58 protein-coding genes and 1 pseudogene are annotated in these 51806 nt (G+C 61.4%); 29 read left to right on the top strand and 30 right to left on the bottom strand.

Translation table 11 applies throughout. The features are described 5' to 3' along the window. Positions 1-231: 231 nt before the first annotated feature. The 6 genes from BUB78_RS16615 to BUB78_RS16590 form a co-directional block, all read right to left on the bottom strand. A complete protein-coding gene (locus BUB78_RS16615) occupies positions 232-1623 on the bottom strand; it encodes an FAD/NAD(P)-dependent oxidoreductase (protein ID WP_073199995.1) in 1392 nt (463 codons plus the stop codon). Continuing rightward, on the bottom strand, positions 1623-1919 hold the full coding sequence (locus BUB78_RS16610) for a 2Fe-2S iron-sulfur cluster-binding protein (RefSeq protein WP_073199974.1): 297 nt from the start codon (positions 1917-1919) through the stop codon (positions 1623-1625). The genes BUB78_RS16615 and BUB78_RS16610 overlap by 1 nt, the downstream gene beginning before the upstream one ends. Continuing rightward, positions 1894-2994, bottom strand: coding sequence for an NAD(P)/FAD-dependent oxidoreductase (locus tag BUB78_RS16605; protein ID WP_073199972.1), 1101 nt, complete (start codon positions 2992-2994; stop codon positions 1894-1896). Before BUB78_RS16605 ends, BUB78_RS16610 begins: the two co-directional genes overlap by 26 nt. A 92-nt stretch (positions 2995-3086) precedes the next feature. Further along, positions 3087-4076: a TRAP transporter substrate-binding protein DctP gene (gene dctP / locus BUB78_RS16600; protein WP_073199970.1), complete on the bottom strand. Its 990-nt coding sequence runs from the start codon at positions 4074-4076 to the stop codon at positions 3087-3089. Positions 4077-4119: 43 nt separating this feature from the next. Further along, on the bottom strand, positions 4120-5424 hold the full coding sequence (locus tag BUB78_RS16595) for a TRAP transporter large permease (RefSeq protein WP_073199968.1): 1305 nt from the start codon (positions 5422-5424) through the stop codon (positions 4120-4122). Beyond that, positions 5421-5891, bottom strand: a complete 471-nt coding sequence (locus BUB78_RS16590; protein ID WP_073199966.1) for a TRAP transporter small permease — start codon at positions 5889-5891, stop codon at positions 5421-5423. Before BUB78_RS16590 ends, BUB78_RS16595 begins: the two co-directional genes overlap by 4 nt. A gap of 109 nt (positions 5892-6000) precedes the next feature. Here BUB78_RS16590 and BUB78_RS16585 point away from each other — a divergent pair, with 109 nt between their 5' ends. Further along, on the top strand, positions 6001-6954 hold the full coding sequence (locus BUB78_RS16585) for a LysR family transcriptional regulator (RefSeq protein WP_073199964.1): 954 nt from the start codon (positions 6001-6003) through the stop codon (positions 6952-6954). On the opposite strand, the gene BUB78_RS16580 is transcribed toward BUB78_RS16585, so the two are convergent. Beyond that, complete coding sequence (locus BUB78_RS16580; RefSeq protein ID WP_073199993.1) at positions 6926-7789, bottom strand: SIS domain-containing protein; 864 nt, start codon at positions 7787-7789, stop codon at positions 6926-6928. The two genes, BUB78_RS16585 and BUB78_RS16580, sit on opposite strands and share 29 nt — an antisense overlap. A 175-nt stretch (positions 7790-7964) precedes the next feature. On the opposite strand from BUB78_RS16580, the gene BUB78_RS16575 reads away from it, so the two are divergent. The 7 genes from BUB78_RS16575 (at position 7965) to BUB78_RS16545 (ending at position 15797) form a co-directional block, all read left to right on the top strand. Next, on the top strand, positions 7965-8756 hold the full coding sequence (locus BUB78_RS16575) for an N-formylglutamate amidohydrolase (RefSeq protein ID WP_073199962.1): 792 nt from the start codon (positions 7965-7967) through the stop codon (positions 8754-8756). Continuing rightward, positions 8749-9354 carry a TRAP transporter small permease subunit gene (locus BUB78_RS16570; protein ID WP_073199960.1) on the top strand — a complete coding sequence of 202 codons (606 nt, stop codon included), beginning with the start codon at positions 8749-8751 and terminating at the stop codon, positions 9352-9354. The genes BUB78_RS16575 and BUB78_RS16570 overlap by 8 nt, the downstream gene beginning before the upstream one ends. Then, complete coding sequence (locus BUB78_RS16565; RefSeq protein ID WP_073199958.1) at positions 9344-10666, top strand: TRAP transporter large permease; 1323 nt, start codon at positions 9344-9346, stop codon at positions 10664-10666. Before BUB78_RS16570 ends, BUB78_RS16565 begins: the two co-directional genes overlap by 11 nt. A 52-nt stretch (positions 10667-10718) precedes the next feature. Next, positions 10719-11759: a TRAP transporter substrate-binding protein gene (locus tag BUB78_RS16560; RefSeq protein ID WP_073199956.1), complete on the top strand. Its 1041-nt coding sequence runs from the start codon at positions 10719-10721 to the stop codon at positions 11757-11759. A 75-nt stretch (positions 11760-11834) separates the two neighbouring features. Beyond that, entirely contained in the window at positions 11835-13196 is a 1362-nt protein-coding gene (locus BUB78_RS16555) for a glutamine synthetase family protein (protein WP_073199954.1), read from the top strand. A gap of 79 nt (positions 13197-13275) precedes the next feature. Beyond that, positions 13276-14655, top strand: a complete 1380-nt coding sequence (locus BUB78_RS16550; protein ID WP_425442205.1) for an aldehyde dehydrogenase family protein — start codon at positions 13276-13278, stop codon at positions 14653-14655. Continuing rightward, positions 14652-15797: an iron-containing alcohol dehydrogenase gene (locus tag BUB78_RS16545; protein ID WP_073199951.1), complete on the top strand. Its 1146-nt coding sequence runs from the start codon at positions 14652-14654 to the stop codon at positions 15795-15797. The genes BUB78_RS16550 and BUB78_RS16545 overlap by 4 nt, the downstream gene beginning before the upstream one ends. A gap of 93 nt (positions 15798-15890) precedes the next feature. On the opposite strand, the gene BUB78_RS16540 is transcribed toward BUB78_RS16545, so the two are convergent. Continuing rightward, complete coding sequence (locus tag BUB78_RS16540; RefSeq protein WP_245813544.1) at positions 15891-17081, bottom strand: NAD(P)/FAD-dependent oxidoreductase; 1191 nt, start codon at positions 17079-17081, stop codon at positions 15891-15893. Here BUB78_RS16540 and BUB78_RS16535 point away from each other — a divergent pair. Together BUB78_RS16535 and BUB78_RS16530 are read left to right on the top strand one after the other, a co-directional pair. Continuing rightward, positions 17025-17312, top strand: a complete 288-nt coding sequence (locus BUB78_RS16535) for a Rossmann-fold NAD(P)-binding domain-containing protein (protein WP_245813543.1) — start codon at positions 17025-17027, stop codon at positions 17310-17312. The two genes, BUB78_RS16540 and BUB78_RS16535, sit on opposite strands and share 57 nt — an antisense overlap. An 87-nt stretch (positions 17313-17399) precedes the next feature. Then, the gene (locus BUB78_RS16530; RefSeq protein ID WP_073199949.1) at positions 17400-18329 is read left to right on the top strand and encodes an orotidine 5-phosphate decarboxylase; all 930 of its coding nucleotides are present in this window, start codon (positions 17400-17402) and stop codon (positions 18327-18329) included. 139 nt (positions 18330-18468) lie between these two features. On the opposite strand, the pseudogene BUB78_RS21260 reads toward BUB78_RS16530, so the two are convergent. Continuing rightward, positions 18469-18591 (bottom strand): annotated as a pseudogene (locus BUB78_RS21260) (IS30 family transposase); the annotation flags it as partial. 86 nt (positions 18592-18677) lie between these two features. Next, positions 18678-19529: an SDH family Clp fold serine proteinase gene (locus BUB78_RS16520; protein WP_245813542.1), complete on the bottom strand. Its 852-nt coding sequence runs from the start codon at positions 19527-19529 to the stop codon at positions 18678-18680. 149 nt (positions 19530-19678) lie between these two features. Between BUB78_RS16520 and BUB78_RS16515 the strand changes: the two genes are divergently transcribed. After that, the gene (locus BUB78_RS16515; protein ID WP_073199947.1) at positions 19679-20029 is read left to right on the top strand and encodes a hypothetical protein; all 351 of its coding nucleotides are present in this window, start codon (positions 19679-19681) and stop codon (positions 20027-20029) included. An 11-nt stretch (positions 20030-20040) separates the two neighbouring features. Here the strand turns inward: BUB78_RS16515 and BUB78_RS16510 are convergent, their stop codons facing one another. Then, a complete protein-coding gene (locus BUB78_RS16510; RefSeq protein ID WP_139279379.1) occupies positions 20041-20826 on the bottom strand; it encodes an ABC transporter permease in 786 nt (261 codons plus the stop codon). Positions 20827-21085: 259 nt separating this feature from the next. Here BUB78_RS16510 and BUB78_RS16505 point away from each other — a divergent pair, with 259 nt between their 5' ends. The 7 genes from BUB78_RS16505 (at position 21086) to BUB78_RS16475 (ending at position 25912) form a co-directional block, all read left to right on the top strand. Beyond that, entirely contained in the window at positions 21086-21685 is a 600-nt protein-coding gene (locus BUB78_RS16505; protein WP_073199943.1) for a GcrA family cell cycle regulator, read from the top strand. 244 nt (positions 21686-21929) lie between these two features. After that, the gene (locus tag BUB78_RS16500) at positions 21930-23003 is read left to right on the top strand and encodes a flagellar motor switch protein FliG (protein WP_073199941.1); all 1074 of its coding nucleotides are present in this window, start codon (positions 21930-21932) and stop codon (positions 23001-23003) included. 130 nt (positions 23004-23133) lie between these two features. Continuing rightward, the gene (locus BUB78_RS16495; RefSeq protein ID WP_139279378.1) at positions 23134-23586 is read left to right on the top strand and encodes a cupredoxin domain-containing protein; all 453 of its coding nucleotides are present in this window, start codon (positions 23134-23136) and stop codon (positions 23584-23586) included. A gap of 97 nt (positions 23587-23683) precedes the next feature. Next, entirely contained in the window at positions 23684-24022 is a 339-nt protein-coding gene (locus BUB78_RS21465) for an SH3-like domain-containing protein (protein ID WP_073199939.1), read from the top strand. Continuing rightward, a complete protein-coding gene (locus tag BUB78_RS21460; RefSeq protein ID WP_342742343.1) occupies positions 24015-24278 on the top strand; it encodes an SH3-like domain-containing protein in 264 nt (87 codons plus the stop codon). Before BUB78_RS21465 ends, BUB78_RS21460 begins: the two co-directional genes overlap by 8 nt. Positions 24279-24281: 3 nt before the next feature. Next, entirely contained in the window at positions 24282-24932 is a 651-nt protein-coding gene (nthA, locus tag BUB78_RS16480; RefSeq protein ID WP_073199934.1) for a nitrile hydratase subunit alpha, read from the top strand. Between the two features lie 53 nt (positions 24933-24985). Further along, positions 24986-25912 (top strand): lysophospholipid acyltransferase family protein, encoded by a 927-nt coding sequence (locus tag BUB78_RS16475; protein WP_073199931.1) that lies wholly within the window; start codon positions 24986-24988, stop codon positions 25910-25912. Between the two features lie 115 nt (positions 25913-26027). Here BUB78_RS16475 and hemF read toward each other — a convergent pair whose 3' ends face one another. The 9 genes from hemF to BUB78_RS16430 form a co-directional block, all read right to left on the bottom strand. Next, positions 26028-26918 (bottom strand): oxygen-dependent coproporphyrinogen oxidase, encoded by an 891-nt coding sequence (gene hemF, locus BUB78_RS16470; protein ID WP_073199929.1) that lies wholly within the window; start codon positions 26916-26918, stop codon positions 26028-26030. 81 nt (positions 26919-26999) lie between these two features. Beyond that, on the bottom strand, positions 27000-27800 hold the full coding sequence (locus tag BUB78_RS16465; RefSeq protein WP_073199927.1) for an SDR family NAD(P)-dependent oxidoreductase: 801 nt from the start codon (positions 27798-27800) through the stop codon (positions 27000-27002). Between the two features lie 47 nt (positions 27801-27847). After that, positions 27848-28840, bottom strand: a complete 993-nt coding sequence (locus tag BUB78_RS16460; protein ID WP_073199925.1) for a class I SAM-dependent methyltransferase — start codon at positions 28838-28840, stop codon at positions 27848-27850. After that, the gene (gene clpS, locus BUB78_RS16455) at positions 28841-29179 is read right to left on the bottom strand and encodes an ATP-dependent Clp protease adapter ClpS (protein WP_073199923.1); all 339 of its coding nucleotides are present in this window, start codon (positions 29177-29179) and stop codon (positions 28841-28843) included. It lies immediately after the preceding gene. 103 nt (positions 29180-29282) lie between these two features. Next, on the bottom strand, positions 29283-29954 hold the full coding sequence (locus BUB78_RS16450) for an SOS response-associated peptidase (RefSeq protein WP_073199921.1): 672 nt from the start codon (positions 29952-29954) through the stop codon (positions 29283-29285). Between the two features lie 3 nt (positions 29955-29957). Then, positions 29958-31157 carry a class I SAM-dependent methyltransferase gene (locus BUB78_RS16445; protein ID WP_073199919.1) on the bottom strand — a complete coding sequence of 400 codons (1200 nt, stop codon included), beginning with the start codon at positions 31155-31157 and terminating at the stop codon, positions 29958-29960. Positions 31158-31256: 99 nt separating this feature from the next. After that, on the bottom strand, positions 31257-33203 hold the full coding sequence (locus BUB78_RS16440) for an AsmA family protein (RefSeq protein ID WP_073199917.1): 1947 nt from the start codon (positions 33201-33203) through the stop codon (positions 31257-31259). A gap of 86 nt (positions 33204-33289) precedes the next feature. Continuing rightward, complete coding sequence (locus BUB78_RS16435; protein WP_220084021.1) at positions 33290-34564, bottom strand: hypothetical protein; 1275 nt, start codon at positions 34562-34564, stop codon at positions 33290-33292. A 38-nt stretch (positions 34565-34602) separates the two neighbouring features. Then, the gene (locus BUB78_RS16430; RefSeq protein ID WP_073199912.1) at positions 34603-34893 is read right to left on the bottom strand and encodes a hypothetical protein; all 291 of its coding nucleotides are present in this window, start codon (positions 34891-34893) and stop codon (positions 34603-34605) included. Positions 34894-35002: 109 nt separating this feature from the next. On the opposite strand from BUB78_RS16430, the gene rimO reads away from it, so the two are divergent. The 4 genes from rimO to trhA all read left to right on the top strand — a co-directional run bounded on the left by rimO (position 35003) and on the right by trhA (position 38407). Then, entirely contained in the window at positions 35003-36382 is a 1380-nt protein-coding gene (gene rimO, locus BUB78_RS16425; RefSeq protein ID WP_073199983.1) for a 30S ribosomal protein S12 methylthiotransferase RimO, read from the top strand. Next, positions 36358-37044 (top strand): hypothetical protein, encoded by a 687-nt coding sequence (locus BUB78_RS16420; protein ID WP_073199910.1) that lies wholly within the window; start codon positions 36358-36360, stop codon positions 37042-37044. The genes rimO and BUB78_RS16420 overlap by 25 nt, the downstream gene beginning before the upstream one ends. Before the next feature lie 268 nt (positions 37045-37312). Beyond that, the gene (locus BUB78_RS16415) at positions 37313-37699 is read left to right on the top strand and encodes a thiol-disulfide oxidoreductase DCC family protein (RefSeq protein WP_073199908.1); all 387 of its coding nucleotides are present in this window, start codon (positions 37313-37315) and stop codon (positions 37697-37699) included. Between the two features lie 66 nt (positions 37700-37765). After that, positions 37766-38407 (top strand): PAQR family membrane homeostasis protein TrhA, encoded by a 642-nt coding sequence (gene trhA / locus BUB78_RS16410; RefSeq protein WP_342742342.1) that lies wholly within the window; start codon positions 37766-37768, stop codon positions 38405-38407. Positions 38408-38468: 61 nt separating this feature from the next. Here trhA and BUB78_RS16405 read toward each other — a convergent pair whose 3' ends face one another. The 3 genes from BUB78_RS16405 to BUB78_RS16395 all read right to left on the bottom strand — a co-directional run bounded on the left by BUB78_RS16405 (position 38469) and on the right by BUB78_RS16395 (position 39866). Beyond that, a complete protein-coding gene (locus BUB78_RS16405) occupies positions 38469-38735 on the bottom strand; it encodes a DUF6455 family protein (RefSeq protein ID WP_073199981.1) in 267 nt (88 codons plus the stop codon). Positions 38736-38797: 62 nt separating this feature from the next. Continuing rightward, positions 38798-39154, bottom strand: a complete 357-nt coding sequence (locus BUB78_RS16400) for a YigZ family protein (protein WP_073199904.1) — start codon at positions 39152-39154, stop codon at positions 38798-38800. Between the two features lies 1 nt (position 39155). Beyond that, complete coding sequence (locus tag BUB78_RS16395; protein WP_073199902.1) at positions 39156-39866, bottom strand: M48 family metallopeptidase; 711 nt, start codon at positions 39864-39866, stop codon at positions 39156-39158. A gap of 124 nt (positions 39867-39990) precedes the next feature. Between BUB78_RS16395 and BUB78_RS16390 the strand changes: the two genes are divergently transcribed. Next, positions 39991-40230 (top strand): hypothetical protein, encoded by a 240-nt coding sequence (locus BUB78_RS16390; protein WP_073199900.1) that lies wholly within the window; start codon positions 39991-39993, stop codon positions 40228-40230. Between the two features lie 22 nt (positions 40231-40252). Here the strand turns inward: BUB78_RS16390 and meaB are convergent, their stop codons facing one another. Further along, positions 40253-41227 (bottom strand): methylmalonyl Co-A mutase-associated GTPase MeaB, encoded by a 975-nt coding sequence (meaB, locus tag BUB78_RS16385; protein WP_073199979.1) that lies wholly within the window; start codon positions 41225-41227, stop codon positions 40253-40255. Between the two features lie 99 nt (positions 41228-41326). Here meaB and hrpB point away from each other — a divergent pair, with 99 nt between their 5' ends. The 3 genes from hrpB (at position 41327) to BUB78_RS16370 (ending at position 45926) form a co-directional block, all read left to right on the top strand. Then, positions 41327-43801 carry an ATP-dependent helicase HrpB gene (hrpB, locus tag BUB78_RS16380; RefSeq protein WP_245813541.1) on the top strand — a complete coding sequence of 825 codons (2475 nt, stop codon included), beginning with the start codon at positions 41327-41329 and terminating at the stop codon, positions 43799-43801. A 96-nt stretch (positions 43802-43897) separates the two neighbouring features. Continuing rightward, complete coding sequence (locus tag BUB78_RS16375; RefSeq protein ID WP_073199898.1) at positions 43898-44356, top strand: NUDIX hydrolase; 459 nt, start codon at positions 43898-43900, stop codon at positions 44354-44356. Positions 44357-44447: 91 nt separating this feature from the next. Further along, positions 44448-45926, top strand: coding sequence for an inorganic phosphate transporter (locus BUB78_RS16370; protein WP_073199976.1), 1479 nt, complete (start codon positions 44448-44450; stop codon positions 45924-45926). 279 nt (positions 45927-46205) lie between these two features. Here BUB78_RS16370 and BUB78_RS16365 read toward each other — a convergent pair whose 3' ends face one another. Genes BUB78_RS16365 through BUB78_RS20445 form a run of 5 tightly spaced genes read right to left on the bottom strand, consistent with a single transcriptional unit; the run spans position 46206 to position 49086 of the window. Beyond that, a complete protein-coding gene (locus BUB78_RS16365; RefSeq protein WP_073199896.1) occupies positions 46206-47237 on the bottom strand; it encodes a MaoC family dehydratase in 1032 nt (343 codons plus the stop codon). 2 nt (positions 47238-47239) lie between these two features. Then, the gene (locus tag BUB78_RS16360) at positions 47240-47443 is read right to left on the bottom strand and encodes a DUF1737 domain-containing protein (protein WP_073199894.1); all 204 of its coding nucleotides are present in this window, start codon (positions 47441-47443) and stop codon (positions 47240-47242) included. A 5-nt stretch (positions 47444-47448) separates the two neighbouring features. Beyond that, positions 47449-47994, bottom strand: coding sequence for an NnrU family protein (locus tag BUB78_RS16355; protein WP_073199892.1), 546 nt, complete (start codon positions 47992-47994; stop codon positions 47449-47451). Between the two features lie 6 nt (positions 47995-48000). After that, entirely contained in the window at positions 48001-48861 is an 861-nt protein-coding gene (locus BUB78_RS16350; protein WP_073199890.1) for an HpcH/HpaI aldolase/citrate lyase family protein, read from the bottom strand. Positions 48862-48882: 21 nt separating this feature from the next. Continuing rightward, entirely contained in the window at positions 48883-49086 is a 204-nt protein-coding gene (locus BUB78_RS20445; protein ID WP_139279376.1) for a hypothetical protein, read from the bottom strand. On the opposite strand from BUB78_RS20445, the gene BUB78_RS16345 reads away from it, so the two are divergent. Further along, positions 49079-49387 (top strand): hypothetical protein, encoded by a 309-nt coding sequence (locus BUB78_RS16345; protein ID WP_073199888.1) that lies wholly within the window; start codon positions 49079-49081, stop codon positions 49385-49387. The genes BUB78_RS20445 and BUB78_RS16345 overlap by 8 nt on opposite strands. Here the strand turns inward: BUB78_RS16345 and BUB78_RS16340 are convergent. Beyond that, a complete protein-coding gene (locus BUB78_RS16340) occupies positions 49384-50130 on the bottom strand; it encodes a sulfite exporter TauE/SafE family protein (RefSeq protein WP_084732916.1) in 747 nt (248 codons plus the stop codon). The genes BUB78_RS16345 and BUB78_RS16340 overlap by 4 nt on opposite strands. A gap of 162 nt (positions 50131-50292) precedes the next feature. Between BUB78_RS16340 and mdh the strand changes: the two genes are divergently transcribed. Together mdh and BUB78_RS16330 are read left to right on the top strand one after the other, a co-directional pair. Next, positions 50293-51255: a malate dehydrogenase gene (gene mdh, locus BUB78_RS16335; RefSeq protein WP_073199883.1), complete on the top strand. Its 963-nt coding sequence runs from the start codon at positions 50293-50295 to the stop codon at positions 51253-51255. A gap of 222 nt (positions 51256-51477) precedes the next feature. Next, on the top strand, positions 51478-51806 hold a 329-nt coding region (locus BUB78_RS16330), incomplete at its 3' end, for an ATP-grasp domain-containing protein (protein ID WP_342742341.1).

The raw sequence follows: 51806 nt of genomic DNA, 5'->3' as shown, positions 1-51806 counted from the left end.
GTCAAAACCGCGCAAACAGGCCGGACACATGACTGCTTCTGACAAATGCACAAATCTGATCAAAAATGTCTTGCTATGCAGGAGCCATCCACACAGGACATTCATATCGTTTGGATGAATTGCGGCTCCGTCCTGATGTGAGACATCTGGAAACTGCGCGGCGAACGACTGCTTTGTGGCATTTGGCGCTTTAGAATTTATTGGTCCAGACCCTAGGTTACAAAGGGTGTGTTACTCCGCCACGCGAGGCCCCTCGTCCATCGCCGCCAACTCGCCAAGCGTCACCGGCTTGAGCGGTGGGCGGATGCGATAGTATCCGGTTGCGTCATGGCTCTGGCGGTTTTCCTCGGCCAGGATTTGCGTCACGCTTAGCCCGCAATAGCGCCCCTGACAGGGGCCCATGCCGGCTCGGCCAAAAGCCTTGGTCTGGTTCGGGCCGATACAGCCAAGCTTGGCATAACCGCGAATGTCCCCCGCCGTCACCTCTTCACAGCGGCAAATGATCGTCTTGTCGGCAGGGGCAAGCGCCTCTGCCAGTGGCGGATAGGCGGCATCCAGAAACGGGCGCGCCGCAAGCTCTTGCGCCATCTCCCGGCGCAGGGGTGCGCCTTCGCCGTCGCGCGCTTCGGCCTCAATCGCGCCCATCCGCAATGCGATGTCCAGCGCCGCCAGACGCCCGGCAAGGGCGGCAACCTTGGCCCCGCCGATCCCTGCCCCGTCACCGGCAATATGCAGGTCATCGACCGAAGTACCGCCCCAACCGTCAAGCTCTGGCACAAAGCACTGCTGCGCCGCTTCCCAGCGGTGTGGCACGTTGAGCGAGCGCGCAGCCTGCGTATTCGGCACCACCCCGTGATGCAGAAAAACAGTGTCGCAGGCGATGCGATGCCCCCTGCCCCCGGCGGTAAATTCAACCGCCTCGGCACGCCCCTCGCCGGTGATCGCAATGCCATGCGCGCCCGTATGGCGCGCAACACCGGCGCGGCGGATTTCGGTGAGCAGGCCAAGCCCCTTGAGCAGATAGCGCCAACCGCGCAGCGCCCCGCCAAGGTGGCGCAGCGCGCCCGCGAAATCGCCGCGCGTCTGGGTCTCGACCATGGCCAGCGGCGGGGTGCCCGCGCGCACCATCTGCGCCGCGATCAGATAGAGCAGCGGGCCAGAGCCAACCAGCACCGCGCGCCGCGCCAGAACACCGGATTGCTTGAGCAGGATCTGCCCCGCCCCCGCCGTCATCACGCCCGGCAAGGTCCAGCCCGGTACTGGCATCGGCCGCTCCAGCGCGCCGGTGGCCAGCAACACGTGACGCGCGTCGATCAGCGCGCCCTTGCCGTCCTGCGTATAGGCAAGGCGCGGTCCGTCTTCGATCGCCCAGACCACAGCCCCAGCAAGATGGGTGATCCCCGACGCGCCAAGCCCTTGGGTCAGAGCGCGCCCGTCGGTGTAATCCTTGCCCAAGAGGTCACCGCGCAGGGGCGCAACCCTGTCAACATCGCGGTAAATCTGGCCGCCCGCGCGCGGCTGTTCATCCAGAATACAGACCGAGAGACCCTTGCTTGCCGCCAGCTCTGCCGCTGCCATGCCCGCAGGGCCAGCGCCGATAATCGCAAGATCGACCTGTGCCATCATCTTTCCCCCGCTTGCGGCATATGAAGGATCAGTCCGGGCGTGACCTCCATCATGCAGGCCTGACGGCTTATGCCATCGACCTCAACCAGACAGTCAAAACAGGCGCCCATCATGCAAAACGGCCCGCGCGGCGCACCAGACGCAGGCGTATGGCGAAAACTCGTGATACCGGCCCCAAGCAGGGCAGCGGCAAGATTGGCCCCCTCCGGCAGGCGCAGATCCTGCCCGGCGAAGGTCACCGCAACAAGCGCGCGGCCCTCGCCAAGATCATGAAACGGCAAAGCGTTGTTCACTGAACACCTCCAGATCAGGGGCCTTGTCGGTCCCCTCAAGCCACTCGGGCAGGATCGTCGCATGCGCGGCGGCAAGGGTGATGCCACTGTGACAGGTCACAAGGTAAGCCCCAGGCATCGTTTCACTTTGCTGATAGATCGGCAAACCATCGGGCGAGAGCACCCGAAGCGCGCCCCAGCTTCGCACCAGTTGGGCGCGCGCAAGGGCCGGAAAGGCGGCAATCGCCTCGGCGGCAAGGCCCGACAGGCCCGGTTGCGTCACACGGTCGTCAAGGCCGACTTCTTCATTGGTGGCGCCGATCTGAATACCGCCCTCATCGACCTGACGCGCGACAAGCGAGGGGCGGTTGATCATCTTCGGAAGCTTTTCGGTGATCAGAACCTGACCACGTTGCGCCCGGATCGGCGCGATAAACCCAAGCTTGGGGCCAAGCGTCATCGCGCCAAGCCCGGCGGACAGGATCACCTTGGCGGAGTTCACCACAGTGCCATCGGCGCAGGTCACGGTGAACATGTCCGTCTTGGTCACATCGGTGACCATCTTGCCGGTCAAAACCTGCCCGCCAAGTCGGCGCACATCATCGGCAAGCGCCTTGAGCAGGCGCAGCGGATTGGCGTGCCCGTCCTGATGATGCAGGATCGCGCCAACGACCTTGGGCCCGATGGCGGGCTCTTCCTTGCGCAGGGCGTTATGACCCAACACCTCGTAGGGATAATTGCCGCCAAGCTTGGCCTTTAGCCCCTCGTATTCCTCAACCCGCGCGGCAAGGCTCTCTTCCGAAAAGTGCAGGTCATAACCGCCGTTCTGTTCCAAGCCCACATCGCGCCCGGTCGCATCGCCAAGCCTGTCGGCAAAGCCGCGCCAGGCGGCGGCAGAGGTTTGTGACCAGCTTGCGTATCGGGGTTGTTTCATGCCCTTGGATTGCACCCAGACAAGGCCGAAATTGCCCCGGCTGGCACGAAACGATCCGTCATCGCCATCCAGAACGATCACGCGGCGGCCCTTGTTCAAAAGCCCCCAGGCCACCGAGAGGCCGACAACCCCGCCGCCGATGATGGTGTAGTCCGCCTCCATGTCATGTCCTTTGGCTCGGGGATGGGTCCGGGGGGATCATGCCCCCCCGGATTCGGTGTTTCAGATGTCGCAAAATGCGTCGGAAACCAGCGTTACTTGCCGATTTGATCAAGAATGCCCTGACCCCATTCAACGCCAACGTCCTCAAGCACAACCGGCCAGACATCGGCGCGCACCTTGGCTGCCATGGCGGCAAGCTGGTCGTCGGACAGCTCGACCACAGTGGTGCCAAGGTCATCGGCAAGGCGCTGTTCGTTCTTGCCCTGATCGGCCTCGGCCACGGTCCAGCGGGTCGCCTCAAACGCCTCGGCCTCTGCCTTGAGCGCGGCCTGATTGTCTGCGTCAAGCTCGGCCAGGCTCTCGTTCGAGATGATCATGTACCAGACTTCGAAATGGGTGTTGGCCGGGATATAGGTCTTGGTCACATCGCGGAACGAGGCGTAATAGCCTTCTGCACCCGAGCCGATAACGCCATCAACAACACCGGTCTGAATGGCGGTGAAGGCCTCGGAGAACGGGATCGGCGAGGGGATATAACCAAGCGCTTCGCCGGTCAGCTGGAACGATTTGATACCGGGCACGCGCACCTTGATGCCGTTGGGCGAGGGGTCACCGGGATGCACCGCATCGGTATTCAGGGCGATACCGCCGAAATAGACCGGATAGGCGGCCAGCATGGTGATGTCCTGTTTCGCGTAGAGATCGGCCATCACGTCACGCACAACGCCGCCGGGGCCATAGATTTCACGCGCCTGCGCCCAGTTGGCAGCAAGATACGGGAAAGAGCTGATCTGCATCTTGCGATCCGCCGCCGTTGCGGCGGGCTGGGTCGCCATGTCAATCGCGCCAACGCTGATGCGTTCCTGAACCGAGGTGTAATCACCAAGCGCCGAGGCCGGGAACAGGGTGATCTTGACGCCACCGCCAGTGGCCGCATCAACCTTTTCGGCAAATGCGCGCAGCTCGACGTCAATGGTGGCGTCCTGCGGGCGCACGTGGCTCATCTTGAGGTCAGCGGCCGAGGCGATGCTGCCAAGGGCCAGAAGGGCGGCGGTCGCCGTACCAAGCATAAAGTGTTTCATTTCAGTTTCTCCTTGTTGGTTTTTTCAGATTGGTTTTTTGTGGTTACGGAGCATAGCCAAACAGTCGCGGCAGATAGAGCGACAGGTCCGGCCAAAGCGAGGTCAGGAACACGACAGGCACATAACCGGTCACGATCAAGAGCATGGCAGGTGGAATGACCTTGGTCACCTTCACCTTGCCGATCCGCGCCCCGAGATAAAGGATCGAGGCATAGGGCGGCGTGACCCCACCCATCGCCGTATTGACGCCCATGATCGCGGCAAACTGTACCGGGCTTACGCCAATCGCATTCATCAGTGGCAACAGAAGCGGCGCGATAAGGATGATGGCGGTGACGTCATTGACCACCATGCCGACCAGAAACAGCAGGATATTGATCAGGATCAGCAACAGAACCTTGTCGTCGGTCAGCGAAAAGATCGAGCTGACAAGCGCCTGCGGGATCGCCTCCATCACGAAAATCTGGCTCAGGATCATCGAGAACAGGATCATCAGCATGATCGCGCCCACCGCCGTCGCCGCTTCTTGGCCCGCACTCAAAAAGTTGTGCCAGCGCAGACCCTTGTAGATCAAAAACCCAACCGGCACCGCATAGATCACCGACACGGCGGCGGCCTCGGTCGGGGTCATGATCCCGCCATAGATGCCGCCAAGGATGATCACCGGCATCAAAAGCGCCGGGAAGGCGTGAAAGCCGCGTTGGGCAACCTGTGTGCTCAACTCGGAAAAGGTTGGCTTGTCATCCAGGATCAGGTTGAACTTGCGGCTCATCCAGAGGTTCACCACCGAGAAATTGAACATGATCAAAAGACCCGGCCCAAGCGTCGCCAGAAAGCAGGCCAGGATTGAGGTATCGGTCACCCAGCCATAGACGATCATCGTCACCGACGGCGGGATCAACAGACCGAGGATCGACGAGTTGGCGATCAAAGCGGTGGCATATTCACGCGGATAGCCGCGCTTTTCCATCTCGGGGATCAACAGCGGCCCAATCGCGGCAATCCCGGTCAGACCAGAGCCCGAAATCGCGCCGATCACCGCGCAAGACACCGCCGCCACCACGCCAAGCCCGCCCCGGATATGGCCGATAAAGGCACTCACGAAGCGCAGCAAAGAGGCGGCAATTCCGCTTTCGGACATGATCGTGCCGGCCAGAACAAACAGTGGAATGGCAAGCAGGACGGGATTGCTAAGTTGCTGAAACCCCCAGAGCATATTGCCCTTCATGGTCACGTCGCCGATGAAATACATCACCATGAGCGCCCCGCCAAAGCAGTAGGGCAACGGCACGCCAAGCGTCAGGAATAGCACCAGAACGGCGATGGCCAGAAGGGCAACTTCGATCATTGGGCCGATCCTTTGGTTAGCGCGCGGATATGGGTCAAAAGGTGCGATACGGTGTAGAGCATCATCAGCAACAGCCCGATAAACAGCGCGACGTCGGAGTAAAACGTCGGGATATAAAGCGTCGGGCTTTCGCGCCAGACCCGCCAGGCATAGCGCGTGTAATCCCAGGCCCAACTTAGCAACCAAAGGCCGACAACAAGGCTTATGATCTCGCCGACAATCGCCAGAATGGTATGGCCGCGATCTGTTTTCACGAATATTTCCAGAACGTTGGCCCGGATATGCGTGTTTTCCCGAGAGGCGTTAACCGCCCCTAGGATATAAAGCCAGAGCGTCGGATAAAGCATGGTTTCCTCAAGCCCCATCACCGGGATTTGCAGCACGTAACGCGTGATCACCTGCACGAACTGACCAAGCGCCACCACGCAGATCAGCCCTGTCAGCAGATACTTTGAAAACCTGTCCATAATTCCCCCGGCGACTCGACTGGTCGTTAACCAATAGCTTGACGTGCAGGCGCATATAAAATCAAATTGGAAAAAACGTTCAATCCATAGATTAGGCTTATACCTCGCCATGAACCTCTCGTTTCGCCAGCTTCATACCTTCCGCGAGGTGATCCGCTCGGGGTCAATCAGCGGCGCGGCGCGCACGGTGGGTCGCACCCAACCCGCCGTCAGTTCAATGATCGCCGGGCTTGAGGATGAGTTGGGCTTTGCCCTGTTTCTGCGTGAGCATGGCAAGCTTACCCCGACGCCCGAGGCGCGGTTTTTCCTTGAGGAATGCGAGGAAATTCTCGACCGTTTGGATCAGACCAAGCGCACTTTGGGGGGCATCGGCAATCTCTCGGCGGGGCGGTTGCGCATCGCCTGTCACCCGGCGGCCTCGGGGTTTTTCATGCCGATGGTCCTGACCGATTTCCTGCGTGACAAGCCCGGCATCGAGGTGTCGCTTATGATGCGCTCGTCAACCGTGATCGAAGATCTGATCGCCTCGCAGCAATTCGATGTGGGCTTTGCCGAGGCACCGGTGCCGCGCGCCTCGATCAATCAGAAGGATTTCGACATGGAATGCGTCTGCGCCCTGCCTGCGGATGATCCTCTGGCGGCGCGCGCCGCGATCACCGCGCGCGATCTTGATGGTGGGGCCCTTGCCACACTTTTTGCCGAGCACACCACCTATGGCCAGACCTGTCGCGCCTTCGAGGCGGCAGATTGCACCTTTCAGCGCCGGTTCGAGTTGCAAACGTTTCTGCCGGGCCTCCGCTTTGTCGAAGCGGGGTTATGCAGCATGATCTGCGATATGATCACCGCCCATACCCACCTTCAAAGCAATAGCGCAGGCACGATCCGGTTTCGCCGCTTTGCGCCAAAAATCACCAGTAAAGTGTCGATCCTGACGCCCGCCCATAGCCCGCAATCGGTGATCGCGGCGGCGTTTTGCGCGCATCTGGCGGGCCACGTCAGCGCACTTCAGGCCGATATGCAGGCCGGGCTTGGCGCTATTTCTGAAACAGACGGGTCGCGTTGAACAGCTCGTCAAGCCGCTCGTAACGGTCGCGCGTGGCGGGCCAGCGTTCTTCCTGAGCGGCGGCGATCAACGCCTCAAGCAACATCATCGTCGAGACATTCGAATCCCACGCCGAGGGGATTTCGACCCAGCAATTGAAGGTGTGGCGCGCCAGATCGGCAATCGGGCTGACCCATTGATCGGTGATCAGGATAACCCGCACGCCGCGTGCCGTGGCAAGCTCGGCCAGCCGCAAAAGGTTGGTTTCATAGCGCCGGATATCAAACATCAAAAGCGTGTCGCCCTCGGCCATATCCAACAGGTAATGCGGCCATGTCGCCGATGAGGCGGTCATATGGGTGACCCGCTCGCGCACCGCCTGAAAATGGGTAAAGGCATAATCCGCAAGCGCCCGCGTGATGCGCCCGCCCACCACGTATAGCCGCCCCGATGTATCGGCCAGATCGCGCGCCGCCTGATCAAAGCCGTCGCTGTCGATATTGGCGAAGGTCTGTTCGATGTTCTGGGTCACCGCTTGGGCAAAGCGGTTGAGGTGATGCGTCGCTGGTGCCTCGCTGGCCCAATTGGCGCGCCGTTGGGTCGGGCCGGACACCTTGGCCTCAAGCTCTTTCAACAAGGCCTGATGAAATTGCGGATAGCCCTTGAAGCCCAGCTTTTGCACCATCCGCGCCACGGTCGGTGTCGACACGCCCGCATTCGCCGCGACGATGGTGATCGAGGCCAGCCCTGCCGCCGGATAGCTGTCAAGCAGGGCCTGCGCGAATTTGCGCTCGGATTGGGTAAGCGCGCCATAGTGGTCGCGGATCAGTTCGCGCACTGTTGCCGTCGGCTGGATCGGGGTCGTGGTCACATCGCGAATCCTGTGCAAGTCCGGGTATGGGTGCCGCCGTTTTGGGCAGATTGCCCAGCATAGCGCGGTGCGACGGGACAATCACCCCGACACACCTGAAAATATATTGACATAAATATTGCCTCGTGGAAACATCTTTACAAACGCCAATGGGGGCAAGATGCAAGGCAATCCGAACAGGGATGATTCTGACGCCGTTGAGGTGCTCAATCCGCAAGGCCGCGGTGCGGCCCTGATCCTGTGCGAACATGCCTCGAACCATATTCCTGCGCGGTATCAGGGCCTCGGCCTGAGCGACAGCGACCGGCAAAGCCATGCGGCCTGGGATCCGGGCGCGCGCGATGTGGCGCTTGGCCTGATGCAGGCGCTTGATGCGCCGCTGATCGCCTCGACCGTGTCGCGGCTTGTTTACGACTGCAATCGCCCGCCAGAAGCGCCAAGTGCGATGCCGGATCAGTCCGAATACATCACCGTGCCGGGCAATCGCGACCTGAACGAGGCGGATCGCGCCGAGCGCGTGCAAACCGTCTACACCCCGTTTTGCACTGCCGTCAGCGATATGATCGCCGCGCGCAAGGCCGCCGGTCTTGTCCCCCATCTGATCACCATCCACAGCTTTACGCCGGTCTATTTCGGCACCCATCGCGATTGCGAGATCGGCATTCTGCACGACAGCGACAGCCGCCTGGCCGATGCGATGCTGAACGAGGCGCACCAGTTGCCCGCCCGCGTGATCCGGCGCAACGATCCTTATGGTCCCGACGATGGCGTGACCCATTCGCTCAAGCTGCACGGAATTGCCCAAGGCCTGCCGAATGTGATGATCGAGATCCGCAACGATCTTTTGGTCGGCGCAGAGGCGCAAGCCGCGATGATCGGCGAGCTTCTGACGCTCTTGCGTCCGGCAATGGCAACGCTTGATCAGCAGGCCCCCGGAGGGACGCATGCCTAAACCGATCCTCGCCTATATCCGCGCGATTGACGCGATGAATTATTTCATCGGGCGCTTCGCCATGTACCTGATCTTTGCGCTGATCGGGGTTCTGCTCTGGTCGTCGTTTTCCAAGGCGTTTTTCACGCCGTCACACTGGACGCTTGAAACCGCGCAATTCGTGATGGTCGCCTATTACGTGCTTGGCGGGCCCTATTCGATTCAACTTGGCTCGAACGTGCGGATGGATCTGTTCTATGGCGGCTGGTCGGTGCGCCAACGGGCGTGGTTTGACGCCTTTACGGTGCTGTTCCTGCTGTTTTACCTCGGCATCCTCTTATACGGCGCGATAAGCTCGACCGCCTATTCGCTTGGCTATTTCGGCACCGAACCCTTCGCCTTTTTCTGGGATCTTTTCGTGACCTTTGTCACCCAAGGCACAAGCGGCGCCACCGAGAAAATCGGCTTTATGGAGCGAAGCCCGACCGCCTGGCGCCCCTATCTCTGGCCGGTCAAGACCATCCTGTGCATCGGGGTTTTCCTGATGCTGCTGCAATCCCTAGCCGAATTTTTCCGCGACATCGGCCGTATCCGCGAAGAGGCTTCTGATGTCGTATGAAATGATTGCCATTTTGATGTTCAGCTCGATGATGCTGATGCTTTTGACCGGGCAGCGGGTGTTTGGCGCGATCGGCTTTGTCGGGGCCTTTGCCGGGCTGATGCTCTGGGGCACCGGCGGGGCGGATATGCCGTTTTCGGCGGCGATGAAGCTGATGAAATGGTATCCGCTGCTGACCCTGCCGATGTTCATTTTCATGGGCTATGTCCTGTCGGAATCCAAGATTGCCGACGACCTTTACAAGATGTTCCATGTCTGGATGGGCCCTGTGCGCGGCGGTCTGGCGATTGGCACGATCGGGTTGATGGTGCTTATTTCGGCGATGAACGGGCTTAGCGTGGCGGGCATGGCCATCGGGGCCACCATCGCCCTGCCCGAGCTTTTGAAACGCGGCTATGACAAGATCATGGTCACCGGCGTCATTCAGGCCGGATCAAGTCTTGGCATCCTTGTGCCGCCCTCCGTGGTTCTGGTGCTTTACGCGATGATCGCGCGTCAGCCGGTCGGGCAGCTCTGGCTTGCCGGGGTCATTCCGGGGCTGATGATGGCGACGATGTTCATCATCTACATCTATGTGCGCTGCCGGATTCAGCCAGAGCTTGGCCCCGCCCTTCCGCCCGAAGAGCGCAATGTGCCGATGGCCGAAAAGCTGCGCCTGTTGCGCGCGGGGCTTTTGCCGCTGGTGATTTTCGCGGTGATGATGGTGCCCTTTGTCAAAGGCTACACATCGCTTGTCGAAAGTTCGGCCATTGGCGCGATGGCGGCCTTTCTGGCGGCTGTGATCAAGGGGCGGATGAACCGCGAGGTTTTTGAAACCTCGGTGCGCCAGACGCTGGCGATTTCCTGCATGTTCATGTGGATCATTCTGGCCGCGCTCGGCTTTGGCGCGATCTTTGACGGGCTTGGCGCGGTCAAGGCGATTGATCACCTCTTTACCGATCAACTGGGCCTTGGCCCCTGGACGATCCTGATCCTGATGCAGCTCAGCTTTATCCTGATGGGCACCTTTCTGGACGACACTGCGATGCTTGTCATCGTCGCGCCGCTTTATGTGCCGCTGGTCGGCAATATGGGCTTTGATCTGGTGTGGTATGGTGTGCTCTACACGATCACCTGTCAGATCGCCTATATGACGCCGCCGTTCGGCTATAACCTGTTTTTGATGCGCGCGATGGCGCCGCCCGAGATTTCGATCCGCGACATCTATCGCTCGATCATCCCGTTTGTGCTGGTGATGAGTTTTGCCCTCGCGATGGTGATGATCTTCCCCGAGATCGCGCTCTGGCTGCCGAATTACGTTTACGGAAAATAACCCCGAGAACTCCGCCAACGGAGCATGAAAACAACCAAGCAAGGAGAGAACAATGACAACCTCAAGACGCTCATTCCTACGGGCCGCTACACTGGGCGGCGCCGCAACATTGGCCAGCCCGGCCATTGTCCACGCCCAAGCCCCGATCAAATGGCGCTTTCAGACCTATGCCGGTGCGGCATTGGGCGAATTCGTGACCAAGCCGGTCGTGGATTACATCAACAAGGCCGCCAATGGCGAAATGGAGATCGAGCTTTATTACGCCGATCAGATCGTGCCCACCGGCGAGCTTTTCCAGGCACTTCAGCGCGGCACCATCGACGCGGTTCATTCCGACGACGACTCAATGGCCTCGCCGACGCCGCTTCAGGTCTTTGGCGGCTACTTCCCGCTGGCCACCAAGCACGCGCTCGATGTGCCGGTGCTGTTCCAGCAATACGGCCTCGCCGATATCTGGCGCGCGGAATACGAGAAAGTCGGCGTGACATGGCTCTCGGCGGCGGGTCAGGACCCGTGTAACTTCAACACCAAAAAAGAGATCACATCGCTGGCCGATCTTGACGGGCTCAAGCTTTATACCTTCCCCACTGCGGGGCGGTTCCTGTCGCAATTCGGCGTCGTGCCGGTGTCGATCCCCTATGAGGATGCCGAAGTCGCGGTGCAGACCGGCGAGCTTGACGGCATGGCATGGTCGGGCATCACCGAGGATTACACCGTCGGCTGGGCCAATGTGACCGACTATTTCCTGACCAACAACATCTCGGGCGCCTGGATCGGGTCGTTCTACGTGAACCAGAAGATGTGGGCCGACCTGCCAGAGCATCTCAAGGCGATCGTCATGGCCGGCATCGAGGCCAGCCACACCTATCGCAACCAGTGGTACTGGGGCGGTGAGGCGCGCCTGCGCTCGACGGGTGATCAGCTCAAGCTGCGCTCAATCCCGCAGGAAGAATGGAAGACCGTTGAAGACGCGGCCGTGAAATTCTGGGATGAAATCGCCGAAGAAGGCGAAATTCACTCGAAAATTGTCCAGATATTCCGCGATTATAACGAAGTGACAAGCAAGGCAGGCCCGCCTTATACCTTCGGCTAAGACCCTTGCCCCGGCGCAATACCCGCGCCGGGGCACCCCAAGATCATCCGCCCAAATCACACAGGAACATTCCCCATGTCAGGCCCGCTCAGTTTCGAAACCCTGAAATCCCAAGTCGCAACCGGCGAGGTCGATACCGTTCTGGCCTGTCTTGTGGACATGCAGGGCCGCCTGATGGGCAAACGGTTTCACGCGGGCCATTTCATCGCCAGCGCCTGGGAAGAAACCCATTGTTGCAACTATCTGCTGGCTACCGACCTTGAAATGAGCACGCCCGAGGGCTTTGCCTCGACCAGTTGGGAAAAGGGCTATGGCGATTACGTGATGAAGCCGGACCTGAGCACCCTGCGCCCGATGCCATGGCTTGAGGGCACGGTCATGGTGCTCTGCGATGTGCTTGATCACCACACCCACGAGGATGTACCGCATTCGCCGCGTGCCATGCTCAAGAAACAGCTCAAGCGGCTTGAGGCGCTTGGCTTTGACGCGATGATGGCGACCGAGCTGGAATTTTTCCTGTTCGAGCAAAGCTTTGAAGAGCTGCGTAAATCGGGCTATCGCAACCTTGTGCCGATCTCGGGCTATAACGAGGATTACAATATCTTCCAAACCACCAAGGAAGAACACGTGATGCGCCCGGTGCGCAATCATCTGTGGAACGCCGGACTGCCGATCGAGAATTCCAAAGGCGAGGCCGAGGCCGGTCAGGAAGAGCTGAACATCAAATACGCCCCCGCGCTTGACACCGCCGATTACCACACCATCGCCAAGCACGCGATCAAGGAAATCGCCTGGCAGCAGGGCCACGCCGCCAGCTTTCTGCCGAAATGGGATCACGCGCGCGTCGGCTCGTCGAGCCATGTGCATCAATCGCTCTGGAAGGATGGCAAGCCCGCGTTTTATGACCCGAGCGACAGCCTTGGCATGAGCCAGCTGATGAAGCACTACATGGCCGGCCTGCTGAAATACGCGCCCGATTACACCTATTTCCTGGCGCCCTATATCAACAGCTACAAGCGCTTTCAAAAGGGCACCTTTGCGCCGACGCGCACGATCTGGTCCGTGGACAACCGCACGGCTGGGTTCCGTCTGTGTGGCGAAGGCAGCAAGGCAGTGCGCGTCGAATGCCGGGTTGGTGGCTCTGACCTGAACCCCTACCTCGCCATGGCCGTGCAATTGGCGGCGGGCATCAAGGGCATCGAGGACGCGCTTGAGCTTGCGCCCCCCACGGTGGGCGATGCCTATGCGGGCGATACCGGGCTTATCCCGCAAACCCTGCGCGATGCCTATGTGACGCTCAAGGGCTCGGCCATGCTGCGCGCGGCCTTTGGCGACGATGTGATCAACCACTATGCCCGTGCCGCCGAGGTCGAGATCGAGGATTTTGACCGCGTGGTCACCGACTACGAGGTGGCGCGCGGATTCGAGCGGGCGTAACTGCCGCGCCGAAGGATTTGAGTATTTTTGCCAAGAAGAAGCAGGGCGAGCGCGCTTGTCCGTGACCAAGGATGCAATCATGCAGACACTGAAATGTATCTCACCCATCGACGGATCGGTTTTCGCCACCCGCGAGGTATTGAGCGTCGAGGCTGCGCAAGCCGTCGCCAAGAACGCGCGAGCGGCGCAAAGCGCATGGGCCGCGCGTCCCTTGCAGGAGCGGATCGACCTTGTCATGGCAGGCGTCGCCGCCGTGGGCGAGATGAACGATGAGATCGTGCCGGAGTTGGCGCATATGATGGGCCGCCCGGTGCGCTATGGCGGCGAGTTTGGCGGCTTCAATGAGCGCGCCAGCCATATGGCGTTGATTGCCAAGGACGCATTGGCCGATATCGCCGTGGGCGAGGATGAGACCTTTCTGCGCTATATCAAGCGCGTGCCACATGGCGTGGTGTTTGTCATCGCGCCGTGGAATTACCCCTACATGACGGCGATCAATACCGTGGCGCCCGCCTTGATCGCGGGCAATTCGGTGGTGTTGAAACATGCCACCCAGACGCTGTTGGTGGGCGAGCGGATGGCGCGCGCTTTTCACGCCGCGGGTGTGCCCGAGGATGTCTTTCAGAACGTGTTTCTGGATCACGACACCACCAGCGCCCTGATCGCCGGGCGCGCCTTTGATTTCGTGAACTTCACAGGCTCGGTCGGCGGTGGGCGCGCGATGGAGCGGGCCGCGGCAGGCACCTTTACCGGTCTTGGCCTTGAGCTTGGCGGGAAGGATCCCGGCTATGTCATGGAGGACGCCGATCTTGACGCCGCCGTTGATACGCTGATTGACGGGGCGATGTTCAATTCCGGCCAGTGCTGTTGCGGGATCGAACGGATTTATGTCCACGAGAGCCTGTTTGACGCCTTTGTCGCAAAGGCCGTGGCGATTGTGCAGGGCTATCGCCTTGGCAATCCGTTGGACCAAGAGACCACGATCGGCCCGATGGCCAATGTGCGCTTTGCCAATGTGGTGCGCGGCCAGATCACCGAGGCGCTGAAAATGGGGGCGGTGGCGCATATCGCGGCCATGCCGGGCGATGATGGTGCGGCTTACCTGACGCCGCAGATCCTGACCAATGTCAGCCACGAGATGCGGGTCATGCACGACGAGAGCTTTGGCCCGGTTGTAGGCATCATGCCTGTCAAGGGCGACGCGCAAGCGATTGCCCTTATGAACGATAGCGAGTTTGGCCTGACCGCCAGCCTCTGGACCGGCGATGTGGCGCGGGCCCAGGCGGTCGGCGACCAGATCGAGACCGGCACCGTTTTCCTCAATCGCGCCGATTACCTTGATCCCGGCCTGTGCTGGACCGGGTGCAAGAATACCGGGCGCGGTGGCGGCCTCTCGGTCATCGGCTATCACAATCTGACACGTCCCAAATCCTACCATCTCAAGAAGGTGACACAATGAGCCTGACAGGAAACTGGTCCTATCCGACCGCAATCAAATTTGGCGCAGGCCGGATATCCGAACTGCCCGCCGCCTGTGCCCAGGCCGGGATCAAGCGCCCGCTTCTGGTGACCGACAAGGGGCTTGCGGGCCTGCCTGTCACGCAAGCGACGCTTGATATCATCGAGGCCGCAGGCCTTGGCCGGGCGATGTTTTCCGAGGTCGATCCAAACCCCAACGAGATCAACCTTGCCGCCGGCGTCGCCGCCTATAAGGCCGGGGGCCACGACGGGGTGATAGCCTTCGGCGGTGGCTCGGGGCTTGATCTGGGCAAGATGGTCGCCTTCATGGCCGGGCAAACGCGGCCCGTTTGGGATTACGAGGATGTCGATGATTGGTGGACGCGCGCCAATTCGGATGCCATCGCGCCGATCATCGCCGTACCCACCACGGCGGGCACCGGATCAGAGGTTGGCCGAGCCAGTGTCATCACAAATTCTGTGACCCATGTGAAAAAGATCATCTTTCACCCCAAGGTTCTGCCGAGCGTGGTGATCTGCGACCCAGAGCTGACCGTCGGCATGCCGAAATTCATCACCGCAGGCACCGGGCTTGATGCCTTTGCCCATTGCGTCGAGGCCTTCAGCAGCCCGCATTACCACCCGATGAGCGCCGGGATAGCCCTTGAAGGCATGCGCCTTGTCATCGATTACCTGCCGCGCGCCTACGGCGATGGCACCGATCTTGAGGCCCGCGCCCAGATGATGAGCGCCGCAGCCATGGGCGCCACCGCCTTCCAGAAAGGCCTTGGCGCGATCCACGCCATGAGCCACCCCATCGGCGCCTATTTCAACACCCATCACGGCACCACGAACGCGGTCTGCATGCCTGCGGTGCTTGACCTCAACGCCGATGTGATCGCCGAACGGTTCGACCGCGCGGCGGGCTATCTCGGCATTTCCGGCGGCTTTGACGGCTTCCGCACCTTTGTGCAGGAGTTCAACGATAGCCTTGGCATACCGCGCCACCTCGCAGATCTGGGCGTCACCGCCGAGGCGATTCCAGACCTCGTCGCAGGCGCGATCATTGACCCAAGCTGTGGTGGCAACCCGGTTCCCTTGACCGAGACCAACCTGACGGCCCTGTTTCACGCCGCCCTCTGAAACCAGACAGCGCTTCGGCTTCTTCTTGCTCTAAATATCCCAGGGGGGTTGGGGGACAGCGTCCCCCATCTTTCCCTTAACCGGGCCGAGCCGTCAAAACTTGGCGCGGATCGCCAGCACGGTGAGGCGCGGCAGGCGCAGGATCAACCGGGCAAGGATATCGCCATATTCCGCCTCGCCCGCCATCAGGCGCAGATATTGCATCCGAAGCGTCGAAGAGCGCCGAAAGGCGCGCGCAAATCCGGCCTCCATCGCGGGCAGAAAGATCACTGGCCGGATCAGCCGCGCCATGCACAGCGCGCGGTGAATGGGGCGCAGATGGCGGCGATAGAGCGCCAGTGCTGTCTGAGGGCGCCGAGCGCGCAGCGCCTCGATCCCGGCCTGTGCCGCAAGATGACCGCTTTGCATTGCATAGCCGATGCCCTCGCCGGTGATCGGGTCGACCAGCCCCGCCGCATCGCCCGCCAGCAAAACCGCCCCCCGCCCCGGAACCTTGCGAAAATCGCCGAAGGGCAGGAACTGCCCCTTGAAGCTGCTCTTGTCGGCCTCGACCCCCAAAAGCGCGCAATACTCGGCCATGGCGACCTTCATGTCGGGGTTCTTGGCCAGCAACCCGCCCACGCCAATGGTGGTCGAACAGCGTTTGGGAAAGGACCAGCCATAGCCCCATTTCGCCGCCGCAAGATCAATCCGAATTGGCGCGCTTGGGTCGACGTGTTCGCCCACGGCCTCGATCTCAAGGCCAAAGCCGACCTCGGCGCGATCAAAGGCCTCACCGAACAGGGCCTTGGCCACCTGGCTATTGGCGCCATCGGCCCCGATCAGCACGCCAAACCCGATCCGCCGCCCATCCTTTAGGGCCAGGGATTTGGCCTCGGGGTCAATCCCGGCAACGCTCACCCCGGTAAAATCCGCCGCTCCGGCGCCCAGAGCCTGCGCGCAGATCATCGCATCCATATCGCGCCGCATGGTCGCGCAAAGCGGCGGCGCATCACTGATCACGCCCATCGGCGCACCGCGAAAGCGGAAGTCGACGGTGGTCTTGCGATCCTGCGCTTCAAACGGCATCTCATGGCCGAAAATCTCGGCATAATGGCGCCGCGCCCGCCCGGTGATCAGCCCCCCGCAAAGCTTGTCACGCGGAAATGTCTTGCGATCAATCAGCGCCACCCGCAAGCCAGCCTTGGCCGTGGTGAACGCCGCCGCCCCGCCGGCCGGGCCCGCCTTGTGGTCGGCGCCGCCAACAATCAGCTTGCGACGCCCGAAGACGCCGCCACGCTGCACACGCGCGGCATTCTCTATCTGCCCGATTACGTGGCCAATGGCGGCGGGATCATCAATGTTGCCGCCGAGATTTTGCAGATCACCGATAGCGGTCCATGGGTCGCCGTACGCCTTGACGCGATGCAGGCCACCATGGCGAAAATCCTGATCCGCGCAGAGGGCGAAGGCCTCAGCCCCGCGCGTGTTGCCGACCGGATGATCGAAGATCAGCTTTTGCAGGTGGCTGTCTGACGCCACCTGACGCGCACACGCAAAGCCGTGAATTGAGCCGTGGCGCCAGCCCTGTTAGGCTGGACGAAACAGCCCCGGAGGTCCGCCATGAAACATGCGTTCGCTCTTACCCTGATCCTTGGGTTTGCCACCTCGGCGCAGGCCCAAAACACGCTTTCCGAGCGGGTCACCCTTGCCCATGGCAGCTATTCTTCCGGTGGCGGCATCACCATCGCCGCCGAGTTACGCCCCAAGGATGGGCGCACCGCGCTTTGCGGCACATGGGCGCAAAGCACGAGCCAGTCGAGCTATACATCGGGCACCGCGCACAACATCGTGAAACTGGCCAGTGTCTATGTCGAGGGGCAGCGGATTTATCAGGACCTTGGCTTTATGCCGCAAACCGCGCCGCGTCTGGATTACGCCGGGGCTCCGGCGCGCTGTGTGCTGACCGACCTGCCATGGCGTGCAGGGCATATCCCAGAGGTGTTTTTACCGCGCCAGCAGATCAGCCATAGCGCTGGAGGCGGCAGCAGCCCCAAGATTTCCTTTCGCCAGACCGGCACAGGTGCTGTGGGCCATGGCCTTGAGGTGGTGCCGTTCCTGACCCGCAACAGCCGCCTTGTGCGCCTCGCACCGGGGCCGAACATCGCCGAGGGGCGCTACAGCACGGGCGGCGGGGTGCGTGTGGCCGCCGAATTGGTGGCGGTCAATGGCAGCGCGCATATTTGTGGGGCGTGGTCCGATCTGGCCGGGCAGGGTGAGAGAACCAAGGATCTTGGCCGCGAGATCCTGCGCCGCACCACCGCGCGACAGGCGGGCAAGACCGTGCTCAGCGATCTGAGCGGGTTGCGGCGCGTACGGGCCCGCAGCGATTATACCGGCGTCGATGCAACCTGTCTCGACACCGGCCTTCCCTGGGCGGCGCAAGAGGCGGGCAAGGCAGTTACACTGCACCTGCCTGATCAGGTGGTCTATCGCAGCACGACGCCAGCAGGACAGCAGGTGATCCGGTTTCAGCCCAGCCCTCTGCAATAAATGATGCAGAACCGACTCGCGGCATCCTGAAGGGCAAGAGAAGCAACGGAAAAGACAGCGGAGGGCGCCCGAAGACTTTCGAGGCGCCTTCTTATTGCAAATGCTTGAGATGGTGAATGCCCGCTTTGCGGGTGCGGTTTCAACGGGTCGCTGCAACACAGGCTTCAAATTTCTCTGCTGGAGTATGGTATTGCAAGGTCTTTCTGGGCCGCTCGTTGAGTTGGCGCGCGGTTGCGCTGAGTTCGGCCTGACTAAAGCCTGACATCCGCGACCCCGAAACTGCACCTTTCACCGCAAGAGCGTGGGTTTCACCCACCCTACGCCTTTTGAACCCGCGCGCCGGTCCCGCTAGCCCATGCGCCGACCCGGCGGATCGAAGGGCAGAAATTCCACCGCAGACTGTTTCACCGGCGAGGGGTAAAGCGTCATCAGCTCAAGCACCTCTTGCGGCAGGCCCACCGTGATTGACAAGCCGAGATCGGTGGCCTCGGCAGGGGTCAGCGCGTAATCATGGGTCCATTGCCCTGAAGTCAGCGTTTCGGCCAGAGCCTCGGCCTTGTCGCGCGCCAGGCGTGGGGTCATGATCTCGACCGCGCCACGTTTCACCTGAGCGGTGGCCTTGTCGCTGACATCGGCCAGCACAAGGGCGATATCCGAGACGTGTTCTATCGGCTTGGCGTCGCGTGCAGCGATGATCGAGGCGGCGGAAATTCCCATGATCTGCGGGTCAATCGGCCCCAGCATCGAAAACTCGCCCATCACAATTTCATCGGCGGCGAGGGCCATCAGGGTGCCGCCGGACATGGCGTAGATCGGCACGAACACCGTGACCTTTGCGGGGTGCGCCTCGATCGCGCGGGCGATTTGCATCGAGGCGATCACAAGCCCGCCGGGCGTGTGCAGAACGATATCAATCGGCGTGTCGTCCGGCGTGGCCTTGATCGCCGAGATGATGCTTTGCGCATCCTCCAGCCCGATCTGGCTCGACATGCTAAAGCCGAACAGGCTGCGCTTTTCCTGTCGGTGGATCATGGTGATCACCCGCGAGCCCCGCTTGCGTTCGATCGCGCGGATCGCCTGCGCCCGGCGCAGGGCAAACATCCGCCCCATAAGGATCGGTTGCAGCACCATGATCAGGAAAAACACGAAGAAAACGGTCGAGAGGTTGAAATCCATGGCGCGGATACTTCTTTCATTCACACGATGACCGCCCGGCGGGCGCTTTGCGCAACTGTCGCAGGCCTTGGCCATGATGTGAATTGAAAATCCAGGCCCGATAAGGCATTGATCAGTATAACGAGCAGAGAAAAAATGGCCGTGAGGGCCAGAGGCAAACAAGAGGCGCGGTGATGAAACGACTTTCAACCCTTGGCGTGATGCTGTTCCTGGCAGGCTGTGGCGGGGCGAACGGCTTCAAGGGTGACACGCGCAATGTGCCGCGCGCCGCGCCGATGGCCTCTGGCCCGATCGGCGATGCCTGCATGAGTTCAGATCGCAAGGCCCGCTCGCGCGCATTGTGCGGCTGTATTCAGGCTGTGGCAAACCAGACCCTTTCCGGGTCCGAACAACGCCGCGCAGTCCGGTTTTATCGCGACCCGCAAGAGGCGCAGGATGTGCGCCAGTCGGATCGGGCGGGTGACGAACGGTTCTGGCGCTCGTACAAGGCCTATTCAGAGCGCGCGGAGCGGATCTGCCGCTAGGTCATCCAAGGCTAGGCCTTGAGGCGATAGCCCGTCGCAAGCATCCGCCAGGCCACAAGGCAGACCGCCAGCGTGGAACCGACACCAACGGCAAGGCCCAGCACCGGCGAGCTGTCCGAGACGCCAATCACCCCATAGCGCGCGCCGTCGATCAGATAGAAGATCGGGTTGAAATGCGTGATCGCATTGAGCACCGGCGGCAAGGCATCAACCGAGTAAAACGTGCCTGACAGGAACGCGAGTGGCGTGACGATGAAATTGGTGATCGCCGCCATTTGATCGAACTTGTTGGCATAGATGCCCGCAATGATGCCAACTCCGCTCATGAAGGCCGCGCCGAGAAAGACAAAGGCAAGCGCCCAAAGCGGGTGCTGCACCCCGATCCCGAGGAACAGCAACAGGCCAAGACCGATGGCAAAGGCCACCAACAGGCCGCGCCCGGTTCCGCCCGCAAGATAGCCCAGCACCAGTTCGCCACCGCTCAGCGGAGGCATCAGCGTGTCGACGATATTGCCCTGCACCTTGGAAATCACGATCGAGGAAGAGGCATTGGCGAAGGCGTTCTGGATGACCGTCATCATCAGGATGCCCGGCGCGATGAAGGTCGTAAAGCTGACCCCCATCACATCGCCGCGGCGCGGGCCGATGGCGATGCTGAAGATCAGAAGGAACAGGCCGGCCGTGACCAGCGGCGCCAGCAGGGTCTGGGTCCAGACCGCCAGAAAGCGGCGCACTTCGCGCTCGGCCAGTGTTGCCAGCCCAAGCCAGTTGACCCGACCAAAGCGCCGTGTGCCCATTGTCATCTGTGGGGATGGCCGGTCCTGGCCGCTTGCCTGTGTCATCTCGTTATCCTCATTTCTGGTGACGCTTTTGCTGCGCCCGTCCGGGCCGGACCCGCTTTCGGCCCCTGCAGGCCGAAATTGGCGGTCTTTGACGGTCTGTGGGTCGATTCGATGCCTTGTAACTCAGCCGCCAGTGATTAGAATAGGGCCTTGATCGAATTTGCAAGGCGGCGGGCCGATGGCCCGGGCCGCCTTTTGACATGAGGAAGCCCCGATGTCCTGGAACGACGAACGCGTTGAACTGTTGAAAAAGATGTGGGGGGAAGGTCAGTCGGCCAGCCAGATCGCAAAAGAGCTTGGCGGAGTGACCCGCAATGCCGTGATCGGCAAGGTGCATCGTCTTGGCCTGTCGAACCGCAACGGATCGGGGGGCACCGCCACCACGGCGGGTGCCGCATCTGACACCAAGGCGAAAGCCGCGCCAGAGGCCAAGACCAAGGCCAAACCCACCGCCCCGAAACCCGCGCCAAAGCCCGCGCCCAAACCCGAGGCTGCTGTCGAAGCGCCCCCGGCCCCCGCGCCGGTTAGCAGGATCAAGGCGATCATTCCCGCAGGCCAGCCCCTGCCGCCGCAGCCCTCGGCCAATGAGATCGACCCCGCGGCCCTTGCCAAGGTGAGCGAAGTCGAGAAGAAGGCCAAGCGCCTGACCTTGATGGAGCTGACCGAGCGGACCTGTAAATGGCCGGTGGGCGACCCTGCGACGCCGGATTTCTGGTTCTGTGGTCTGCCGGTGCAATCGGGCAAGCCCTATTGCGAAGCCCATGTCGGCGTCGCCTTTCAGCCGATGAGCAGCCGCCGCGACCGCAAGCGGTAACACCGCACCTGACCCGTTTGAAAAAGTGGTGCGCGCTGACGCGCGCGCTGTTTTCGTGATTGGCGCGTGGGGGACCGGCAGTTTTATCGGCTCGTCCCCTCTGCGCAATTGGCGAGTGCGGGATGCGTTCCGCGCGGGGATATTTATGGCCGGAAGAAACGGGCCTGCAAAAATCCGTGACGCTTAGATATTTCTTCACTCTTACCGCCCTATGATCCGGAAAGCTTTCGGATAAGGGGACGGCATGAGCAATTCCACACCATTGGCGCGCATTTCCGCATCACCGCGTGCAGGTGCAACCAGCCATTTGTCACGTCGCCAGAAGGCGGCCATTATCGTGCGGTTCTTGCTGAACGAGGGCGCGGACGTGCCGTTGACCGATTTGCCGGAGCCGCTTCAGGCGCAGCTTACGACGCAAATGGGCTCGATGCGCTATGTTGACCGGTCAACCCTTGCCGATGTCGTTGCCGAGTTCGCGCAGGAGTTGGAGGGGATGGGACTTACCTTTCCGCGTGGCATGGCCGGAGCGCTGACGGCGCTTGATGGGCGGATCAGCCCGCAAACCGCCGCGAGGCTACGTAAAGAGGCCGGTGTGCGCCAATATGGCGACCCCTGGGAGTTGATCCGGCAGGCCGATCTGAAAGACCTGATGCCGATCATCGAGAGTGAAAGTGCCGAGGTGGCTGCGGTCATGTTATCCAAACTGGATGTCGCCCGCGCGGCCGAATTGCTTGGCAAACTGCCGGGCGACAAGGCGCGGCGGATCACCTATGCGGTATCGCAAACCGGGTCAGTCAGCCCGGCAGCGGTGGATCGGATCGGGCTTGCGCTTGCGGCCCAGTTGCATGACGTCCCCGAAACCGCCTTTGCCCAAGGCGCCGTTGAACGGGTTGGCGCAATCCTGAATTCGTCGCCTGCGGCCACACGCGACGACGTTCTGATCGGGCTGGATGAAACCGATCAGGATTTTGCCGCCCTCGTGCGGCGCGCGATCTTTACCTTTGTCCACATTCCCGAGCGGGTGAATGCCGTCGATATCCCGCGTGTGATCCGCGAGGTCGATCAACCGGTTCTTGTCACGGCGCTTGCGGCGGCCTCGGCCGGGGCACTGGCACCGGTTTCCGAGTTCATTCTCGAGAATATGAGCAAGCGGATGGCCGAAGCGATCCGCGAAGAGATGCAAGAGCTTGGCCGCGTAAAAGGGCGCGACGGCGAAGAGGCCATGACGGCGGTGGTGAACGCCGTTCGCACCCTGGAGGCCGGGGGCGAGATAACCCTGATCGTGTCCGACGAAGATAGCGAGGAGGACACAGAATAGCGTTCGATTCCCCTGATCACGTTTCACCCACAGTTGATAGAGATCATGGTGATCCCGCCGAAAGAGGCGTCGAATGAGCGCAGCGCGATGATGCGCTTTTGGCCAATCGCGGTCACTGAGAGGATTCAGAATGAAACTGACTAGAGCAACTGCATTTGCGATCGCAGCGTTAACAGCATTTCCGGCCTTCGCAGAGGGCGACTTAAGTCGCGCCAACGTTGTTGATGTACCGATGGAGATGGGCAGCAATGACGATGGTATGTATTTCAAACCTGACAATTTCGAGTTTGTCACAGGTCAGGCGTATAACCTGATCCTGACCAATGTGGACGAGATCAAACACGAAGTTTCCCTCAATGAGATGACCGAGCGGATCTTCACCCGCAAGGTCGAGGCCGCAAATTCCAACGGTGACCTTATCACCGAGGTCAAAGGCAATATTCGCGAAGTTGAAGTTGGCCCTGGCCAGACGGTCGAATGGTTCTTTGTTCCTGTCCAGCCAACCGGTGGCCCGGTGGAGGTGACCTGCGAGATCGCTGGCCATCTGGAGGCGGGGATGCGTGCAAGTGCAACCATCAACTGACCTAAACCCTGGGGCGCTTTCCGGCGCCCCTTGGATTATCAGGCGGGGCGCAAGACTGCTATAGACAGTTCCGCGCCTGCCCCATACCATCTCAGGCATGAGTGATACGGATGGACGCCGCTGGCATGATATGGGCGGACAGGTCGCAGGGCCTGTGCCGATGGACGGGCATGATTTTGCCCTCTGGGAAAAACGTGTGGATGCACTTATGGTGCTTTGCGGGGCCAAGGGGTTTTTCACCGTAGATGGGCTGCGCCGTGCGCTAGAAGACATGGGCGAAGACGCCTTTGAAAAACACAGCTATTACGAACGCTGGATTGCAGCGGTCAATCAGAACCTCATCGAGGGTGGCGTTTACAGCCTTGAAGAGCTTGGCACCCGGATGGAAGAGATCGCCGCGCGCGGGCCGACCTATGGCGAGGCGCAAAATGGCTGAGCGGGTGCGCGTCAGGGCCATGATGCCGCCGGGCCATGTGCGCGCCCCGTCCTACCTGCGTGGCAAAGAGGGTGTTATCGAGCGCCCACTCGGCGCCTTTCACAACCCCGAGCAATTGGCCTATGGCCTGCCTGCCGAGAAAAAGCCGCTTTACAGGGTGCGCTTTCGCATGGATGAGCTTTGGGGCAAGGCGGCGGAAAATCCCGGCGATACGCTTGATGCGGAACTCTATGATCACTGGCTCGAAAGGCTATGAGCGATGCCCCATGACCACCCCGACCATGCGCATGATCACGGGCTAAGCCCTTCTGGCCACCCCTACCGCGCCGACAACGACGGGCCGCTTACCTATTGGCAACGCATGGAAATCGCAGTGCGAGAGCTTTTGATCGAAAAGGCCAAGATAACCCCGGCCGAAATCACCGCCCAGATCGAGGCAATGGATGCCCGCAGCCCCGCCAACGGTGCCGCCGTCGTGGCGCGCGCCTGGTGCGATCCTGCCTTCAAGGCGCGGTTTTTGGCCGATGCCGGAGCGGCCAGTCGCGAGATGGGGTTCGATATCGGGCCGCTCAACCTGATCGCGGTGGAAAACACCGAGGCGGTGCATAACCTGATCGTTTGCACCCTGTGCTCCTGCTATCCGCGCAACCTGTTGGGGCTTCCGCCCGATTGGTACAAAACCCGGCAATACCGAAGCCGCGCGGTGCGCGAGCCGCGCGCGGTGTTGCGCGAGTTTGGCGTTGATCTGCCCGACAGCACCCGCATTCGCGTGCACGACAGTACTGCGGATATGCGCTATATCGTGCTGCCGGCCCGCCCCGCAGGCACCGACAAGATGACCGAGGCCGAACTGGCCAGTCTAGTCAGCCGCGACGCGATGATCGGCACGGGCCTTGCGCGCACTCCCTGACAGACTTGTGATCGGGCGCGCACGTCTGGCCCGCAAAATCAAGGCACCCCGGCATGAGCAGCACCCTCGAACGCATCACCGATACTGCCAGCGGCATGGTAATGTATGGACCTATTGCGCTGGCAAAACTTTTGCCATACCGCCTGCGCATTCCCTTTTTGGGCTGGCTGACCGCGCGCCTGGTCGCTCCGGTTGCTGGCTATGACACACGTGTGCGCGACAACCTTGCGCATGTCCTGCCCGATTTACCCAAAACCGAGGTGTGCCGCCTGATGCGCGCCGTGCCCGACAACGCCGGGCGCAACATGGCAGAGCTGTTTTCCACAGCAGAGTTCATCGCCCGCACCCGCAAATCAAGGGTCTATGGTCCCGGCCTCAAGGCGATCCGCGCGGCCCGGGCCGACGGACGCCCGATCATCTTTGTCACTGGCCATTTCGGAAGCTTCAACGCCGCCCGCATCGCGATGATCGAACAGGGTTTCAAGATGGGCGTGTTCTATCGTCCGATGGCAAACAAGTGGTTCAACACCCGCTACATTGCCGCCATGGGCGCACTGAGCCAGCCGATGTTTGAACAGGGGCGGCGCGGCATGATGCAGATGGTCAAACACCTGCGCGATGGTGGGGCTTTGGCGATCCTCACCGATCTCAATGCTCATGACGGGGTACCGCTTAATTTCTTCGGCAAACCGGCCCTCTCGTCGCCGGCCACCGCCGAGCTTGCCCTGAAATTCAACGCGCCCCTTGTGCCGACATGGGGCATCCGCAAGGAAAACGGACTTGATTTTCAAATTCTGATCGATGAGCCGGTCGCACACAGCGATCCGATCACCATGACCCAAACGGTCAATGACCGCCTCGAACATCAGGTGCGCGAACGCATGGATCAATGGTTCTGGATTCACCGCCGCTGGAAAGATGGCACCGGCCCTCTGGCGGATCGCGGCGCCAGGCACCTCGCGGACCGGCAAAAAAACTGAACAGTGTTTCTTCTTGCTTTAAGTATCCCAGGGGGTTTGGGGGACAGCGTCCCCCATCTATCCTGCGGTTTGGGGGACAGCGCCCCCCATTTGAAACCTCACAGGCGCCAGAGGCTCACGTCCATTTCGCCAATGGCGGCAGACTCATCAGGACCGCGTTGGCGTCATGGCCGGTGGCAAGGCCAAACTTGGTGCCACGGTCGTAGACAAGATTATATTCCGCATAAAGCCCGCGATGGATAAGCTGCGTGTCCTTATCCGCCTCGTCCCAGGGCTGCACCCGGCGCTTTTCGATCAGCGGCACAAAGGCCGGAAGGAAAGCCCGGCCAATATCCTGAGTCAGGGCAAAGTCAGCTTCCCAGTCGCCGGTGTTGCGGTCATCCATGAAAATGCCGCCAACGCCGCGCGCCCGTTTGCGGTGCGGAATATAGAAATACTCATCCGCCCACGCTTTGAGGCGCGGATATAAATCGGCCCCATGCGGATCAAGATGCGCCTTCTGGGTGGCATGAAAATGCGCGGTATCTTCGGCGTATTCGATGCAGGGATTAAGATCGGAGCCGCCGCCGAACCACCAGGCCGACGGGGTCCAGAACATGCGGGTATTCATGTGAACGGCGGGGCAATGCGGGTTTTGCATATGCGCCACGAGGCTGATGCCCGAGGCCCAGAACCGCGGATCACTGTCCATGCCCGGCACACCGCGGGCGGCCATCGCCTTTTGCGCGGCCTCACCGAGAGTTCCGTACACCTCCGAGACGTTAACCCCCACCTTCTCGAAGACGCGGCCACCACGCATGACGCTCATCAATCCGCCGCCCGCATCCGATCCGTCATCGCTCGCACGGCGGGTTTCGCTTACGTCAAACCGCCCCGGTGCGGCATCGGCCATCGGCCCGGTGGTATGGCTGTCTTCGAGCCCCTCGAAGGCGGCAACGATCTGGTCACGCAACTCGCGAAACCATGCGGCGGCGCGTTGTTTCTCTGTGGTGAAGTCTTCGCTCATCTTAGCCTCTTTACTGTTCTGCCAGACTCGCGCCCCGACACCCGGCGCAGCCGCCTGTGAGGGCGGACAAGCCCTGCCCCTTTAATGCGCCGGAGAGGTCACTGGATCAAGCAATGTACGCCCGCCATCCACGGTCATGATCTGACCGGTCATAAAGGCCGACCCGTCACAGGCGAGATATTGCACCGTCTCGGCAAGCTCCGCAGGCGAGGCGATGCGCCCGAGCGGGGTGTGGCATTCGATGTCGGATCGGTAATCGCTATGTTCGCGCAGGCTATCCTTGAGCGATGCGCTCATCACCGAGCCAAACGCCACTGCGTTCACCCGAATGCGGTGTGGCGCAAGCGCCACGGCAAGGCTTCGGGTCATCTGATCGAGGGCCGCCGAGGAAATCGAATAGGCCATCAACTCGGGCTGGGTGCGCCGCGCCGCGATCGACGACAGGTTCACGATGGTCCCCGCCACGCCTTCGCGCGCGCCCTCGGATTGCTTGATCATCCGGTTGGCAACCTGCTGGCTCATCCGCAGCGCGGTCAGCAGGTTTTGCTGCAACAACATCTCAACCGCATCATCGTCGGGGTTGAGCGCATCAGACGGCACCACCTGACGACAGGCGTTGACCAGGATATCGACCCCGTCAAAAGCATCAATCGTGGCCGACAAAAGATTGGCCTGCGCCAGCTTTTCACGCAGATCACCGGCGAAATAGCGGATATTGCAGCCCTCATCATTCTCGCCCAGTTCTTTGATCAGACGCTCTTCATCCATATCCGCGAACATGACATTCGCGCCCTTGTCGGCAAAATGCCGCCCGATGGCCAGGCCGATACCATTGGCCCCACCGGTCACGATGGCGGTTTTACCAGAGATGGAAAATGACATGTAATGCGCCTTTCAAGCTGATTCTGTCCTGCACAGCCTAAGCCAAGTCACCGCACCTTGCGAGCCGGGCGCGCCGCGCGCAAAACCTTGAAGCGGGTATCGCCCGCCACCTCTTTGACCTGAGCAAAACTTTGCGCCAGGGCCGCCTCATAGGGCAGATGCCGGTTGGCCACCAGCCAAAGCTGCCCGCCCGGTTTCAGCATTGCCGCCGCCGCGCGAATGAAGGCCCGTCCAAGCTCTGGCTCTGCGGCGCGCCCCTTGTGAAACGGCGGGTTCATGATCACGGTATCAACTGCGCTCTCGGGCTGCCAACGGGTGGCGTCGTCCCAGTGGAACCGCACGCGCGGATCGCCGATGTTCTCGCGCGCACAGGTCAGTGCCGCGTGATCGGCCTCGACCAGATCAAGGCGGGAAATCGTGTCGCGCTCGAGCGCGCGGGCCGCAAGATAGCCCCAGCCGCCGCCCAGATCGACCACATGCGTGCCCATCTTGACCGGCAGGTGATCGCCCAGAAAGCGCGAGGCGGGGTCAATCCCGTCAGCCGAAAACACCCCCGGAGCGGTGACGTAACCGCCCTCGACGGGCTCTGGCGTGCCTGCCGCCCAATCGGCGAATTCCGGCCCGGCGGGAAAGTTGAAAATCTTGCCATGCGCCTTGGACATCGGCGCACTTACCGTCACCCGCCGACGGCATTCCCTGAGCATCGATTCGATGCCGTCGGTCTTGGCCCCGTCAACGATGATCGGCCCGTCGGTGACCGCAGCGGCCTTTGCCACAAGGGCCCGCGCCAGCATCTTGGCACGCGGCAAACAGACGATCGCCGCGCCATAGCGCCCCTCGGGCGCAACAACGCAGGTATAGCCCAGGCCACCAAAATAATCGGCATCCGGCTTGAACCCGGTGATCACCTCGACCCGGTCTTGCGGCAGGGCGCGCAAATCGGCCCCGACGCGCGGTGCAAATACGGCGATACGCCCGGCGTCAGGCAGGGCCACACTGCCCTCGGCGAGGGCGAGCGTCAGGCGAATGGGATCAGCCAATTATTCTTTTTCCATTGTACATTGCAGCGGATGCTGGTGACGGCGGGCGAAATCCATCACCTGCGCCACTTTGGTTTCCGCGATTTCATGGCTGAACACGCCGACAACGGCGAGGCCCTTTTTATGCACGGTCAGCATGATCTCGAACGCCTCGGCGTGGTTCATGCCAAAGAACCGCTCAAGCACGGCGACGACAAATTCCATCGGGGTGTAATCGTCATTCAGCAGCAAGACCTTGTAAAGCGGCGGGCGCTTGGTCTTGGGGCGTGTCTCCACCACGACCGAAGGGTCGCCTTCGTCCTCTTTGGGTCCGGCCATTTTGATGAGTTTCTCAATCATGTCAGTCGCTATGCCAGGTGGGTTTTGAAAACGCGGCGTGGTTTGGCCTTTCTATATAACTTTTAACGCCCGTTAGAAAAGGGGGGCCGCGCGAAAGAAACCATCACACCCCAAGGGGCGCAACAAGGGCGGGTCCGCTGGCCCGGCTGGAATTCACCGCCGGATCGACCCGCCAACACTCCAGCGCGTCCTCGGGGGCAGGCACCACAAGGCGCGCCGCTCCGTGGCCAGCCTCGCCAAGCCAAAGCGGCCAGTCCTCAGGCGCAAGAATGACCGGCATCCGGTCATGCAGCCTCGCAATCGCCTGGTTGGCGGCGCAGGTGACGATCGCGCAGGTGTCGATCGCCTCATCGCCCCGCTCCCAGCGTTGCCAGATCCCGGCAAGGGCCATGACCCCGCCCGCGCGCGGGCGGATGTACCAGGGCAGGCGCGCACCAGCGCTATCCTTGGTCCATTCGTAAAACCCGTCCGCGGGAATGACACAGCGCCGCGCCCGCGCCGCCGCGCGAAACGCGGGTTTCTCGGCCAGAGTTTCGCCGCGCGCATTGATCAAGAGCGGCCCGGCATTGGGGCTGTCATACCAGCTTGGCAAAAACCCCCACCGCATCGCCACAAGGCGACGGCCATGATCGCCGTCCGCCCCGCGCACCACGTGCACCGGATTGGTTGGACAGACGTTGAAATTCGGCACCTCGGGCAGGTCATTGTCGGGGGCCGCGCCAAAAAGCTGTGCCATGGCATCACTGGGCAGGGTGATCGCGAAACGCCCGCACATCGCCTATGCTTTGCGCAGAATGTTGGAATAAAGCAGCATCCCGAAATCCCCGAGATCACGCTCGATCCGGCCCCAAAGCGCGCCCATGCCAATCGGGTCCGTGCCGGTCTGCGCGGCGATCTCGGCAAGGCTACGGCGCCCGTCGATCAAGGCAATCAGCGGCGCGGCCCCCTTGGGCAGGCTCAGAGATATGTCGAGCCCGGCAAAGCCAAGCCGGGGTTTCTGCCCCTGTGCCACGGCGCGCGCAAGATCACCGGCGCCAACCCCCTTGAGATGCGGCACCAGCGCGCGATTTTTCCCGCTCGCGGGGGCACGGGCCTCTGTCGCGCGGATCGCATAACCGACGTGGGTCTTGATCGTCCCGCGCAGCTTTTCGGCCAGGGCCATCTGTTCCGGCGTGCTCAGGTGATCGGGCACCGGCGTGATCCGCGACAGATCGTAAAGCGCCGGCATGGTGAAGCCGCTCAACTGCCAGCCCGCCGCGCCCATCACCTCGGCCAGGGCCGTCACATCAAAGGCGCGGTCCTGACTGTGCAACAGCAGGTCATAAAACCCCGCATCGCTGTCCTTGTGATCGCCAAGGTTGATATTTGCGCGAAACGGGTGGCCTTCGGGCAGGTCCGCCACCAGCTTTTTGGCCGCCTTCAGGCGCGCCTCGGGCGTCATCCCCTCATAAAGCGCGCCGAACGCCTCTTGCAGCGGATAAACCCCAGAGCGCCCATAAGGCGCATAGACCATGAACCCCATGCCGCCGCCCGGCGCCAATGCCGCCAAAAGCGCCTCGAACCCCGCCTGCGGGTCGGGCAGATGATGCAGAACCCCGCAGCAGTCAATATAGTCGAACTGCCCCAGATCGGCGGCGTCCAGCAAACTGCCGGTAACAAAGCGTATGCCCTCCAGTCCGCGCATCCTGGCGCGCGCCTCGGCCACCTTGCGCGACGCCGTTGAAAGATCAACATAGGTCAGATCAAGCGCCCGCCCGGCGGATTTCATCATCTGCGCCAGTTGAACAAGCCCGTCGCCGGTTCCCCCCCCCGCCACCAGCGCGCGCAGCGGCTTTGACCAGTCTCGCTGACCGCCAAAGAGAAAATGGTCTATCTCAAGCACATGCGAGGGCGAGCCGCTGATAAGCCGCTTCTTCTCATCCTTCGGATCACGCTCGGGATAGGGATAGGCCTCGTATTGCGCCTTGACCTCACTCATGCCTGCCTCATGTTCTGCGACGGGGCATGTGACCCCCAGTGTTTCACCGTTCCCGAAATACTCAAATTCCGCTCGAGCAACCAGACGCGTCGCGCGGCCTCACTCGAACAGTTTAAACAGCTCGCGCTTGGCACGGTCTTCAATTTTGTCCTTGACCGCATCTTCGACCGATTGTCCGTCCTCGACCGTCACGCCAAGCTTTTTCTCGACGGCGCGCTTGATCTCTTTCTTGGCCTTGCTTTCCAGCTTCTTGCGCTCTTCCTTGAGGTTCATGTCGATCGCCTTTTCCAGATCAGGCGTGATCCGCGGATTGGCCCAGGGCCCCCTGATCCGCACCGGAATAGCAAGTCCGCGACGGTTTTCGCCCTCAAGCAGAACCGGCGTGAACAGATAATCGATATCGCGCGCCCCAAGCCCGACACGGCCCGTCCCGGTAGCCTTGGCCAGCGGCAGGTTCATCAACAGGTCGCTGTTGAACAGGTTGCCCTTATCCATCGTGAAACTGGCGCTCATCTCGTCAAACACCGTGGTGCCACCGGTCATGTCGCCAGAGCGCATCAGCCGGTCAAGATCAATGCCGCTGATCACCCCGCGCCCGGTCTTGAGCGCGCCTTTGCCGCTCAGGCTGTTCATGATGGCATGCACCGAGCGACCTGAGCCCAGAAAGCTCAGGCTGCTATCGCCGCGCGCGGCAAAGCGGCTCACATCAATCGCATCGGCAAGGAAGGTCTCAAGGTTGATGGCACTGACATTCATATTGCCGCCGACCGACAGGCCGGAGCGGTTGTTGACCACGAATTCGCCTGTGACCAGCCCCTCATAGGCGCGCAATTCGCGCAGGGCAAAGACCGCGCGCGAGCGGTCAAGCGTCATCAGGGTGCGCGTCTTGCCAAGCTTAAGATCACCCAAATTAACACTATCGGCCACAAGCGCCACCTCGCCATTGGCAAGGCCGAGCGCGCTGGCATCAATCGCCGCTTTAGACCAGCCGGTATCAGCGCCGCTGTTGCCAACGTTGCTATCCGCCCCGGCAAGCGACGACAGGTCAAGCGCGCCGGCGTTCAGCTGTGCGTTGATGCGCGGCACCTTTTCGCCAAGCATGATATCCGCCGCACCCGCAAGCTGATTGCCGCCAAGCGCAAGCGCAAGATCGCGCAGCGACAGGCGCATGTCTTGGGTGAGAGTGATCTGGCTGCTGCCCTTGATGCTGCGCCCCAAACCTTTGGGCACGTCAACCGCGCCAAGGCCAAGCCCGGTCATGAAGCCCGAAGTGCTGGCGATATCAATATCAAGCCGCCCCTCAAGCTGGGGCTGCAACCCCGCGCGCCCGGCAAAGCCAAGGCTGCCGCCCGGCGAGGTCAGACTGGCCACCACGCCAGTCACCGCGCCGTCAAGGAACTGACCGACCTGATCAAGATGGCCGGTGATGTGCACCGACTCGCCCGCCGGGCGCAGGGTGGCCTCAAAGGTGGCGGTGCCGTCATAGCTTGGCCAGCGCAGCTCGAAATCCATGTTGCGGAAATCCTGCACCTCGCCCGTGCCGTGGTCGGTATACTTGAGCGACGCCCCGGTGATCAGCGCCCGGTCAAGCGTCAGGGCAAGCCGTTTGGATTGCGCAGGCGCACCGCCCTCGCCCGATTGCCCCGAGGGCGCGACGCCCTCAACCCCAAGCTCCCAGTTGACGCTGCCGTTGGCGGCGCGCTCAAGCTGGATTTCGGGGTTCACCATTTCAAGCCCGGTGATCCGGATATCGCCGCCAAACAAGGCGTTCGGCTCGACCCCGATCTTGAGGCTGTCGGCGCGCAGCATCGGCCCCGCCTTGGTCCAATCGGCATTGGCAACCTCGACCACGCCGGTGCTGACGCCCAGAACCGGGTAAAAGCTGATCCTGGTATCGCCCTGCATGGTCACCTTGCGACCCGTGGCGCTGCTGATCTGATCCGCCGCGATCCGCGCGATCCGGTCCCCCGGCAGCAGGAAAAGCGACCCCACGATGATCACAACGACCACAACCAAAAGCCCGATCAGCCGAAACACCCAACGCATGGCAAAAACCCCTTTTTGTCTCGGCTCAAGTGTAGGCACGCCGCGCGCACCGGGGCAACCGCTTTTGGATCACGTCTTACGGCGCGCTATTCCTTGCGCCCCACAAGCCCGGTCAGAACAGCGGCGCCAACGGCGGTGATCACCCAGCCGGCAAGCTGTATCGGCATGCGCATCCAGTATCCCAAAACCCCGAGCGCGCCACGTTCCAAGGACGGCGCCCATGCCGCCTCTTGCCCGAGGGCATCGAGCGGCAGGAAAAGATCAAGCGCATAAAGCCCGGCACTGAAGGTCTCGTAATCCCTCGCGGCGGGGGTGTTTAGCCAAGCGTGCATCGGCATCTCGTCCCCGGCCTTATAGGCCTTGGCAATCTCCAGCCAATCCGCCGAGGTCAAAATCACATCCGAATTCGGCGCCATCTGTCCGGCGGCATAAACGCTGCTGTAAAGCAGGAAGGCCAAGAGCCAGATACCCGTCACCCAGACCAAGGCCCGCGCCGGTTGATGCCCATAGCCGAACATCCAGCGAAACATGAAATCCCAGAGCCGCCGCAGCATCGCGGGGATTGATCCAAAGGCGGCGCGAAAGGTTCCATCCACCCGGCCAAAAGCCCGAGACTGCTCGGCCACGCGCAACTTGCTCTCACGCACTTCGCGTACCCTAGCCGCGCCACCCCGGTTGCCTTGATCCTCAAGCACACGGGCCAGTTGGGTATAGGGCTGCGGATCGAACCCCGAACCCGTCGCGAGCCACGGCTGGGCTCGCAATTTCTCATGCATCTCGGTCGGCAATTTGCGCTCGCGCTTTCCATCGAGCCACTCCAACCGGTCCGCAATCCCCATGCCGCTTTGTATCCGCTCATAGGTGAACCCGGACAGGTGCAATTCCGTCACCTTGTCCCACGAGGGCAAATCATCCACCAAAACCCGCACCTGTGCTTCGGTCAGGTCCACCACAGGCACTAAACCCTGAATGTTCTGCCAAAAGAAGCGGCCCTTAATCTGAGATGAGCCAAGATCAATCCCACCCTCAAGTGTTGCCACTAGGACCTCAAAGGTCCCGTCGATCCGGGCACCCCGAAAATTCACCCGCCTTGACGCGTGAAAGCCATACTTTAGGAACACTCCCGCCCGGATCCGCGCCGCATTGCAATTAATCGCCGTGCCTCCGGTGCCGTCAAATCGCCCGCCACTGCAGGAAAGTTGCCCGCCGATCCTGGCCCCACCCAGATTAACCAAGCCGGTGGCATGAAACCCACCCCGCAAATGCACATCGGTTTTTGTGGTCAGGCGGTGCAGGTCCACCCGCTGCTCTGCGCGACTTCCCGTCAGGTAAAGCCCGCCCAGTTCTGCATCCCGAAACACCAGTCCGTCGCGAAAAAAACAGTGGTGCAGGGCCAAGTTCAGCCGCGTGGTGCATCCCTCAAAATCCAGCACGCCGTCAATCCACGCCCCATTAGCCGCACCCCCTTGGGATGCGGGCGGGCGCCGCCCTCTGTCTTGCAGCCACCTAAAAGCAGATAGCGGATCAGCCCCGCGCGCACCCGCCGGTCGGGATCGCTCTGATCCTTGGGGCAATCCCCTTTTCCCGGAAGATATGCAACCATGCCCAGTTTGCATTCATCCAGAAAATCCTGCTCCAGCAAGGACCACTCCCGGTCGCCCTTCACTTCGTCGATCAATGGCTTGTACATCGCCCCCCCCAAACACACCCACCCCGACTATGCGCAACCGGGCGTTGTCACGCAATCCTCCTCCCAGATCCCCTTCACTCTGGCGCGCACAAGCGGTATGACGCGGGCCATGTCACAGAACCCACCCAGCCTCCGCCCGGATCTGGCGCCCCGCGCCAAACTGACCGACACCCCCCGCAAGGGCCAGCCGACGATCGGCATGGTCAGCCTCGGCTGTCCCAAGGCGCTTGTGGATAGTGAACGCATTCTCACCCGCCTGCGCGCCGAGGGCTATGGCATCTCGCCCGATTACACCGGCGCGGATGCGGTGATCGTCAACACCTGCGGTTTTCTCGATAGCGCCAAGGCCGAAAGCCTTGATGCCATCGGCGAGGCTTTGGCGGAAAACGGGCGGGTGATTGTCACCGGATGCCTTGGTGCCGAGCCGGATTATATCCGCGAGCATCACCCGCGTATTCTGGCCGTCACCGGCCCGCATCAATACGAACAGGTGCTCGATGCCGTGCACGCCGCCGTGCCGCCCTCGCCCGATCCGTTCATCGACCTGTTGCCCGCCTCGGGCGTAAGCCTGACACCGCGCCACTACAGCTATCTCAAGATTTCCGAAGGCTGTAACCACAAGTGCAAGTTCTGCATCATCCCCGACATGCGCGGCCGCCTTGCGTCGCGCCCGGCCCATGCGGTGCTGCGCGAGGCCGAAAAGCTTGTCGAGAATGGCGTGAAAGAGCTTTTGGTGATCAGCCAGGACACAAGCGCCTATGGCGTTGATATCAAACATGCCGAGGCGAACGGGCACCGTGCGCATATCACCGACCTGGCGCGCGATCTCGGCGCGCTCGGGGCCTGGGTGCGGCTGCATTACGTCTATCCCTATCCGCATGTGCGCAACCTCATTCCGCTGATGGCCGAGGGGCTTGTGCTGCCCTATCTCGATATTCCGTTTCAGCATGCCCACCCAGAAACGCTGCGCCGTATGGCCCGGCCTGCGGCGGCGGCGCGCACGCTTGATGAGATCGCCGCCTGGCGCAGTGTGTGCCCCGATCTAACCCTGCGCTCGACCTTTATCGTCGGCTATCCGGGCGAGACCGAGGCCGAGTTTCAGACCCTTCTCGATTGGCTAGACGAGGCGCAACTTGATCGCGTCGGCTGCTTTCAATACGAAAATGTCGCCGGCGCGCGCAGCAACGATTTGCCGGATCATGTGGCCGATGAGATCAAACAGGACCGCTGGGACCGCTTCATGGAAAAGGCGCAAGGCATTTCCGAGGCCAAGCTGGCGGCCAAGGTCGGTCAGCGGATCGACGTGATCATCGACGACATCGACAGCGACGGCATCGCCACCTGCCGCACCAAGGCGGATGCCCCCGAGATCGACGGGAACCTGTTTATTGATGAAGGCACCGATGGGTTGTCGGTCGGGGATATCGTCTCGGTCGAGGTGGATGAGGCGGGGGAGTATGATCTTTGGGCATCTCTGACGAGAACATAAAAGGTTTTTTGGGCTACGCCGATTGTTTTCGGCAGACGCAGGCTGAAATTTCAGACGGTGTTAGCGCCCAATGGCACGATCTGGATGCGGACATTCTGAACGCCAACGAGGCAGCGCTATCTGTTCTGAATTCAGTTCTGGCGCGAAAAGCCGGAATTTGTATTCTTTCGATAACTGATGAAGATAAGAATCGGGCTTCAATTCACGCCGACTTCGTAAAGAGCATAAATGCAGTGGAACATTGCCTACAGCGAGGGCTTTACGGCGCTGCAGCAACTCTTATTCGGAGAGAACTGGAAGCAGTCAACAATTGCTATGCCTATAGAAAAGGGAAACAAAAGGACGGTAAAAATCCCCATATCAAACCGTACAAGCACTTAGACGGCGTATATAAGTCCCTAACAAACGTCGCGCACAATTCCAAGCGCGATGCTATGCAATACTTGTCCGGTGGATCACCTGCAAACTTAGACCCTAAGTTCGACAAAGCTTTTGCAGAATGGTTGTTGCTAACACATATTCATTGCCTCTGTTCTGTTGCAATGGACATGACGTACAAAGCCGAATTTTCGGCAGACGAACCCTTCTCTGGGGATGAAAAATTCTTCTTGGAGTGCGCGCTAGACGTTCTGACGGCAAAAGAATATTTGGTTTTGAAATAGCAGAGAGGCTGCATTAAGCCAACCACTCCTTACAAAGGACAGCGCCCGGCCCTGGGTGGGTGCGAAGCGCCCTCCCGTGGGGAGGGTCGGGCGCTGTCCGGGTCGCAGGCGCCCCGGACTTGGGGTGCCGCCGGCGTCTACGCCAAATGTCCAACGGTCGATACGTCCCGTAGGGTGGGTGAAACCCACGCGCCCATTTGCAAAGACACGTCCCCCCCTACCCCAACCCAAAATCCGCCCTACCTCCCCTGTCAAAGGAGGCCCCGATATGACCCGCGAAACCCAAGTTCTCTATAACGCCCGTTGCCCCGTCTGCAGGGCCGAGATTGATCATTATGCGGGCTATGCGCGGCGACATGATCTGTCGATCACGTTTCATGACCTCAACAGCCATGCGCTTGAGCATTGGGGGATAAGCGCCGATGCCGCCGCGCGTCGGCTGCATGTGCGGCAAGGCGGTCGCGTCACCTCTGGGGTTGAGGCCTTTGTGTTGCTCTGGTCCGCGATGCCGCGCTATCGGCTTGTCGCGCGTATGGTTGGGCTGCCGGGGCTGCGACACCTCGCCGGGGTGATCTACAACCGTATTCTCGCGCCCCGGCTGTACGCCCGTCACCTTGCCCGCGAGCGCCGCAATTGCCGCAACGTCACCCTATAAAAGCCCGAAATCTCTGGCATCATGGATTTGTTAACGTTTTCCTGCCAAACAGGAGTGATGATTGATATGTCTTATCCAAATTATTCCCGGGCCGAACGTATGGCCGATGGCGCGGTTCATATCGTGGGCCTTCTGGCCGCCATCGCCGGTGTAGGCGTTCTGTTTGCCATGTGGGCGCTGCGGATGGATGGGGTCACGCTGGCCTCGACCATCGTTTATTCCGGCGCTTTGATCCTGATGCTGGCCGCCTCGGCCGTCTATCACCTTGCCGCTCATACCACCGCGCGCCCGATTTTGCGGCGGCTCGATCATGCGGCAATCTACCTTAAGATTGCGGGCACCTTCACCCCACTTAGCGTGCTTCTGGGCACCGGTTTTGGCTATGTCATCCTGGCGCTGGTCTGGGTTCTGGCGTTGATCGGGGCCGCGGCCAAACTCTTGGCTAAACGCGGCCAGATGACCACGGGCTGGCTGCCCTATGTGGCGCTTGGCTGGTTCGGTGTGGCACTCTTTGTGCCGCTGATGGATATCCTGCCAAGCACGAGCATCTGGCTGATGATGTCGGGCGGGCTTCTTTATACGGCGGGGGTGGTATTTTACGCTTGGGAAAGCCTGCGCTTTGCCAATGCGATCTGGCATGTCTTCGTGGCCCTGGCTTCGGCCTGCTTTTTCCTCGGGATTTCGGGTGCTCTGGCGACGACCCTCTGAGGCGCGATCAAGAATGGGGCACCCGGGCCACCTTGGTACCCTATCCAGAACTGAAATGCACTTAGGCGCGCTTGCCCGCTTTCAAAAGCGAGAACAGATCGGTGTTGCGGCAATAATCCGGGCCTTGCTCTGTCACCCCATCTTGCGCCGCCAGCCAATGACCACAGGCCTCGGGATTGGCGCAGCCAGTACAGGCCAGCACCGCATCGCCAAGCTGACCTGGGCGCAACTGCCCGGCCATCATCTTTTCTTCCAGATCGACACCCATGGTGCTGGCCATCCGGTCAACCAGATCGGCGTGACGCTTTAATGTTCTGGTGCTTTGCATGCCCATTCTCCTGTTGCTAGACTCAGGATGCGGGGTTTTGCGGTTTTTGACTTTGACCTAGATCAAGCTTCACAATTCTCGAAATACGCGCGCACGCAGTCCTGAACGTGGCGAAACCGATCACCGCCCAGCTTTTTGCCGCCATACCAACGCGTTACGACAATCACATGATCGCGCAGATCATCGCGTTCCAGCATCCGCAAAATCACCATTCCGGCACCGGATTCACCGTCATCACCCTTGAGCGCCGTACCATCCGCCAGCAAAACCGCCCAGGTATTATGCGTGGCCCGCGCGAATTTCTTGTCGCGTTTGAGGTCTTTCAGAAAGGACTCGACTTCCTCGCGGTCGCGCACCACCCCGCCCGAAACCGCATAGGTCGAGCCACGGTCGCTGATGACTCCGCGCAATTGCCGCATGTTACAGCCCGGCGTTCACGCGCCGCACGGTTTCGATCCGCTGGGAGTTGGGCGGATGCGTGCCGAGGAAACGGTTGCCCGGATCAGGGATCTGCGTGAAGAATGCAGCCCCCTTCACCGGATCATACCCCGCCCGTTTGGTGATCACCGTACCAAGCGCATCGGCCTCAAGCTCGAAATTCTTGGAATAGCTGCGCGCGCCGACACCTGCGCCAATATCAACCGCCTGATCAATCACCGTCGAGTCGGCCCCGGTCAGAGCCGCCAGCCCACCGAGCAAAATCGCCCCCGCCGCTGCGTTCTGTTGCTGGCGCGGGATGTGCCCTTCGATGTGATGCGCGGCCTCATGCCCCATCACAAAGGCAAGCTCGTCGCGGTTGCGCACGTCGGCAATCAGCGCAAGCGTGAAGGCCAGAATCGGACGCCCGGACTTATCAACGGTCTGATAGGCATTGGCCGGCTGGCCCTTGCGGTCATCCACAACGATCCGAAAATCACAATTCGCCCCAGAGGTCCGCGCGCGGCATTCCCGCTCTGCGACCGGCTCTACCGTGCTCACAACACTTTGGAATTGTTGAATCTTATTACGCGTTGGCGTTGAAGGCGCCTTTTGAGCCGCCTGCGCCGGGGCCGGGCGGCTTGTCTGGCCTGACTCGACCGTCGAGACACAGCCCGCCATCGCAAGCAAACCAAGAATGGGGATCAAACGCATCACGCACCTCTTTATCCAACGATTTGTCCCCCTGTGTTTAGCAGGGTTTCGTAACGCTGACAGCCCCTTGCACGCGCGTGATCTGCAGACTTGCAAAGACCCGCCAACCCGCTAGGCTGGAGGCATGTTTTCAATTGAACACGAATTCGATGCAACCGTGATCACACTGGTCGATGAGGGGCCAGCCCCGCTTGGCGAAGACGTGATCGTGAACGCGTTTGAAGAATGCGTCACGGTCGAACAATACGATCCGCGCACCGATCAGACCCATGTGATTACCCTGTCGATGGTCCAGTTGCGCGATCTGGCATCGGCCCTTGATCTGCCTGAGGGCGTTTACATGCAGGCGCCCAAACAGAAATAGTCGCATGCGGCCCGGCGCGCGTTTAACCGCGTAACCGCTTCAACACTTCGGCGGCGGCCACTGTTGGGGTCATCTTACCCTCGGCCACCCGCTCGGCATAGTCATCCATCTCGGCGCGGGCCTCCGGCGTGGCAAGCTGCGCCAACAAGCCCTGGCGTACCTCTTCGCCGAACCAATAGCGCGCCTGTTCGGCCCGCCGCCCGGAAAAATGGCCGTGGTCGCGTCGCCAGCTTACCAATGTCATCATCTCGTCCCAGGCCTGGCGCAGCCCCTCTTCATGCAGCGCCGAAACCGTTGTCGCCTTGGGAAAGCCCTCTGGGTCCTGCGGACGTTTGCGCAAGAGCCGAAGCGCGCCGGCATAATCCGAACAGGTCCGCATTGCCGCCGGCTTGAGATCACCATCAGCCTTGTTCACAAGGATGATGTCGGCCATCTCCATGATGCCGCGCTTGACGCCCTGCAATTCGTCGCCGCCCGCCGGTGCCAGCAACAGGATGAACAGATCAGACATCTCTGCCACCACGGTTTCGGACTGCCCTACCCCAACGGTTTCGATCAGAACCACGTCAAATCCGGCCGCTTCGCACAGGGTGACCGCCTCGCGGGTGCGCCGGGCCACGCCGCCAAGATGCGACCGGCTTGGCGAAGGGCGGATAAAGGCATTGGGATCGCGGCTTAGCCGGTCCATGCGCGTCTTGTCACCCAGAATAGAGCCGCCCGACCGGGTCGAGCTTGGGTCAACCGCAAGCACGGCAACCCGCAATCCCTGCCCGGTCAGCATCATGCCGAAACTTTCGATAAAGGTCGATTTACCAACCCCCGGCGTGCCCGAAAGGCCGATGCGAATGGCCTCGCGATCCACGGATTTGAGCCCCTCAATCAACGTCGCCGCCTGATCGCGGTGATCGGCGCGCGTGCTTTCAATCAGGGTAATCGCGCGGGACAGGGCACGGCGGTCACCGGCGACAATCCGGTCTTTGAGGTCTGAAATATCCATGCGCGCGGCCCGCTGTTCTGTGATCATTGTCCTGCGCCTTACATGCCTTGGGCAGGGCAGGCTTGTCCAGATGCGCAGGCTATGGAATTCCGCCCCGCGATGACCGATAAGACGGGAATGACGCCCCGATTGCCCATCCATGATGCGATTGCCCCGCTGCTTGATGCGTTGCGGGGGCGTGGGCGCGCGGTGTTGCAGGCGCCGCCGGGGGCGGGGAAAACCACAGTCGTGCCGCTTGAAATCCTTGGCGCGAGCCTGACGACGGGCCGTATTTTGATGCTTGAACCGCGCCGCCTTGCCGCGCGGGCCGCCGCCGAGCGTATGGCACAGATCTTGGGCGAACAGCCGGGTGAAACCGTCGGCTATCGCATCCGGGGCGAGGCCAAAGTATCGCCCCAAACCCGGATCGAGGTGGTCACCGAGGGCATTTTGACCCGGATGATTCAATCCGACGCAGAGCTTTCGGGCATCGGCGTGGTGATCTTTGACGAATTTCACGAACGCTCGCTCAACGCCGATCTCGGGCTGGCGCTTTGCCTTGAGGTGGCGGGCGCGCTGCGCGACGATCTGCTGCTTGTGGCGATGTCGGCGACGCTTGATGCCGGGCCGGTGGCGGAGCTGATGGGCGATGTGCCAGTGATCACCTCTGAAGGGCGCAGCTATCCGGTGGAAACCCGCTGGCTCGAGCGGCCCTTGCCCAAAGGCAAACGCTTTGAAGAGGCGCTTGCCGATCTTGTGGCGCGGGCGGCGGGCGAGACAACCGGCGGCATTCTGGTGTTTTTGCCCGGCGAGGGCGAAATTCGCCGCCTTGAGGGCCGCCTAAAAGGCCGCCTGCCGCCTGATTGCCATATCCGCCCGCTGTTCGGGGCGATGGATTTTGCCGCGCAACGGGCGGCGATTGCCCCGGCGTCGCAGGGCCGCAAGGTCGTGCTCGCCACCGCGATTGCCGAAACCTCACTCACCATTCAGGATATCCGCGTGGTCGTGGATGGCGGGCGCTCGCGGCGGGCGCGTTTCGATCCCGGATCGGGCATGTCGCGGCTTGTGACCGAAGCGGTCACGCGCGCCGAGGCGACCCAACGCATGGGGCGCGCCGGGCGCATGGCCGAGGGCACCTGTTACCGGCTCTGGACCAAGGGCGAAGAAGGCGCATTGCGCCCCTTTCCCCCGGCCGAGATCGAGGCCGCTGACCTGAGCGCCCTCGCGCTTGAGCTTGCCCTTTGGGGCGCCGGGCCAGACGACCTGCCGTTTCTGACGCCGCCCAATCCCGCCAGCTTTGGCGAAGCGCAGGCGCTCTTGCAAATGCTTGGCGCGCTTGATGCACAGGGGCGCATCACCGATCATGGCCGCACCCTTGCGGCCCTGCCGTTGCACCCGCGCCTGGCGCATATGCTGGCCATCGCGGGGCCCGACGCGGCGCCGATGGCGGCCTTGCTGGCCGACCGCGATCCGCTGGCACGCGGCGCGCCGGTGGATTTGACCTTGCGGCTGGCGGCCATTCGCGATTTGCGCGCCTATTCCGAGCGCTCGCCGCATGCCGCCAATCGCGGCGCGGTCGAGTGGATCAAGATCGAGGCCAAGCGCCTTGCACGCCAAGCGGGGCGCGCACGCAAGAACGCGATGAGCGACGCCGAAATGGCCGCGCTTGCCTATCCTGATCGCATCGGGCTGCGCCGCAAGGGCGATCAGCCGCGCTATGTGCTTTCGGGCGGCAAGGGCGCGATCCTGCCTGAGGATGACACGCTGGCCGCGGCCCGGCTGATCATCGCCACCGACCTAGACGGCGACCCGCGCGAGGCCCGCATCCGTCAGGCGATCCAGATCACCGAGGGCGAAATTCGCGCGCTTTACGCCGATCAGATCGTCTGGCGCGATGTCTGCGACTGGTCAAGGCGCGAGCGCCGGGTGATCGCCCGGCAACAGGAATGTCTCGGCGCCCTGGTGCTTGACGACCGCCACTGGAAAGACGCCCCACCAGAGGCCGTTGCGCGCGCCATGCTGGACGGGGTGCGCGATCTAGGGCTGAACTGGTCCGCCCCCGCCCGCCGCTTCGTGGCGCGCGTGTCGCTGATGCGCGACGCGGGCGAGGATTTGCCCGACATGTCCGACGCGGCCCTTCTCGACAGTCTGGAAGAGTGGCTTTTGCCCTATCTCAAGGGGGTCAAGACCGCGCAGGACTGGAAACGCTTCGAGATGCTCGAGGCCCTGCGTGCGCGGCTAAGCTGGGACCAGATGCAGGCGCTTGACCGCTCCGTTCCCGGCGCCTTCACCACCCCGCTGGGGCGCAAAATCCCGATTGATTACAGTGGCGAGCACCCGGAAATCGCGTTGCGCCTGCAAGAGATGTTCGGCCAGACCCGTCATCCGATGGTGGGGCGCACGCCGTTGCGGGTCACGCTGTTGTCGCCGGGGCACAAGCCGGTCCAGACCACGATGGATATTCCCGGTTTCTGGGCCAATTCCTACGGCGATGTGCGCAAGGACATGCGCGGGCGCTATCCCAAACACCCCTGGCCCGAGGACCCGACCGAGGCCGATCCGACCCTGCGCGCCAAGCCGCGCAAACCCCGGTGACACGCCCCTAAACACAGGTGTGAATTGTAATATTCCAAAATCACATTATATTAGCGTGATAATAAAAAGAAAAACACGAGCAGGTCAGACGTAAACATGACAGACGGATTTAGAAAAACATGGGCCGAACTGGTCCAGCCATTGTTGCGCCGCCCGCGCCGACTTCAGGTCGCCGCGCTATGCTATCGCGACAACAACCCCGGCCGCGAGGTGCTTTTGATCACCAGCCGCGGCACCGGTCGCTGGATCGTACCCAAGGGTTGGCCGATCGACGGGTTGAACGCAATCGAGGCCGCCTTGCAGGAGGCCTGGGAAGAGGCCGGCGTCAGAGCCTTTGCCCATACCGCCGAGGCCGTTGGCAGTTTTGAGTACGAAAAATGGATCGACGCGGGCTATGAAACCCCGGTCGAGGCGCATGTGTTCAAGGTCAAGGTCGATGAGCTTGAGGATACCTATCCCGAAGTCGGCGAGCGCAAGCGTCAGTGGTTCAGCCCCGCAGAGGCTGCCAATCTTGTGAACGAGCCGGGTTTGCGCGACATCCTGCACCAAATCTGACCTTAATCCGCGCCTCTCAGACAAAAGTCGGTTGAAACGAAGGGCCGCCCCCGGTACCCGCTTTATGAGCGCGTAGAATCCGGGGATGATCATGGCCGACAAACTAGACAGCAAACACTGGACCACCCTTGACCGCGACCTCGGCCGGATTTCTCAGGTCGAATATGCGGCGGCTTATGTCTCGCGCCCGCTGGTGGCGCCGGGCATCGCGCTTGCCTTCATGGTATTGGCCGGCCTTGCCGCCGCTTTGTTTTTTCAGGCCTCGCCGGTCAACATGATCGTCATCGCGGCTGCGGTGATCGGCGCCTATATGGCGATCAATATCGGCGCCAATGACGTGGCCAACAACATGGGCCCCGCCGTTGGCGCGAATGCGCTTACCATGGGTGGGGCGATCATCATCGCCGCCATCTTTGAAAGTGCCGGTGCGCTTTTGGCCGGGGGCGACGTGGTATCGACCATCTCCAAGGGGATCATTGATCCCTCTGGCATGGCCGATATCCAAACCTTTATCTGGGCGATGATGGCCGCGCTTTTGAGTGCCGCCCTGTGGGTCAACCTGGCCACCAAGGTCGGCGCGCCGGTCTCGACCACCCATTCGGTGGTGGGCGGTGTGATGGGGGCGGGTATTGCCGCCGCCGGCTTTGCCGCCGTGAATTGGCCGACGATGGGCGCGATCGCCGCGAGTTGGGTGATTTCCCCGGTGCTGGGCGGGGTCATTGCCGCCGCTTTTCTGGCTCTGATCAAAAGCCGCATCATCTATCAAGAGGATAAAATCGCCGCCGCGCGCAAATGGGTGCCCATTCTGGTGGCCATCATGGCCGCCGCCTTTTCAAGCTATCTTGCCCTCAAGGGCTTCAAAAAGCTCTTCAAGATCGACATGCAGACGGCCCTGCTCATCGGCCTCGTGCTGGGTGTGGCGACCTATTTCATCACCCGCCCGATGATCCGCCGCCAGTCGGAGGGCCTGGAAAACCGCAACAAGTCAGTCAAGGTTCTGTTTGGCCTGCCGCTGGTGTTTTCCGCCGCGATGCTGTCGTTTGCCCATGGCGCCAACGACGTGGCCAATGCTGTGGGTCCGCTGGCCGCCATTGTCCACGCCGCCGAGGCCGGGGATTTCGCCAGCAAAGTGGCCATCCCGATGTGGGTCATGGTAATCGGCGCCTTTGGCATCTCGTTCGGCCTGTTCCTGTTTGGCCCGAAGCTTATCCGCATGGTCGGAAGCCAGATCACCAAGCTCAACCCGATGCGCGCCTATTGCGTGGCCCTCAGTGCGGCGATCACCGTGATCGTGGCAAGCTGGCTTGGCCTGCCGGTCAGCTCGACCCACATCGCCGTGGGCGGTGTCTTTGGCGTTGGATTCTTCCGCGAATGGCACATGGAGAATCGCCGCCGCAAGAACATGCCCGTCGCCCCCAAGCTCAAGATCGCGGCCGAGGAACGCCGTCGCCGCAAGCTTGTGCGCCGCAGCCACTTCATGACCATTATCGCGGCCTGGGTGATCACCGTGCCCGCCGCCGCGCTAATGTCTGCGATGATCTTCTATATCCTCAACAGTCTGACCGCCTAAGGCCGAGCTGCGGCTAGATGAGCGACAACACAATGCCGCACAGCGTCATCACGAAAAGCACCGCCGCCGGGCGCCAGGGCGTGCGCACCCCCGTCACGCGCCATGATCGCGGTGTGATAAGCCATCGGCGCAGGCCCCAACAGGTACTTCGAGGTCAGCCCGACCACGCCAAGCGTCGACAAACACAAAAGCCCAACTGCAAATGTCAAAAGTCTCCCCTCCCGCTGTTCAGGCCAGAGACTTAACATGGGAAGGAGCAGTACGCGCGAGCTTTCCGGATCAGAGCGGAATAAGCGCCCAGTAATCCAGATCGAGCATCACATGCGGCAGGTATTTGCCATCCTCGCCCTTCAGCGTGAACGGCTCGCCGCCCTTGGTCGCCACAAGCCGCAGGCGCAGCGCGCCAACGCCCGGCGCGGATGTCTCGGCCTTGTCGATCACCTCGGACCAGGCCTTGATCGTATCGCCGGAATAACACGGGTTGGCATGCGCGCCGGCATTGAGCCCGACCACCATTTGCGCATTGGCCAGACCGTTGAACGACAGCGCCCGCGCCATCGAAATCACATGCCCGCCGTAAATCAGGCGGCGGCCATCGGGACGCGAGCCGACATCGAAATGCACCTTGGCGGTGTTCTGCCAAAGGCGCGTTGCGATCATATGCTCGGCCTCTTCGACGGTCACGCCATCGACATGGTCGATCTGTTCGCCCACCGCGTAATCGCCCCAGCGGTGGCGCTCGCCCGCAAGGCCAAAATCATAGCTGGTGAAATCAAGGCCCTCGGGGATCGTAATATCCCCGGCGGCCAGAGCAGGCGCCAGATCGGGGATCACCGTTTCAGGCGCGGGCGCGTCAAAGTCGCGTTTGCGCACCATCACCCAGCGCACATAGTCGATCACGACCTCGCCGCGCTGATTGATGCCCTTGGTGCGCACATAAACCACACCGGATTTGCCATTGGAATTCTGCTTGAGCCCGATCACGGTCGAGGAGGCACTGAGCGTGTCACCGGGATAGACCGGCAGCCGCCAGCGCCCTTCGGCGTAGCCAAGATTGGCCAGCGCATTGAGCGAGATATCCGGAACCGTCTTGCCAAAGACCAGATGAAAGGCCGCCAGATCGTCAATCGGGCTGGCAGGCAGACCAGAGGCACGGGCAAATTCATCCGAGGAATAAAGCGCATGACGCGCCGGATAAAGCGCTTGGTAAAGTGCGCGTTCGCCCCCCGACACCGTGCGCGGCACGGCATGCTGGATGGTTTCGCCCAGGGTGTAATCCTCGAAAAACCGGCCCGGATTGGTCTTGGCCATGCTTACTGCTCTCCCAGCTTGATGTCGGGCGTATAGGTGCCCTCGGTCTCTTTGACCACCGCCTGACCACAGCGCATGACGCCCTTGGCGTGGTCATAGGCATAGGTCGGATCGCCCTGCAGCACCCAGCCCTTGTTGAGCGCTTCGGTGACCTTGTGGCAAAACTCCGACGTGTCATCCGCCGACAGAAAACGATAGAGTTTCATGAGCTTCACCCCGGAAACGGCCGCACGCCTAGCCACATGTGAATGCCCGCGATCACGACGAACATGACCAGCGTGATGGTCACCAGGATGATATCCTTTTTCGCCGGGCCCGGCTCGGGGCGATCCCAATCCTGCGAGCGGTTGATCACGATCACCTCAAGCACCGCCCAGATCAGCATGCCGCCGAACAGGACAACCGAGGCCAGATCGCCATTGACCAGCAAATGCGCCACCGCCCAGATCTTGACCGCCGTCAGCTGTGGGTGGCGCATGCGCCCGCGCAGGCGGCCCGTGGTCGCGCTCATGCCGTAAACGAAGACCGCCACCAGCATCAGCAGGTTGTTGACATGCACCGCCCATGTGGGCGGATACCAGAGATTGACGACCTCGGCCTGTTTATAGCCAAGGATCATCAGGCCAAGACCGGCCAGAATGCCAACCGCCACCAGCGCCTTGCCGGCATTGCCCATCTGCGTGCGCAGATCGGGGGCCACCCGTTTGAAAAGATGTGCCGCTACCCAAAGGGCCAGACCAAGGATCAGATAGATCATCGCAGGTTACTCCGCTGCCATTTCCGCAATTGCCCGCGCCTTGGCCTGAATGCGCTGTGCCGCCACAACATGCAGGTTCTCGACGATCTGCCCGTCGACAACCGCGATCCCCTGACCCGAGGCGCGGCTTTCTTCATAAGCGGCGATCTGGCGCGCGGCCAGCTCAATCTCGGAATTGGTCGGGGCAAAGGCGGTATTGGCGATCTCGACCTGCGCCGGATGGATCAGGGTCTTGCCGTCAAACCCAAGATCGCGGCCCTGTTCGCATTCCGCCTTGAGACCATCGCCGTCGCGGAACCGATTATAAACTCCGTCCACCACAACGATACGCGCCGCGCGCGCCGCCATCACGATCATCTGCAACGCTGTCATAAGCGGAAGACGATCGGCTCGTGTGCGACAGCCAAGGTCCTTGGTAAGATCATTGGTACCTGCCACAAGCCCGGCCACCTGTGCATGCGACGCGATTTCGCGGGCGTTGAACGCGCTCACGGGTGTTTCCATCATCGTCCAGATCGGCAGGTCGCTGCCAATCACATCCGACAGGTTGTCGATATCCGATGAGGTATTGACCTTGGGCAACAGGATTGCATCGGCCCCCGCATCGCGCAGCGCGCGGGCATCTTCCAGCCCCCATTCGGTGGTCAGCGCGTTGATCCGCACGATCTTGGAGCGTTTACCATAGCCGCCCTGGCGCAGCGTCTCGACCAAGAGCTGACGCGCCTCTGCCTTGGCATCGGGGGCCACGGCATCCTCAAGGTCAAAGATGATTGCGTCGGTGGGCAGGCTGCGCGCCTTGTCCAACGCCCGCTCTTTCGAGCCGGGAATATAAAGCACCGAACGGTAGGGGTGCATGCTGCTGTCCATGGATTTGCCCTCGCGTGGATTCTATTTTGTAATAATCTTGCGCAGGAATGGCATTTTTTGGCGGAAATGTTCAAGCATTTTATCGCCGCGTCGCAGCAACTGATCACTTTTAACTTCTACAAAGGCTTTGGAACGCCGCATTAACCATCTTTTCACGCCTGATTCCGCATCCTTCTCGTGTGACGGCAGGGACCACACCACAGGAAAGGCTAAGACGATGATCAAACGATTGCTCACAGGTGCCACTGCGGCTCTGATGCTTTTGACCGGCCCGGCGCTTGCGCAACCGGCGAGCTGTGCCCCGCGTGATGCCGTTGTCGAACGGTTGGCGGCCACTTACGGCGAAACGCGGCAATCCATGGGGCTTGGGGCCAATAATGCCGTGATCGAGGTGTTCGCCTCGGACAAATCCGGCAGTTGGACGATCACCGTGACCGGCACCAATGGCATCACCTGCCTTGTCGCCAGCGGTCAGTCCTTTGAGGCCATGGCAGAGAGCCTGCCTGCCCTCGGCAATGACGCCTAGGTCAATCCGTCCCAGATTAGCTTGGCCCCGGTCACGACCAGCAAGACATAGGTCAGGCCGAAAAACACGCGCTCCGGCACGATCCGGTGCGCGCGCACGCCGATCCAAGTGCCCATAAGGGCGAAGGGCGCCAGCGCCAGATCAAACAACAGCGTTTCGCGGGTGAACAGGCCAAGCATCGCATAGGGCACCGCCTTGGCGATGTTGAGCGCCCAAAAGACAAGCACCGTCGTCGCCTGATAGCGGGTTTTATCAAGACCGCGCGACAACAGGTACACGGCGGCGGGCGGCCCGCCTGCATGGCTGACAAAGCTGGTGAACCCGGCGACCATTCCGGCCAGCGCCCCGCCCCAGACCGGTATCGCACCTGCCGCACGGCGCAAAAAACCGGCGCGCATCACAAGCTGCCAGAGCACGAAGCCAATCGCGATTCCCCCGATCAACAGCCGCAACACATCCCCATCTGTGCGTTGAAACAGAAGCACCCCAAGCGCCACCCCAGGCAGGCCGCCAAGAACAAGAAGCGCCGCATCGCGCCCGCTCCATTGCCGCCAGTAGGCGCGCAAACTGGCCAGATCAATCAGCATCAAAATCGGCAGCATGATCCCAAGCGCCACGCCCGGCGAGATCGCAATCGCCAGAATCGCCGCCCCAGCAAAAGCGGCGCCAGAGCCGAATCCGCCCTTGGAAATGCCCGCAAAAAGCGCCGCAAAGACACCAATCGCAAAGACTTCAAGCCCCATGGTCTGCACCCCGTAAATCCCGCCTGCACAAGCACTTTAGCCACCCGGAGACCGGTGCAACACCCCGGCGCGTCCTTTTTGCCGCGTTGCAGCACCCTTGCCAGCGACAGAAAATAGGACTAGGCCCAAGCGCAACTTTTCAACCGACTGGAGATACATCCGATGGCCAGACCCAAGATTGCGCTGATTGGCGCCGGACAGATCGGCGGCACCCTCGCCCATCTCGCCGCGCTTAAAGAACTGGGCGATATCGTCCTGTTCGACATTGCCGAAGGCACCCCCGAAGGCAAAGCGCTCGACATCGCCGAATCCGGCCCCTCGGAAGGGTTCGACGCAACCCTCAGCGGCACCCAATCCTATGCCGATATCGCAGGCGCCGATGTGTGCATCGTCACCGCCGGTGTCGCCCGCAAGCCCGGCATGAGCCGCGATGACCTGCTGGGTATCAACCTCAAGGTCATGAAATCGGTTGGCGAAGGCATTGCCGCCCACGCGCCCGACGCTTTCGTGATCTGCATCACCAACCCGCTTGACGCGATGGTCTGGGCGCTGCGCGAATTTTCGGGTCTGCCGCATGAAAAGGTCTGCGGCATGGCCGGTGTTCTGGACAGCGCGCGCTTCCGCCACTTCCTGTCGCTGGAATTCGGCGTGTCGATGCGCGACGTTTCCGCCTTTGTGCTGGGTGGCCACGGCGACACCATGGTGCCGCTGGCGCGCTATTCGACCGTTGGCGGCATCCCGCTGCCGGATATGGTCAAAATGGGCTGGACCACACAGGATAAACTGGATGCCATCATTCAGCGCACCCGCGATGGCGGCGCCGAAATCGTTGGCCTGCTGAAAACCGGTTCGGCGTTCTACGCTCCGGCCACAAGCGCCATCGAAATGGCCGAGGCCTATCTGAAAGACCAGAAACGCGTTCTGCCCTGTGCTGCCTACGTAGACGGTGCCTTTGGCCTGAACGGGTTTTACGTCGGCGTTCCCACCGTGATCGGCGCGGGCGGCATCGAAAAAGTGATCGACATCAGCATGAACAAAGACGAGCAGGCAATGTTCGACAAATCGGTTGATGCGGTCAAAAGTCTGGTCAAGGCCTGCAAGGAAATCGACCCCTCGCTGGCCTGATACCCTTAATACACTGTATAGAACGGGGCCGGATCACATCCGGCCCCGATTCTTTTGGGTCTCTGCGTCCGGCCCAATCCGGATTTGTGATCACACGCTTAAATCCTGTGATCACAAATCCGGAAAAATTGCCGAAAAATCCGCAATTCGGAAGAAACCGTTTAATACGCCCTTAAATATATGCCTATACCAGTCCCAATCGTAGCAAAACGGGACAATTTCATGAATATCCATGAGTATCAGGCGAAAGCACTGCTTCGCTCTTACGGCGCCCCGGTGTCGGATGGCCGCGTGGTTCTTCGCGCCGAAGAAGCCAAAACCGCCGCTGGCGCCCTTGACGGCCCGCTTTGGGTTGTAAAAGCCCAGATTCACGCAGGTGGTCGCGGAAAAGGCAAATTCAAAGAGGCCGGCGCCGGCGAAGCGGGCGGTGTACGCCTTGCCAAATCCGTCGAGGAAGCCGCCGAGGAAGCCAAGCGCATGCTCGGCCGCACCCTTGTGACCAAGCAGACCGGCCCTGCCGGCAAGCAGGTCAACCGGATTTATATCGAAGA

It is taken from the genome of Roseovarius marisflavi (assembly GCF_900142625.1).
In the GTDB taxonomy this organism is placed as follows: Bacteria; Pseudomonadota; Alphaproteobacteria; order Rhodobacterales; family Rhodobacteraceae; genus Roseovarius; species Roseovarius marisflavi.
This window is presented reverse-complemented; position numbering and strand designations above follow the sequence as displayed.

What these genes read in the sequence shown, in the direction of transcription:
- BUB78_RS16365 (WP_073199896.1), bottom strand. Translation starts at nt 47,237, where the DNA reads ATGGCCAAGACCAATCCGGGCCGGTTTTTCGAGGATTACACCCTGGGC.
- BUB78_RS16590 (WP_073199966.1), bottom strand. Translation starts at nt 5,891, where the DNA reads ATGGACAGGTTTTCAAAGTATCTGCTGACAGGGCTGATCTGCGTGGTG.
- BUB78_RS16605 (WP_073199972.1), bottom strand. Translation starts at nt 2,994, where the DNA reads ATGGAGGCGGACTACACCATCATCGGCGGCGGGGTTGTCGGCCTCTCG.
- BUB78_RS16545 (WP_073199951.1), top strand. Translation starts at nt 14,652, where the DNA reads ATGAGCCTGACAGGAAACTGGTCCTATCCGACCGCAATCAAATTTGGC.
- hemF (WP_073199929.1), bottom strand. Translation starts at nt 26,918, where the DNA reads ATGAGCGAAGACTTCACCACAGAGAAACAACGCGCCGCCGCATGGTTT.
- BUB78_RS16510 (WP_139279379.1), bottom strand. Translation starts at nt 20,826, where the DNA reads ATGGGCACACGGCGCTTTGGTCGGGTCAACTGGCTTGGGCTGGCAACA.
- BUB78_RS16555 (WP_073199954.1), top strand. Translation starts at nt 11,835, where the DNA reads ATGTCAGGCCCGCTCAGTTTCGAAACCCTGAAATCCCAAGTCGCAACC.
- BUB78_RS16585 (WP_073199964.1), top strand. Translation starts at nt 6,001, where the DNA reads ATGAACCTCTCGTTTCGCCAGCTTCATACCTTCCGCGAGGTGATCCGC.
- BUB78_RS16475 (WP_073199931.1), top strand. Translation starts at nt 24,986, where the DNA reads ATGAGCAGCACCCTCGAACGCATCACCGATACTGCCAGCGGCATGGTA.
- BUB78_RS16495 (WP_139279378.1), top strand. Translation starts at nt 23,134, where the DNA reads ATGAAACTGACTAGAGCAACTGCATTTGCGATCGCAGCGTTAACAGCA.
- BUB78_RS16415 (WP_073199908.1), top strand. Translation starts at nt 37,313, where the DNA reads ATGACCCGCGAAACCCAAGTTCTCTATAACGCCCGTTGCCCCGTCTGC.
- BUB78_RS16500 (WP_073199941.1), top strand. Translation starts at nt 21,930, where the DNA reads ATGAGCAATTCCACACCATTGGCGCGCATTTCCGCATCACCGCGTGCA.
- trhA (WP_342742342.1), top strand. Translation starts at nt 37,766, where the DNA reads ATGTCTTATCCAAATTATTCCCGGGCCGAACGTATGGCCGATGGCGCG.
- BUB78_RS16370 (WP_073199976.1), top strand. Translation starts at nt 44,448, where the DNA reads ATGGCCGACAAACTAGACAGCAAACACTGGACCACCCTTGACCGCGAC.
- BUB78_RS16400 (WP_073199904.1), bottom strand. Translation starts at nt 39,154, where the DNA reads ATGCGGCAATTGCGCGGAGTCATCAGCGACCGTGGCTCGACCTATGCG.
- meaB (WP_073199979.1), bottom strand. Translation starts at nt 41,227, where the DNA reads ATGGATATTTCAGACCTCAAAGACCGGATTGTCGCCGGTGACCGCCGT.
- BUB78_RS16450 (WP_073199921.1), bottom strand. Translation starts at nt 29,954, where the DNA reads ATGTGCGGGCGTTTCGCGATCACCCTGCCCAGTGATGCCATGGCACAG.
- BUB78_RS16565 (WP_073199958.1), top strand. Translation starts at nt 9,344, where the DNA reads ATGTCGTATGAAATGATTGCCATTTTGATGTTCAGCTCGATGATGCTG.
- nthA (WP_073199934.1), top strand. Translation starts at nt 24,282, where the DNA reads ATGCCCCATGACCACCCCGACCATGCGCATGATCACGGGCTAAGCCCT.
- BUB78_RS16615 (WP_073199995.1), bottom strand. Translation starts at nt 1,623, where the DNA reads ATGGCACAGGTCGATCTTGCGATTATCGGCGCTGGCCCTGCGGGCATG.
- dctP (WP_073199970.1), bottom strand. Translation starts at nt 4,076, where the DNA reads ATGAAACACTTTATGCTTGGTACGGCGACCGCCGCCCTTCTGGCCCTT.
- BUB78_RS16465 (WP_073199927.1), bottom strand. Translation starts at nt 27,800, where the DNA reads ATGTCATTTTCCATCTCTGGTAAAACCGCCATCGTGACCGGTGGGGCC.
- BUB78_RS16340 (WP_084732916.1), bottom strand. Translation starts at nt 50,130, where the DNA reads ATGGGGCTTGAAGTCTTTGCGATTGGTGTCTTTGCGGCGCTTTTTGCG.
- mdh (WP_073199883.1), top strand. Translation starts at nt 50,293, where the DNA reads ATGGCCAGACCCAAGATTGCGCTGATTGGCGCCGGACAGATCGGCGGC.
- BUB78_RS16515 (WP_073199947.1), top strand. Translation starts at nt 19,679, where the DNA reads ATGAAACGACTTTCAACCCTTGGCGTGATGCTGTTCCTGGCAGGCTGT.
- BUB78_RS16395 (WP_073199902.1), bottom strand. Translation starts at nt 39,866, where the DNA reads ATGCGTTTGATCCCCATTCTTGGTTTGCTTGCGATGGCGGGCTGTGTC.
- BUB78_RS16560 (WP_073199956.1), top strand. Translation starts at nt 10,719, where the DNA reads ATGACAACCTCAAGACGCTCATTCCTACGGGCCGCTACACTGGGCGGC.
- BUB78_RS16355 (WP_073199892.1), bottom strand. Translation starts at nt 47,994, where the DNA reads ATGATCTATCTGATCCTTGGTCTGGCCCTTTGGGTAGCGGCACATCTT.
- BUB78_RS16345 (WP_073199888.1), top strand. Translation starts at nt 49,079, where the DNA reads ATGATCAAACGATTGCTCACAGGTGCCACTGCGGCTCTGATGCTTTTG.
- BUB78_RS16530 (WP_073199949.1), top strand. Translation starts at nt 17,400, where the DNA reads ATGAAACATGCGTTCGCTCTTACCCTGATCCTTGGGTTTGCCACCTCG.
- clpS (WP_073199923.1), bottom strand. Translation starts at nt 29,179, where the DNA reads ATGATTGAGAAACTCATCAAAATGGCCGGACCCAAAGAGGACGAAGGC.
- hrpB (WP_245813541.1), top strand. Translation starts at nt 41,327, where the DNA reads ATGACCGATAAGACGGGAATGACGCCCCGATTGCCCATCCATGATGCG.
- BUB78_RS16430 (WP_073199912.1), bottom strand. Translation starts at nt 34,893, where the DNA reads ATGTACAAGCCATTGATCGACGAAGTGAAGGGCGACCGGGAGTGGTCC.
- BUB78_RS16575 (WP_073199962.1), top strand. Translation starts at nt 7,965, where the DNA reads ATGCAAGGCAATCCGAACAGGGATGATTCTGACGCCGTTGAGGTGCTC.
- BUB78_RS16360 (WP_073199894.1), bottom strand. Translation starts at nt 47,443, where the DNA reads ATGAAACTCTATCGTTTTCTGTCGGCGGATGACACGTCGGAGTTTTGC.
- BUB78_RS16375 (WP_073199898.1), top strand. Translation starts at nt 43,898, where the DNA reads ATGACAGACGGATTTAGAAAAACATGGGCCGAACTGGTCCAGCCATTG.
- BUB78_RS16550 (WP_425442205.1), top strand. Translation starts at nt 13,276, where the DNA reads ATGCAGACACTGAAATGTATCTCACCCATCGACGGATCGGTTTTCGCC.
- BUB78_RS16595 (WP_073199968.1), bottom strand. Translation starts at nt 5,424, where the DNA reads ATGATCGAAGTTGCCCTTCTGGCCATCGCCGTTCTGGTGCTATTCCTG.
- BUB78_RS16405 (WP_073199981.1), bottom strand. Translation starts at nt 38,735, where the DNA reads ATGCAAAGCACCAGAACATTAAAGCGTCACGCCGATCTGGTTGACCGG.
- BUB78_RS21465 (WP_073199939.1), top strand. Translation starts at nt 23,684, where the DNA reads ATGAGTGATACGGATGGACGCCGCTGGCATGATATGGGCGGACAGGTC.
- BUB78_RS16570 (WP_073199960.1), top strand. Translation starts at nt 8,749, where the DNA reads ATGCCTAAACCGATCCTCGCCTATATCCGCGCGATTGACGCGATGAAT.
- BUB78_RS16350 (WP_073199890.1), bottom strand. Translation starts at nt 48,861, where the DNA reads ATGGACAGCAGCATGCACCCCTACCGTTCGGTGCTTTATATTCCCGGC.
- BUB78_RS21460 (WP_342742343.1), top strand. Translation starts at nt 24,015, where the DNA reads ATGGCTGAGCGGGTGCGCGTCAGGGCCATGATGCCGCCGGGCCATGTG.
- BUB78_RS16505 (WP_073199943.1), top strand. Translation starts at nt 21,086, where the DNA reads ATGTCCTGGAACGACGAACGCGTTGAACTGTTGAAAAAGATGTGGGGG.
- rimO (WP_073199983.1), top strand. Translation starts at nt 35,003, where the DNA reads ATGTCACAGAACCCACCCAGCCTCCGCCCGGATCTGGCGCCCCGCGCC.
- BUB78_RS16440 (WP_073199917.1), bottom strand. Translation starts at nt 33,203, where the DNA reads ATGCGTTGGGTGTTTCGGCTGATCGGGCTTTTGGTTGTGGTCGTTGTG.
- BUB78_RS16390 (WP_073199900.1), top strand. Translation starts at nt 39,991, where the DNA reads ATGTTTTCAATTGAACACGAATTCGATGCAACCGTGATCACACTGGTC.
- BUB78_RS16445 (WP_073199919.1), bottom strand. Translation starts at nt 31,157, where the DNA reads ATGAGTGAGGTCAAGGCGCAATACGAGGCCTATCCCTATCCCGAGCGT.